Here is a 57671-nt window from a genome sequence, read left to right on the forward strand (position 1 = left end):
CCGCCGCGGAGCCATCCGCCGAACTTATCGCCGCCGCCAAGGCCGAGGGTCAGTTGACGACCATCGCGCTGCCCCACGACTGGTGCGGATATGGCGCCCTGATCACCGGCTTCAAGGAGAAGTACGGCATCGAAATCAACGAACTCAATCCGGATGCGGGATCGGGCGACGAGATCGAGGCGATCAAGGCCAACAAGGACAATAAGGGCCCGCAGGCCCCTGACGTCATCGACGTCGGCTTCTCCTTCGGCCCCTCCGCCAAGGCCGAAGGCCTGACGCAGCCCTATAAGGTTTCCACCTGGGATTCGATCCCGGACAATGCGAAGGATCCGGAAGGCCACTGGTATGGCGACTATTACGGCGTCCTTGCATTCGAGGTGAATAAGGACATCATCGACAATGTTCCGCAGGACTGGTCGGACCTGCTCAAGGACGATTACAAGAACTCCGTGGCGCTGGCGGGCGATCCGCGAGCCTCCAACCAGGCCATTCTCGGTGTTTACGCCGCTGGCCTCTCCACCGGCGCGGAAGCGGGAGCCAAGGCTGGCGAAGCAGGTCTTGATTTCTTCAAGCAGCTGAACGCCAAGGGCAATTTCGTGCCTGTTATTGGCAAAGCCGCGTCTCTGGCACAGGGCTCCACGCCCATCCTGATCCGCTGGGACTACAACGCCCTTTCTGATCGCGACACCCTGAACGGCAATCCAGAGGTCGAAGTCGTCGTGCCGAAGTCCGGCGTCGTCGCCGGTGTATACGTTCAGGCGATCAGCGCCTATGCGCCGCATCCCAATGCCGCCAAGCTGTGGATGGAACATCTTTATTCCGACGAAGGCCAGCTCGCCTGGCTGAAGGGCTATTGCCATCCGATCCGCTTCAATGATCTCGTCAAGAACGGCAAGGTTCCTCAGGAGCTCCTCGACAAGCTGCCTCCGGCGGAAGCTTACGAGAAGGCCGTCTTCCCGACGCTCGACGATCAGAAGGCCTCGAACGAGGTGATCACCAAGTCCTGGGATAGCGTCGTCGGCGCGAACGTCCAGTAAGAAGCTTTTTCCGGCAGGCGGCATGTTGCACAAGACATGTCGCCTGCCGGAAGGCTATGATCGCCCATGAGCAGCATCCCGGACGCTTCCTCGACCGCCCTCACACCATCGCTTGCGCGGCGCCTGCCGCTCGAATGGCTGGGCGTGGTCCCGTTTTTCCTTTTCGCCATCATGTTCCTGATCTGGCCGACGTTGTTTCTCATCGTCGGCGCTTTCCAGGATCAGGCCGGCAATTTCACGTTCCAGAACATCGCCGATCTTTTCCAGCCCTCCATCATGAGCGCGTACTGGATTTCGATCCGCATCAGCCTCGCCTCGGCGCTCGGCGGCGCACTCATCGGCTTTTTCCTGGCCTGGGCGATCGTGCTCGGCAGGCTCCCGTCATGGCTGCGGCCGACGGTTCTGACGTTTTCGGGCGTGGCATCGAATTTCGCCGGTGTTCCTCTCGCCTTTGCCTTTCTCGCGACCCTCGGCCGCACCGGCCTCGTCACAGTGTTGCTCAAGAATTATCTCGGCTTCAATCTCTACGCGACCGGCTTCAACCTCCTGAGCTTCCTCGGCCTGACGCTCACCTATCTCTTCTTCCAGATACCGCTGATGGTGCTGATCCTCACGCCCGCGCTGGATGGCCTCAAGAAGGAATGGCGTGAAGCCGCTTCCATTCTCGGTGCCACCTCCACGCAATATTGGCGCATGGTGGCCTTTCCCATCCTCTGGCCGAGCCTGCTCGGCACCAGCCTTCTCCTTTTCGCAAACGCCTTCGGTGCCATCGCCACTGCCTATGCGCTGACGGGCTCGTCGCTCAATATCGTGCCTATTTTGCTTTATGCGCAGATCCGCGGTGACGTCCTGCACAATCAGAACCTCGGTTATGCGTTGGCGCTCGGCATGATCGTCATCACTGGCGCCTCCAACGTGCTCTATATCTGGCTGCGGATGCGCGCGGAAAGGTGGCTGAAATGAAAACCCAGCGCATCGGAGCCTGGATCGCATTCGCCATCGGCGCGATCTATTTCCTTGTGCCGCTGATCGGCACGTTTGAATTCTCGCTGCGCATGCGGCGCGGCGAATATTCCTTCGATGCTTATCGTGTTGTCTTTTCCGATCCGAACTTTCAGGCGACTTTCGGCTATTCCACGATCCTCGGTCTGATGACCATCGTCTTCGGCGTCCTGCTCGTGGTGCCGACCGCCTATTGGATCCGGCTGCGCCTGCCGCACCTGCGCCCCATCGTCGAATTCATAACGCTGATGCCGCTGGTGATCCCGGCCATCGTCATCGTCTTCGGCTATTTGAGGATCTATAACTCGTCGTCCATTCTGCCCTTCACCGGATCGCGCCGGATGACGGACCTGCTCCTGATGTTCGGCTATGTGACGTTGTCGCTGCCCTATATGTACCGCGCCGTCGATACAGCCATGCGCGCGATCGACGTTCGAACCCTGACCGAAGCCGCCGAAAGTCTCGGTGCCGGCTGGCCGACAATCCTGTTCAAGGTCATATTTCCAAACGTGCTCTCCGGCGTGTTGAGCGGCGCATTCATCACCTTCGCCATCGTCATCGGCGAATTTACGCTGGCCTCGCTTCTCAACCGCCCGGCCTTCGGCCCCTATCTCCAGCTCGTCGGCGCCAACCGCGCCTATGAGCCTTCCGCCCTCGCGGTCATTTCATTCGCGATCACCTGGTTCAGCATGGCGTTGATCCAGCTCGTATCGCGCCTCAACAAATTCAAAGTACCTAGCGTCTGAGAACGGTTCCCATGGCTTTCCTTGAAATATCCCATCTGCAAAAGAGCTTCGGAACCAATCAGGTCGTCAAGGATTTCAACCTTTCGATCGAGAAGGGCGAGTTCGTTTCCTTCCTCGGCCCCAGCGGTTGCGGCAAGACCACGGTCCTGCGCATGGTGGCGGGTTTCGAAGTTCCGACCTCCGGCACGATCAGTATCGACGGCCAGGACGTCGTCAATCTGAAGCCCAACCAGCGCAATATCGGCATGGTGTTTCAGGCCTATGCGCTGTTTCCCAATATGACCGTGGCGCAGAACGTCGCCTTCGGTCTCCGCGTTTCGAAAAAGTCGAACGCGGAGATCGACGCGACGGTAACGGAGATGCTCGATCTCATCCGGCTTGGCCATCTCAGCGACCGCTATCCCTACCAGCTCTCGGGCGGCCAGCAGCAGCGCGTGGCGCTGGCCCGCGCGCTGGCGACCAAGCCACAGGTGCTGCTCCTTGACGAGCCGCTGTCGGCGCTCGATGCCAAGATCCGTGTTTCTCTGCGAGAAGAGATCCGCGCGATCCAGCAGAAGCTCGGTATCACCACCGTCTTCGTGACGCATGATCAGGAGGAGGCGCTTTCGATCTCCGATCGCATCGTTGTTATGTCGGAGGGACGGGCCGAGCAGATCGGCACCCCCTTCGACATCTATAACCGTCCGGCATCACGCTTCGTCGCCTCCTTCGTCGGCACGCTCAACCTGCTCGAGGGCAAGGTTGACGATGCGAAGAAGGGCGTCATCGATCTCGACGGTAACCGGATAACGCTGGCGCAGCCGCTCTCCGGCCACAAGAAGGGGGAAATGCTGGCGCTGGCGCTGCGCCCGGAGGCCGTAACCATCGACCCGCACAAGGCCCGCGACACGGCGATCGAGGGCACCATCAACGACGTGCATTTCCTCGGCTCTGTCATCCGCACGCGCGTCTCACTTGGCAAAAACAGCGTCTCACTGGATATGTTCAATAATCCGGGCTCCCCGCCGCCGGCACGCGGCGAGAAGGTCAGGATCAGCTTTGCAGCGAAGGATCTGCTGGTTCTCGGAGAATGAAGAAAAGCCGCCCGACAGGGCGGCTTTCATCTCACTTTGCAGTTTATTCCGCCAAGACTAAGCGCCGATATCCGACCATGGTCCGTGGAAATCGCCCTCCCGGTCGAGCCGCTTGAAGCCATGCGCGCCGAAGAAATCGCGCTGCGCCTGGATGAGATTGGCGGTGCCGCGCGCCTGACGATAGCTGTCGAAATAGCTGAGCGCGGCACTGAGCGCCGGCACCGGCAGCCCCGAGAGCGCGGCGGTGGAAACAACCGCCCGCAGCGCCGCCGAGCCCTTGGTCATGCGCTCGATGAATGCAGGCGCGAGCAGCAGATTTTCCGGCGCCCCCTTGTCGAACGCTTCCGCGATGACATCCAGAAACTGCGAGCGGATAATGCAGCCCGCCCGCCAGATGCGGGCGGTAGTGGCAAGCGGCAGATTCCACTGATATTCCTTCGAGGCCGCCGCCATCACCGCGAAGCCTTGCGCATAAGCGGCGATCTTGCCGGCAAGCAGGCCCTGCTCGAGATCGTCGATAAAATGGGCCCGGTCCTGCGGTGAAAGCGCGGCTCCGCCCGAGGGATACGCCTTCTCGGCCACCTGTCGCTCCGCCTTGAGCGCCGAAAGTGACCGCGCGGCGACCGCGGCTTCGATGCCCGTGGCGGGAACCCCAAGCATCTGCGCCTCGATGGCCGACCAGCGGCCCGTGCCCTTCTGTCCGGCTGAATCCAGAATGACGTCCACCGCGGCCTTGCCCGTCTCTGGATCGACGGCGAGCAGCACCTTGGCGGTGATCTCGATCAGGTAGGAATTGAGCGGACCGTCATTCCATTTGGAAAAGACGCTGCCGATGGCTGGCGCCGAAAGGCCAAGCCCATCGCGCAAGATACCATAGATCTCGGCGATCATCTGCATGTCGGCATATTCGATGCCGTTATGGATGGTCTTGACGAAATGTCCCGCGCCATCAGGCCCGAGCAGCGCGCAGCAGGGTTCGCCCTGATATTTGGCGGCAATCGCCGTCAGGACCGGGGAGATGCGATCATAGGCTTCTTTAGTGCCACCCACCATGATCGAAGGCCCATGGCGCGCGCCCTCCTCGCCGCCGGAAACGCCCATGCCGACAAACGTCGGATCGTCCGTGCCAAGACTGTTCAGGCGGCGGACCGTGTCATGGAAATTGGCATTACCGGCATCGATGATGATGTCGTCGCGCATCAGCAGCGGCTTCAACGCCTTGATCTCGTGGTCGACCGGATCGCCGGCCTTGATCATAAGGATGATCGGCCGCGGTGCGCGGATGCTGCCGACGAGCTGCTCCAGCGTATCGCATGGGATGATCCGGTCCTTCAGTTCCCCGGCATTCTCATGGAACTCGTGGGTCTTCTCGGTTGTGCGGTTATAGACGGCGATGCGGTAACCTTTTTCGGCGATGTTGAGCGCGAGATTGGCTCCCATGACACCAAGACCGATCAGTCCGATATCCGCTTTTTCCATGACGCTTCCTTTCGGGGATATAATGGGAGATTGGCAGCACGACCGTGCCGGAATCACGTTTTCGACTATAGTCGCAACTTAGCGATTTTATTGCGGCAGACAAAGATGTCCGCGCCGCGATGGCGACAAATTGAAGAAGCCGCGCTACTCGCCGCGCAGTTCCTCCATTTCCCGGATGCGCTTGCTGGCAGTCTCCTCGGCATGTCGCGTGATCTCTGCGATCAGCACTTCTGCCACGATGAAAAGGGCGGCCGTCGAATCCCATGCAGAGGGAACGCCGGTGCGCCCTGCGATCACATGGCGGGCAAAACGGGCGATCGGGGAAAGCCATTGGTCGGTCGCAAGCACGATCTCGACGCCGCGCGCCTGCGCCTTTTCGGCAAAACGGATCAGACTTTCCTGGTAGCGACGGATATCGAAGATCATCAGCACGTCGCGCTTGCCCATATCGATCAACCGGTCGCGCCAATTGCTCTCCTGCCCCTCGAGATGGAACACGTCGGGGCGGATGATCTGCAGATGCGCCGCCATGTAGCGGGCGATGGGGTCTGTAAACCGTCCACCGACGAGATGAATGCGGCTGCGCGGTCGGCTGAGTAAGGCGACGATTTCGGCGGTCTGCGCCTCGGGCAGATGGCTGAAGGTCTCGCGGATATTGTCGAGCGTGGCGTCCACCTGCGCAAAGGCACTCTGCGGACGGGCAGATTGGGGCGCCAGATTGCGCGTCAGCGGCGACTGTATCTGCGCCGCCAATTCCTCCTGCAGTGCTGCCTGGAATTCGGGATAGCTGGAGAAGCCGAGCCTTGCCACGAAACGCAGTATGGTCGGAGAGCTCACCCCCGCCTGCGCCGAAAAATCCGCGACCGTCTTGAGGCCGATCAGAGGATAATGGGCGATCAGCGTCTGCGCCGCCCTTCGCTCGCTCGCCGACATGGAGACGATCTTCTCGCTGATCAGCTCGGATATGCTTGTTTTCATTTCTCCCGCCTGCCCCTCCCCTGATGTTTCTTCTCTGCACGGAAGGCAAAGATTCATTTTGACAAATCCGGCCGATATGTATCAAATCATACGATACGGGAAATTTAAATAGAGACTGTAACAAACAGTACAATTCTCGGGGAACATCGAATGGCTGATGCGATCGCGGTTGCGGACGTTGAAATTCCGGTCAGGATCACCAATGGGCACGGCAAGAGCCCAGTGCTGCTGCTCTGCGATCATGCATCAAACCATATTCCCTCGGGCTTCGACACCCTGGGGCTGACAAAGAAAGATCTGCAGCGTCATATCGCCTGGGATCCCGGCGCCCTGGGCGTGGCACGAGAAATGAGCCGCCTTCTAGACGCTCCCTTGGTCGAATCCTGCATCTCACGCCTCATAGTCGACTGCAATCGGCCTCTTGATGCGCCCGATCTTGTCCCGAGCTTGAGCGAATTGACGAATATTCCCGGCAACATGCATTTGAGCGAAAGCGAGATCGCCGAACGGGTGGTGTTGGCCCATGCGCCCTACCACGCGGCAATCGAAGCGCTTGTCGCATCGCGCATCGCCGCCGGCATTCCGCCCGTTCTCGTCGCCATCCACACGTTCACGCCCGTCTATCGCGGCGAGGAACGCCCTTGGCATGTCGGTATCATCCATGACGATGATACCAGGCTCGCCGCACCAATCATTGCCGGATTGCAGGCGATGGCGGGCCTTTGCGTCGGGATAAACCAGCCCTATTCGCCAGCCGACCGGGTCTATTATACGCTTGAGCGACACGCGCAGGCCAAACAGTTGAAGGCGGTCATGATCGAAATCCGCAACGATCTCGTGACCACTGAGCAACAGGAAAAACAATGGGGCGAGAGGCTCGCCCGCATTCTGGGAGAGGTCGAAGGAGAAGTTTTATAACCGCCGGTCCGGCGGACATGAATGCACTGACGTCAACCAACCAATTGACAGGGGAATGAAAATGGCAAGTGCAGACAAGAAAGTGGTCGGCAGCGTTGCTTATCAGACGCGCGACAAGAGCTATTTCGAAAGCCGGCAGCTCGTGCGCCATGCCAATGCGTGGCATCTCTGGGCGCTCGGCGTCGGCGCGGTGATATCAGGCCATTTCTCCGGCTGGAACGGCGGCCTCACCCAGGGTGGCTGGGGCGGCATGTTCATCGCCACCATCATCATCGCCATCATGTATCTGGGGCTGACCTTTGCGATTGCCGAAATGTCGCCCGCCCTGCCCCACACAGGTGCGGCCTATTCCTTCGCCCGCACATCGATGGGGCCATGGGGTGGCTTCCTCACGGGGCTGGCGGAAAATGTCGAATATGTGCTGACGCCCGCCGTCATCGTCTTCTTCATCGGTTCTTATCTCACCGGTATTTTCGGCACCACGCCGGAATTCCAGCCGGTCTGGTGGATCGCGGCTTATATCGTCTTTCTCGGGCTCAACATCTGGGGCGTGGCGCTTTCCTTCCGGGTGACGCTTGTTGTCACCATCCTCGCCCTGCTCTGCCTCGTCGTGTTCTGGATTTCGGCCCTCGGCCATATCGACTTTTCACGCTGGGCGTTGAACATCGGGCCCGGCGGCGTCGAACTGCCTGACGGCAACGGACCTTTCCTGCCGAACGGTATTGGCGGCGCGCTCGCGGCCCTGCCCTTCGCCGTCTGGCTGTTCCTTGCCATCGAGCAATTGCCGCTTGCCGCTGAAGAATCGATCGACCCGAAGCGCGATATGCCGAGGGGAATCATCCTTGGCATGCTGACGCTGATCGTCTCCGCCTTCGCCATCCTCACCCTCAACCCGTCGGTATCGGGCATCGGCTCCTTCGCACTCGGCTCTTCAGGCGAGCCCTTGCTCGATGGCTTCAAGGCGATCTATGGCGAAGGCATTGCCAAGGGACTGGCGCTTGTCGCGGTTCTGGGCCTCATCGCCTCGTTCCACACCATCATCTTCGCGCAAGGGCGGCAGATCTATTCGCTGAGCCGCGCCGGCTATTTCCCGACCTTCCTGTCGGTGACGCATGGCACCCGCAAGACCCCGCATGTCGCCATGATCGGCGGTGCACTCCTCGGTCTGGCCGTGATCCTCACCCTCTGGTTCCTGCTTGGTGAGGAAAGAGGCGGCGCGGCCATCGGCTTCACGCTGCTCAACATGGCCGTTTTCGGCGCGATGCTGAGCTACATCATGCAGGCCCTGTCCTTCATTCTCCTGCGCAAGAACCAGCCGAACATCGAGCGGCCCTTCCGCAATCCGTTCGGCATACCGAGCGCCGTGCTCACCATCCTCATCGCGATCGTCACGCTCTATTTCCAGCTGAACGATCCCATCTACCGGCAGGGCATTCTCGGTGTCGCCATCTGGTTCGCGGTGTTCGTCGCTTACTTTGCCCTCGTCGGCCGTCACAAGCTGATCCTGTCGCCGGAAGAGGAGTTCGCGCTGGAACATGCCGAAGCCGCCAAGGCCGCGTCAGGCGCAGCGGAGCTGGCTGGCAAGGTTGCGCCGTAACCGGCTGAACCTGATCGACATTGCACCCGGCCGTCATGGAGGCCGGGTGCATCCCTCACGACCCCATCCGATCCGGCGGAGACATTGATGCCTGGAAATCTCACCTTCAATGAACTGAAAAAGGAAGTGGCGGATGGCGTCATCGACACCGTTCTCGCCTGCTTCGTCGATATGCAGGGCCGGTTGATCGGCAAGCGTTTCCACGGCAGCTATTTCGTCGAAGCCGCCCACGACGAAACCCATGGCTGCGATTATCTGCTGGCCAATGACATCGATATGGAACCGGTGCCTGGTTACAAAGCGGCAAGCTGGAAGAACGGCTATGGCGATTTCGTCATCAAGCCGGATCTTTCCACCATCCGCCGTATTCCCTGGCTCGAAAAGACCGCACTCGTCCTTTCCGACATTCTCGACCATCACCATCATGAGGACCTGGCCCATTCGCCGCGCGGCATCCTCAAGCGTCAGCTGGCGCGGCTTGAGGAGCGCGGATACCTCGCCTATTTCGCCTCCGAGCTCGAATTCTACCTCTTCGACGAGACCTATGAGAGCGCCCGCGCAAAGCACTGGAAGGCAATGACAACCGCCTCGCCCTATATCCAGGATTACGTGATCCAGATGACCAGCAAGGAAGACACGGTGATGCGCGCCATCCGCAACGGCCTTTTCGATGCGGGCATCCCCGTCGAAAACTCCAAGGGCGAATGGGGCCCTGGACAAGAGGAGATCAACGTCCGCTATGCCGAGGCGCTGGAGATGGCCGACCGTCACGTCGTCTTGAAGAACGGCTGCAAGGAGATCGCCACCCAGATGGGCAAGGCAATCACCTTCATGGCGAAATATGACTATGCGCTGGCCGGAAGCTCCAGCCACATCCACAATTCGCTGTGGAGCGCCGATGGAAAGACATCTCTTTTCCACGATCCCAAGGCGGAATACGGCATGTCGGCGCTCATGCGGTCCTGGGTGGCGGGACAATTGAAATATGCCCGCGACATCACCCTGCTTCTGGCGCCCTATATCAACTCCTACAAGCGCTTCCAGGCCGGCACCTTCGCGCCAACCAAGATCGTCTGGAGCCGCGACAACCGCACGGCAGGCTTCCGCCTCTGCGGCGAAAACTCGAAGGCGATCCGCATCGAATGCCGCATCGGCGGCGCCGATCTGAACCCCTATCTCGCCTTCGCCGGTCTCATCGCCGCTGGCCTTGCCGGCATCGATGAAAAGCTCGAATTGGCAAAGCCCTTCGAGGGCGATGCCTATGGCGGCGCGCGGCTCACCGAAATTCCCAAGACGCTGCGCGATGCAACCGACATGTTCGCAAAGTCGAAAATGCTGAAATCGGCATTGGGCGAAGAGGTGATCGAGCATTATGTTCATACTGCCCGCTGGGAGCAGTTTGAATATGACCGCCGTGTCACCGACTGGGAGCTGCATCGCGGATTTGAGCGGTACTAAGCAAGTCCAGGAAAAGTGCGAAGCGGTTTTCCCGGGAAAAACGGGAACCGTTTTCCCGGCGGACTTGCGTATGTGAAGAAGCAAAGGAAATAAAGAATGACCGAAACGGTGAAGATCGTCTCACCCGTCGATGGTTCGATTTATGCGGAACGCCCAGTGGCCAGCGACAAGGCGCTCGACGCGGCGGTCGAGGCGGCACGGCACGCGCAGGCGGAATGGGCCGAGACGCCGGTTGCCGAGCGCGGACGCTATTGCCTTGCCGCCCTTGAAGCGCTTCTCGCCATGAACGACGAGATCGTGCCGGAGCTCGCCTGGCAGATGGGCCGCCCGGTGCGCTATGGCGGCGAGAAAGGCGGCGTCGAGGAACGCACGCGCTATATGGTGCAGATTGCCGAGGACGCGCTGAAGCCCGTGATCGCTAACGACAAGCCCGGCTTCCGCCGCTATGTCAAGCATGTGCCGCTCGGGGTGGTCATGGTCATCGCGCCGTGGAACTATCCCTATCTGACAGCCGTCAACACCATCATGCCGGCACTGATCGCCGGGAATACCGTTATCCTGAAACACGCCGCCCAGACACTTTTGGCAGGCGAACGCTTCCAGCAGGCATTCGACAGAGCCGGCCTGCCGAAGGGCGTCTTCCAGAATGTCGTTCTGAACCACACGCAGACGGAAAAGCTGCTCGCCTCCGGCCGCATCGACCATGTCAATTTCACCGGCTCGGTCGGCGGCGGCAAGGCGATCGAGCGGGCGGCGGCGGGCACTTTCATGACGCTCGGCCTCGAACTCGGCGGTAAAGACCCGGCCTATGTGCTACCCGACGCTGATCTCGATCATGCAATCGGAAATCTTGTCGACGGCGCATTCTACAACACTGGCCAGTGCTGCTGCGGCATCGAGCGCATCTATGTGCACGAAAAAGTCTATGACGAATTCGTCGATGGCTTCATCGACCTGACCAAGCGATATGTCGTCGGCAACCCGCTTGACCAAGCGACCACCATGGGGCCTATGGCGCAGGCCCGCTTCGCCGATCTGATCCGCGAGCAGAAGGCGGAAGCGCTGCGCAAGGGCGCGAAGGCGCATATCGGCATGAAGGTTGCGGAGGATAAATCGGGCTCACCCTACCTCGCGCCGGAAGTGCTCACCAATGTCGATCACCAGATGAGCGTGATGCGCGAGGAGAGCTTCGGCCCCGTCGTCGGCATCATGAAGGTGCGTAACGATGAGGAGGCGCTGGCGCTGATGAACGACAGCCCCTATGGCCTCACCGCCTCGCTGTGGACATCCGACACGGACCATGCGGCATCACTCGGCGATAGGATCGAGACCGGCACGGTCTTCATGAACCGCTGCGACTATCTCGACCCCGCGCTGGTGTGGACCGGCGTCAAGGACACCGGCAAGGGCGCAGCACTCTCCGCTATCGGCTACGCCAATCTCACCCGGCCTAAATCCTATCACCTGCGCGAAGCCATCTGAAAGACAGCCCCATGACCGAACCCTTCTCCAAATGGAATTATCCGACAACGGTGCTTTTCGGCGCGGGCCGCATCAAGGAATTGCCCGATATCCTCGCAAGCGCCGGCATCGCCAATCCCCTGTTCGTCACCGATCCAGGCCTGGCGCAACTGCCTGTTGTCGCGAAAACCCTAAAGCTTCTCGATGATGCCGGCGTCTCCTACGGCGTATTTTCTGATGTGAAGCCCAACCCGGTGGAATCCAATCTCAATGCGGGGGTGAAGATCTTCCGCGATGGCGGCCACGACGGCGTGATCGCCTTCGGGGGCGGATCGGCACTGGATCTGGGCAAGCTCGTCGCCTTCATGGCCGGCCAGAACCGCCCGGTCTGGGATTTCGAGGATATCGACGACTGGTGGACCCGGGCGGATGCCAGTGCCATCGCGCCCATCATCGCCGTGCCGACCACGGCGGGCACGGGATCGGAGGTGGGCCGCGCAGGCGTCATCACCAACGAGGCGACGCACACGAAAAAGGTCATCTTCCATCCGAGGATGCTCCCGGTCACGGTAATCGCCGACCCGGAACTCTCCGTCGGCATGCCGCCTTTCATCACCGCCGGCACCGGCATGGATGCGTTCGCCCACTGCCTCGAAGCTTATTGCGCACCCGGCTACCACCCCATGGCGGATGGTATTGCTGTGGAAGGCATGCGCCTCGTCTTCGAGAACCTGCCCAAAGCCTACGAGAACGGCAAGGACCTGACGGCGCGGGCAAACATGATGAGCGCTGCCGCCATGGGCGCTACCGCCTTCCAGAAAGGGCTCGGCGCAATCCATTCGTTGTCACATCCGATCGGCGCCCTCTACGACACTCATCACGGCATGACCAATGCGGTGTTCATGCCCTATGTGCTGGCCTTCAACCGCGATGCGGTCGAAGAGCGCATCGTCCGCCTGTCGCGCTATCTCGGTATCAAGGGCGGCTTCAACGGCTTTGCCAAGGCCGTTCTGAAATTGCGTAAGCAGTTGAAGGTGCCGCACAAGCTGCCGGGCCTCATCAAAGGCCTGGAAATGGACGACAAGCGCAAGGCATTGATAGCCGACATGGCGGTGGTCGATCCAACTGCTGGCGGCAACCCGGTGAAGCTGACAAAGAAGAATGTGCTGGAACTGCTGGACGCTTCCATCGAAGGGAAGCTCTGAAGAAATAAAAAGGCGGAAGTTGAGACTTCCGCCTTTTACTGATCTGATCAGGCCGTAAGGCGGAGCGCCTGCGGCTCGCTCGCCGCACGACGGCCAGACGGAGAAAGGATACCGTGTGCCCCGTCGAGATGGCTGGGCTTCAGCTCCAGCGCCAGGAAGCGCCGCCGCTCGACCGGCCCCGGCATGGCAAGGCTTGCCACCTTTTCCCCGGAAAAGCCGAAGCGCGCGTAATATTCCGGGTCGCCGACCAGCAGGATCGCGCCGTGACCGAGCCGTGCGGCTTCAGCGATGGCATGGCGCATCAGCGCCGAGCCGATCCCCAGCCCTTCAGCGGAGGGATTAACGGCCAGCGGCCCGAGCAGCAGCGCCTGCACCGGAGCGCCCGAACGATTACGCCCGGCGCGGATGTCCCACAGGCGCACTGTACCGATGAGCGTGCCCTCTTCGTTGCGTGCGGCAAAGGCCAGCCCCGCCGAGGGAACACGCCCGCGCCGCAGCTTCTCCGACGATTTGCGGCGGCGGCCCTCACCCATGGCGCGATCAAGCAGCGCCTCGCGCGCCGGTGCATCATGCTCGGTCTCGCCTTGGATGACGAAGGTCTGGTTGTGGCTTTCCCGGATTTTGGAAACTGTCGCGTTCATTGTCTTGACCAATCGGATAGAGCAAGCTGGTCACCCGGCATCCCTGCCGGACGAGCTCTGAATGAACCGGTCTAAAAGCCGGCTCAGATGACGTAGGATCGGAGCGGCTCGAAGCCGTTGAACGCGACCGACGCATAGGTGGTGGTGTAGGCGCCCGTTCCCTCGATCAGAAGCTCGTCGCCGATGGTCAGCGAAACGGGCAGCGGATAGGGCGTCTTCTCATACATCACATCGGCGGAATCGCAGGTCGGCCCGGCGAGCACGCAGGGCTCCGTCGCATCCCCGTCGCGTGGCGTGACGATCTGGTAGCGGATCGCCTCGTCCATCGTCTCGGCGAGACCGCCGAATTTGCCGATGTCGAGATAGACCCAGCGGACATTGTCATTGTCCGCCTTCTTCGAAACCAGAACCACTTCCGTCTTGATGACGCCGGCATTGCCTACCATGCCGCGGCCGGGCTCGATGATCGTCTCCGGGATACGGTTGCCGAAATGCTTGCGCAGTGCGTCGAAAATGGCACGGCCATAGGCCTGCGCCGTCGGCACGTCGCGCAGATAGCGCGTCGGAAACCCGCCGCCCATATTGACCATCTTCAGCATGATGCCTTCCTCGGCCAGCGCCGCAAAGACACGCTTGGCATCGCTGAGCGCGCGGTCCCACGCGGAAAGGTCTGTCTGCTGCGAGCCGACATGGAAGGATACGCCATAGGCAACGAGGCCGAGCAACTTTGCTTGACGCAGCACATTGACGGCCATGGAGGGAACGCAGCCGAATTTGCGCGACAGCGGCCATTCGGCGCCCTCGCCATCGGTCAGGACGCGGCAGAAGACGCGGGCGCCAGGCGCGGCACGGGCGATCTTCTCCACTTCCTCGACGCTGTCGACGGCGAAGAGACGGATGCCGAGCTCGAAGGCGCGCGCGATATCGCGTTCCTTCTTGATGGTGTTGCCATAGGAGATGCGCTCAGCGGGCGCGCCGGCATCAAGCGCCATCTCGATCTCGGTGACCGAAGCGGTGTCGAAGGACGAGCCGAGCGACGTCAGAAGCCGCAGGATTTCCGGCGCAGGATTGGCCTTCACCGCATAGAAGATGCGCGAATCCGGCAGCGCCTTTTCGAAGCCAATGTAATTTTCACGCACGACATCAAGGTCGACCACGAGGCAGGGACCGTTCGGACGTCGGGTGTTGAGGAAATCGATAATGCGCTGGGTTGCCATCGTATTCTCCTGTTCGGCGGCCCGGCCGCCTTTGCAAAGGCTGCGGCTTGCCGGCTGCCCGCCGGATCGCTGCCGCAAAGGGACAAAGTGCATGAAGCCGTCCACCGCGCAGCCAGCCTTTGGAGGTGCTGGAAACACGCGAAGGTTCATGCGGCGATGGAACAACGCTAAAGCGTCGCGTTATTCCGCTTTGTCTGCCTTGGCTTGGAATTGGGAGAACCGCATCCGCACTGCCGGCAATGAAGGTGTGCCTCTTCAGTAATTTCGGTATTTGGACGACCGAAAGACACCAGAAAGGCCCGCACCGTCGTTGCTTCAAGATGTCCTCGATTTGGCGGTTGGCCGGCAAACCGACTGGAGGGGTTAGTTCCAGGTACCTTACCGTTTCCCTCACCATTCGAGGGACGGCGGACACCCACAGGCACGTGCGACTTTGGGCAGGCGCGATATAAGGTGAAACGTGTGTCCAATCAATGACAAATCTGCCCTGACGCAAAATTTTTTAGATACTGAACAAAGCGCCCCAAATCATCTACAAGAGTTGAACAATGCCAGCCCTGCCGGCAAGGCGGGACAGACGGAATTCGAACTGGGGAAGAGGACCGCTGATTATGGATACGCTCACCCGTATGCGCGCCTTCATCGATGTCGTCGAGGCCGAAGGTTTTTCGGCGGCGGCGCGCAAGATCGGCCGGTCCAAGGCGCTTCTCTCCAAATATGTGCGCGAATTGGAAGATGATCTCGGCGTCCTGCTGCTCAACCGCACGACACGGCAATTTTCCATGACCGAGGCCGGGCATACCTATTATCAGCGCGCCTCGGAGATCATCCGTGACATCGACTCCTTGCAGGATTCGATCAGCGAGACGAGTGGCGATGCACGGGGCCGCATCAAGCTTTCCGCGCCGCGCACCTTCGCCGATGCGCCGATCGGCCAGTCACTGATCGATTTCTGCGTCGAACATCCGGAGATCATCCTCGATATCCGTCTCGACGATCGCTTTGTCGATTTGGTGGAAGAAGGATTCGATCTGGCGATCCGCATCACCCGGCTGCAGGATTCCTCGCTCATTGCCCGGCGCCTGACCGCATTTCACCTCGCATTATGCGCCTCGCCCGAACTCATCGCCAAAGTCGGAATGCCGGAAAGGCCGGAAGGCCTGCACGACCGGCCCTGCATCGTCGACACCAATGGCCGGTCGCGCAACAATTGGCATTTCCGCAACACCGACGGATCGCTGCTCACCGTTCCCGTCAGCGGCCCGATCGAGGTCAATTCTCCGCTGGCAACCATGGCGGCGGCGGTCAAGGGGCTTGGCTTCTGCATTCTTCCGCGCTTCATCGCCGAGCCCGAGCTTGCAAGCGGCAGGCTGGTCGCGGGCCTGGACGAATTCACCATCAAGGACGGCGGCATCTATGCCGTCTATCCGCATCGCAGATATTTGCCAGCCAAGGTGCGCGTCCTCGTGGACTATCTCGCGAAATGGTTCAAGGAGCGGGACCATGTGTAGCAGCCTCCTCTTTATATGCCGCCTGTCCCACTTTCGCCAAGTTCACCAATTGAATTGCCGGGAATCATAAGGAATCAATCATGCCTCAGAATGAGGATCGCCCGACGAAGCGCCAATCCAGGCGAGCGGTGGCACTGGCGTTTGCAGCCGGGGCGGCGGCGTCATTGCCCTCGGCCGCCGACGCTCACCCGCATGTCTTCGCCGATGCGCGGCTCGAAGTCACCGTCGCGCCGGACGGAACAGTGGAGAAGCTCGCCCATGTCTGGCGCTTCGACGATGTCTTCTCCTCGACCGTGCTGATGGAATTCGACAAGAACGGCGATCTGAAGCTCGACCAGAGCGAACTGGATACGCTGAGCCAGACGATCAACGAATCCATTGCCGAGTACAAATATTTCCAAACCGTCCTTTCCGATGGAAAGGACGTGGCCATGGCGAAGCCGGCGCATCTCATTGCCGATTTTCCCGATAATCAGTTGCTGATCATCTTCGAATCCAAGCCGGAAGAACCCTTGAAGCTCGATCACAAGGTGAGCTTCGGTGTCTATGATCCGACCTTTTATACTGCGATCGACTACGCAAACGACACGGACATGCATATCACCGGTCTGCCGAAGGTCTGCTCGTCCAAGGTCGTGCGTCCCGATCCCGACGAGGCGATCGCCGCCAATCAGGGGACCCTGACCGACGCCTTCTTCAACGACCCGACCGGCAATGACATGTCGAAGATCTTCGCCACCCGTCTCGAAATCATCTGCGGACAAAGCTGAGCGAACCGACATCGTAAGTGGGGGACGACACATGAAAAAGCCGATCTTCCTGGCAAGTCTGATCGCCGGCTTGCTGTTTGCCGGCCAAGCTTGGTCGCAATCCTCGCTCGGTATCGGCGCCAATGAAGTAGGCATGAAGCCGGTCGGCCCGTTTGCCCATGTCATCCAGTGGATCGCGACCGAGCAGCGCAATTTCTATCTGGCCATGACCAATGCGCTGAAGGCCATGCGCGAGGATCCGTGGCAGGCCGCCATTCTGGTCGGGCTGTCCTTCGTCTACGGCATCTTTCACGCCGCAGGACCGGGCCACGGCAAGGCGGTCATTTCCTCCTACATGATCGCCAACGAGACGGCGCTGAAGCGCGGCATTTTTCTCTCCTTCATCTCCTCCGTTCTGCAGGCGGTTTCGGCGATCGTCGTCGTCGGCCTTGCCTGGCTGGTGCTGCGCGGCACCAGCGTCTCGATGAAGGACACTGCGCGCTATATGGAACTGGCGAGCTACGCCCTGGTCATTGTCTTCGGCCTGTGGCTGCTCTGGCGCAAGGTGCCGCTCCTCTTCGGCGTGCGGCGGAAGACAGCCGACACACAGCCGGAACTCGCAACGGCCAACCTTGCTTTCACTGCGGCAAGCCCGGCAGGCGCCGCCTGGGAAGGCTCCGTTTCGCAAACTGCACGCATGCAGATGCAGGGCCGCACCGCCCGCCTCAATTACGATACCACCCGACCGGGGCGCGCCGTGTTTGATCACAGCTTTATCGGCACTGGCGAGGTCTGCGATGCCTGCGGCAACGCCCATATGCCTGATCCCTCCCGGCTTTCCGGTGCGTTCGACTGGAAAATGGCGTGGTCCGCCATCATGGCGGTCGGCCTTCGCCCTTGCTCGGGGGCGCTGATCGTGCTCACCTTCGCGCTGCTGAACGGCCTCATTCTCGGCGGCGTACTTTCCGTATTCGCCATGGCGCTTGGGACTTTCATCACCGTCGCGATACTTGCCACACTTGCGGTGACGGCAAAGAACGTCGCATTGAAATTCACCAACAGCGGCGCCATGTCGCTCCGGCTTCAGGCGGTCATCGAGATCGGAGCAGCCCTCTTCATCGTCCTTGTCGGCCTGCTGCTTTTCACGGCTGCCCTGTCGATCTGACCGGAACGATCGTCAATCCTTGCGCCGCTGCTGGCGCGCGCGCAGCCAGAACACGCCGAAAAAGGCCAGCACGAAAAGAACGGCAAAGACACCCGCCAAGGCTGGCGACTCGGCACCCAGCGCCAGCATTATACGCGGCATCAAAATCCAGAGAATGCCGAAGCCGAGAAGGATGGCCAGAGCGGCAATCACCGCGCTACGCGTTTTTGGATCCTGCAACACCATGCCTCTTTGTGTGTGAATGACTATGTTCGGCGGATTTTGCGGCCGCGCCGCAATCATGATTTCCATGTCCGTCGGCACATGGACCGCATTCGGTTTCGACGGTGACATGGGTGATTCCATGGGCTGAGGCAAGCCTTTGCTTGACCAGCATGGTTACTCTCGACGCATCGCCCTGATCCGCGATGCGCGCATGCAATGTCGCAAGATTGCTTTTTCCGTCGAGCGACCAGACATGCACGTGATGGATATTGTCCACGCCCGGCACTGACTTTTCGAGATCGCGTGCAATATCATCGCGGTCGAGCACATCAGGAGCGCCCTCCAGCAACACCCGCCCCGCATCGCGCGTCAGCCGCCACGCGCTTGCAAACAGCATCACCGCCACCAGCGCCGAGAGGATCGGATCGATCGGATACCAGCCGGTGAGAAGGATGATGAGCGCCGCGGCGATCGCAGCGACGGAACCGAGCAGATCGCCCAGCACATGCAGGATGGCGCCGCGCATGTTGAGGTTTTCCCGGTCGCCGCCATGCAGGACGAAAAAGGCGGCTATATTGACCGCAAGCCCCGCTACACCAACCGCAAGCATCGGCCCGCCGAGCACGGCTGAAGGCTGCTGGAACCGCTCCCACGCCTCATAGACGATCCACGCGCCGACGACGAATATGGCAAGGCCGTTCGTATAGGCGACCAGCGTCTTCACCCGGCCGAAGCCATAAGTGTGCCGGTTCGTCGCGGGGCGCTCCGCCAGATGGAAAGCGTACCAGGCAAGCCCGAGCGATACGGAATCGGTCAGCATATGCCCCGCATCCGCCAGAAGCGCCAGCGAACCGGTCAGCAGCCCGCCCAGCGCTTCCACCACCATGAAACCGGCTGTCAGAACGGCGGCAACGAGCACCCGCCGCTTGTCGAGGCTGCCATAATCATGATCATGATCATGCCCATGCCCATGATGCTCCTGGCCATGGGAGTGATCATCGTGGGAATGCTCGTGTGCCATCGCGACCCTTGCCTCAGTTTGACGGTTCGCCGCGCAGATCTACCAATCTTTTCCTCTGCTTGCCGTCCGCATCGAAATTATCCGGTGCGAGCCATTTTTCATAGGCCTGTCTCAATGCGGGCCATTCACCATCGGTAATGGAGAACCATGCCGTATCGCGATTTTTGCCCTTCACCACCAGATGCTGACGGAAAACACCTTCGAACTGGAAGCCGAAGCGCTGCGCCGCTCTTTTCGACGGCTCGTTCTCATTGTTGCATTTCCACTCGTAACGTCGATAGCCGAGCTCGTCGAAGACCAGGCGGGCAAACAGGAACTGCGCCTCGGTCGCCGCCGGCTTGCGCGCGATGAGCGGCCCCCAATAGATATTGCCGATCTCGATGACGCCATGCGTGGGATCGATGCGCATCAGCGCCTGACGGCCTGCCACCTTGCCGGTCGCTTTGTCGATGACTGCGAAGAACAGGGGATCGGCACTGGCTTCCGCTTTCTCCAGCCATGGCTGAAGCGCTGCACGGTCGGCGGGTGCCTCTTCGAAGAGCCAGGTGAAACGCTCACCCGCACCTTGCACGGACGAGGCTTCGAAGACCCCATCGCCGTGCTTTGCCGCATTGAGCGGCTCAAGGCGGACATAAGCCCCTTCAAGCACCTTGCGCTGGGGAACGGGACGCGCGGTCCAGTGTTTCAGATCCTTCATTCTGTCCTCCGGTCGTTTCGCGCGCCACAGGAGCACAAATCAAGAAAAACCGGAACGGGTGAAAAGACCGGGCGGAAAATAATTTCTCAGTCTTTCCCACGGCGCATCGAACTGCGGTCGACGGAAACCGCCTTGACCAGGGCGAAGACGTTGTCGCCTGGCTTCAACTCGAGATCGGCGACCGATTTCCGCGTCAGCCTGGCCCGCAGCTTCTGTGCTGCGAAGGAGAGTTCCATCTCCGCGAAGGTCCCCTCCCTGCCGTTGATCGTCACGATCTGCACCGGCAGAACGTTGCGGATACTGATCGCCTCCGGCGCCTGGCGGGCAAGCGACACGTCGCGGGCGCGAACGCGCAAGCGCACCTGCATGCCCGGGCGTAACGCCTCGTCGACGATCTGGAAGGTTTCGCCGCCAAGATCGATGAAGGTCACCCCATATTGGGGGTCCCGGCCGATCACATAACCCTCGATAAGCGTGCCGGCGTCCTCGCCGGTGCCGTCCATATTCGCGAAGACCTCCGCCACCGGGCCGCTCGCCGTGACTTCGCCCTTCGACAGCAGGACGAGCGTATCGGCAAGCCGCGCCACCTCGTCGATCTCGTGGCTGACATAGACGATCGGAAGGCCGCTCTCGTCGCGCAGGCGCTCCAGATAAGGGAGTATCTCCTGCCGTCTCGCGTGATCGAGCGACGAAAGCGGCTCGTCGAGCAGCAACAGGGCCGGATTGGAAAGGAGCGCCCGCCCGATGGCGACACGCTGCCGCTCGCCGCCTGAAAGCGTGGCGGGTCGTCGATCGAGAAGCGCGGCAAGCCCGAGAAGATCGGCCACCTCGGCGAAAGGTTTTCCTGCATTCCGCCGCCCCGCCCAGAGCGCATAGGTCAGATTGTGTTTGACGGAGAGATGTGGGAAGAGCCGCGCATCCTGGAAGACATAGCCGATATGCCGCTTCTCCGGCGGCAGGTTGATGCCGGTCTCGCTGTCGAAAAGCACGCGATCGCCGATCGCGATGCGGCCCCGTTCCGGCGAAAGCGTGCCGGCGATCATCTTCAGAAGCGTCGTCTTGCCGGCGCCGGAGTGGCCGAACAGGGCGGTGACGCCTGGCGCCGCAGCAAAATCGGCACTAACGGCAAAGGCCCCGCTCCGGCCAGCGATGGAAACCACGAGCTTGCTCATTCCGGTCGCCTCGCATCGAACCGGCGCTGCAGCCATTCCGAGAAAATGACCGCTGCGATCGAGAGAAAGGCGGAGACGAGGATAAGTTTCAGCGCGGCGCTATCGCCGGCAGGCGTCTGCAGAAGGGAATAAATGGCGAGCGAAAGCGTCTGGGTTTCGCCAGGGATGTTGGAGACGAAGGTGATCGTCGCACCGAACTCGCCGAGTGCCTTAGCAAAGCCCAGCACCGCGCCCGCGATGATGCCGGGAAAAAGCAAGGGCAGCGTCACGGTCAGGAAAGCGACGACACGCCCCGCGCCGAGCGTCCGCGCCGCCTCTTCAAGGCCGCGATCGATATTCTCGATCGAAAGGCGCATCGGCCGCACCAGGAGCGGAAAAGCCATGACGCCTGCGGCAAGCGCCGCGCCGGTCCAGCGAAAGGCGAAGATGACGCCGAACCACTCATTGAGCGGTGCGCCGAGCGCCCCGCGCGTACCGAACCACCGAAGCAGCAGATAACCCGTCACCACCGGCGGCAGGACCAGCGGCATGGTGATAACGGCCTGCAGCAGGCTCTTGCCGGGAAAGGAATGGCGCGCCAGCACCCAGGCCATGGCAAAGGCGAGCGGCAGCGCGAAAAGGATCGCGACGAGCGCAACCCTCAGCGATAACAGAATGATGCCCCAATCGGCTTCCGCCAGGCCGAACATGCCGGTTCCCGTCAACTGCCGGCCTCCGCGGCGGACACGAACCCCTTCGCCCGGACGATCGCCTGCCCGGCATCGCTCGACAGGAAATCGAGGAAAGCCTTCGCCTCCGCCGAGGGCTTGCCCACCAGGGCCGCCGGATAGAGGATCGGCTTATGGCTGGATGCCGGAAAACGGTAGGCTTCCTCGAGACCCTGCGCGGCCGCCAGGTCAGATGCATAGACGATCGCCGCGTTCACCTCACCGCGGCTGACATATTGCAACGCCACCCGGACATTTTCGGCAAAAACTGCATTCTTCTCGACTTCGCTCCAAAAACCGAGCGTTTCCAACGCCGCTTTGCCGTATTTTCCGGCTGGAACATTGGAAGGATCGCCCATAGCGAACCGTTCTGTCGCGAGAATGTCAGGCATTTTGCCCATTTCTCCAGGCTGCGTCCCGACAACGAGCGCATTACCGGCGATGATCCGCCGCGAGGGAACTGAAATCAGCTTGCGCTCCTGAAGATAGTTCATCCAGTCTTCATCGGCTGAAATGAAGATCGAGGCGGGCGCACCGGCCTCGATCTGCTTGGCGAGCACCGACGAAGCGGCAAATGAAGCCGTCACCTCTGCTCCCTGTGCCGCCTTGAACTGCTTTGCTGCCTCTTCGATCACGTCCTTCATGCTGGCGGCGGCGAACACCGTCACCTTGTCGCCGGCATGCGCACCCGCGCTGATCCCGAGACTGAATGCTAGCAAAAGAAAAAGAAAGAGCTTTTTCATCATTCCATCCTGTCCAACCGAACATACAAAACCCAGCCGAGAAATTCTCCCGGCGGCTTCGTTGATCTGATGGTGGGAATGATGATGACAAACGCGACCCGGTTGCCGTCAGACCCTTGACGCAAAGGCGGCCATCCACAAGCCGCCCTTCTTCGAAGTCAATCTAGCGGGATGTTCCGCCTTTGGCCAGAGCCAAGGCGTCGCGGGGCGTGATCGAACTCACACTTTCGCGTTCGAGACCGTCGCCTCGATATGGTCCACCAACGCGTCCGGCAGCCTCAAGCGCCCCGCCAAGAGGTCGAGATAGCCGCGCTCGGCGCGTGTCTCCGGCTCGATTGCAAGGCGTGAGGCCGTATAGAGCTCGATTTTCTGCGCCTCGGTTTTCGCCTCATTGACCAGGGCATCGATATCGACAGGGGTGGCAAGCTCCTTCTGGATGAAATCCTGCGCCTCGGCGCTCATGCCGGCCTGCCCCATCCGCTCGGTGATCTTCGCCTTCTCGGTCTCATCGATATGACCGTCCGCTCGAGCTGCCGCGATCATCGCGCGTACCAGCACCAGCGCGAAATTCTCCTCGCCCTGCGGCGCAGTGGTGGGATTGAACGCGTCGCCTGCCGGCGGCGGCAGAAGCTCCGGCTCCGCCTTTGCGGCCGGCTGCTCCGGCGCCTTGCCGCTCTGATAATTCTGGTACGCCTTGTAGGCGAGCCCGGCAATGGCCGCGAGACCGCCCACCTTAACCGCCGATTTCGTGATCGAGCGCCCGGCCCCCGTGCCGAGCAGAACCGCGGCGATCGCGCCCGTTGCCAGCGGATTGTCCCTGGCGAGTTGCGTCACCTTGCCCACTCCGTCGCTGACGGTGGATTGCGAACCGGGCGCTTTGGAGCCCAGGAGATCATCGAGCAGTTTCTTCGGATCGAGCATTCGTGTTCCTCTTCTCAACCATTGGCCGACCATGGGGAGTTAGGAACGCAATTGCGCCGATACAATGAGGGCTGAAAAGAATTGGCTATTGCCCGATATGCCGCTTCTGCCCGCGTTGTTCCGCAAGCATCACCTGACGATGACGCTCCGCATAGCGGGCCCGATCCTCGTCGGTCCTCTCGTGATAGCAATGCGAGCAGGAGACGCCTTCCCGATAGTATTGCGAAAGGCGCTCTTCCGGCGTGATCGGATGGCGGCAGGCGCGGCAAAGCTCCGTCACGCCCTCCTGCAGGCCGTGACCGACTGAAACGCGCTCGTCGAAGACGAAGCATTCGCCGTCCCAGCGGCTTTCCTCCGGCGAGACCTCTTCAAGATATTTGAGAATGCCGCCTTTCAGGTGATAAACCTCATCGAAGCCGAGCCCTTTGACAAAGGCGGTCGCCTTTTCGCAACGGATGCCCCCGGTGCAGAACATGGCGATCTTCTTGCCTTCGAGCTGCTCGCGGTTCTGCTCCACCCAGACAGGGAACTCCCTGAACGTCTTCGTCTGCGGGTCGATCGCATCCCGGAACGTGCCGATCGCCACCTCGTAGTCGTTACGCGTATCGATCACCACCGTATCGGAACTGGAGATGAGGCCGTTCCAGTCCTTCGGCGCGACATAGGTCCCGACGCTTTTCAGGGGATCGATCTCCAGAACGCCCATCGTGACGATCTCTTTCTTGAGCTTCACCTTCATGCGGTGAAATGGCATCTCGCCCGCGTGGGAATATTTAAGTTCCAGGCCTTTCAGCTCCGGCTCGGCCTCGATCCGCGCGATCAGTTTTTCGATCGCCTCGGCGCTGCCCGCCACCGTTCCGTTGATGCCTTCGGCCGCAAGCAAGAGCGTCCCCTTGATGCCGAGGCTGCAGCAAAGCTCAGCCAGTGGCTCGCGCAGCGCCTCGTAATGCGGAAGACGCGCGAAACGGTAAAGGGCGGCGACGGTGAAAGATGTGTTGGTCATGACGGATCGACCTAATCCCGGCGCGCAGCGATTTCAAGGCATTCCCTCACGGTTTGTCCAACAGACGCAGAGCCGGGCGACAATCGTGGCAGGAGTCCAGATGAAAGGAAACTTGCATGTTCGAGAAAGAAACCATCAGGGAGATCGTCGCCGCCGCGGAAAAGACCGGCGTAGAGCCCGCCGCCCTTCTCGCAGTGGCGGAAGTGGAATGCGGCGGGCGCACCACGGCGAGGGTCAATGGCCGCGACGAGCCGCTGATCCGTTTCGAAGGACATTATTTCGATCGGCGGCTTGCCGGAACGAAGCAGGCCGACGCGCGACGACAGGGATTGGCGTCGCCGAAAGCCGGCGGCGTCAAGAACCCGGTTGCTCAGACCGGGCGCTGGCAGTTGCTCGCCCGTGCTATGCGGATCGACCGCAATGCGGCGCTCGAATCCGTCTCATGGGGGCTGGGGCAGGTGATGGGCGCGCATTGGCAATGGCTGGGCTATGCTGATGTCGAGGCGCTGGTGGCCGAGGCGCGCGGTTCGGTTGCCGGGCAGATCCGTCTGATGCTGCGCTTCATCGAGAAATCCAGCCTGGTGGAGGTGCTGAACAGGCACGACTGGGCAGGCTTCGCCCGCCGCTACAACGGCCCGCTTTACAGCAAATACGCTTATGACCGGAAGATGGCCGCAGCCTGGAAGACCTATTGCGATCGCCTGCTCCGTGATGGCGGAATTGCCGGCGGCGCGGTGGACAAAACAACAGCACAGGGCTAAATCGACTGCGACGTTCGAACCCCTAACCGGAGACATGCCCATGGCCCAGAGAACCGACCTTCTGCTTCCGATCCTCAAGGGCCAGCCGGTCATCCCCGTCCTGCTGGTGGACCGGGTGGCCGATGCGGCTCCGCTGGCCCGGGCGCTGGCGGCGGGCGGCCTTCCCGCGATCGAGATCACGCTGCGGACCTCCGCCGCGCTCGATGCCATCCGGGCGGTTGCGGAAGAGGTTCCCGAAGCCATCGTTGGCGCCGGCACCATCCTCAATGCGCGCCAGTATGAAGAGGCCGCGAAGGCCGGCTCGCGTTTCATCGTCAGCCCCGGTACAACCAAGGCGATCCGCGATGCGGCAAATGACAGTGACGTACCGCTGCTGCCCGCCGCCATCACACCGAGCGAGATCATGGCGATGCGCGAGGAAGGCTACACCTATCTCAAGTTCTTCCCGGCCGAGCAGGCAGGCGGCGCGGCTTTCCTCAAGGCGCTTTCCTCACCCCTCGCCGGGACATTCTTCTGCCCGACGGGCGGCGTCAGTCTCGCCAATGCAAAAACCTATCTCTCCCTGCCCAATGTCGTCTGCGTCGGCGGATCATGGGTTGCCCCGAAAGAGCTGGTTGAGGCTGGTGAATGGGAAAAGATCACCACGCTGGCGGCAGAGGCATCCAAGCTGTCGGCCTGAGTGGATGGCGGACGTTTGTCTTGCTGAGGTGGGAAAGGGGCCTGCGCGGTCCCTTTTGCTTTTCATATTCGGACGGAACCGGCCTAATTCGTCTCCGAGAACTTGGCGATGGACAGGAATGTAACGGCGTTGCCCGAGAATTTGTTGGCATTGTCCGAAGGCAGTTCGCGCTGGAAGCCGGCGGTGTAGACCGTTGTCGGCGCCGCACGCAGAGCATCGTTACGCAGGACCGGGCTCGTAACCGGCATGGCGCGGGCAACAGAGGTGCCGGAGATCGCCATCTGCGGCAGCGGCACGCTCCTCGCCGGCTGAACGATCGCCTCCGGCTCCCTGGTTTCGCCGGGATGCGGTTTGGCACCTTTAGCCGTGGTCCGCACGCCCGTGTCGATGGCGTGGACAGGCTGGCCCTTGGCGGCTGCATCCAGCAGGACCTTGCGCGGTGAAGACAGGCTGGCCGGCGATACCGATGCGACCACGTCGGGCGAAGTCCCCGGCTCTTTCGGATCGGCAAGCGCGACCTGCTGGCTTCTTGGCGGTGCGTTCTGCGGCAGCGGGAACGCCGGCGTATCCATATTGGCTTCCATTACGGCCGCGATCTCGTCGTGCTTCGGCTCCGCCGTAGCGGTAGGCGCTTCTTCCACAGCGGCAACGGCAACACCTGTTTCAGGCCGCTGTTCCGGGACGACGGCGGACGCCAGCAACAGGGCCGGATCGGCATGTTTGGGCTTGTTCAGCGGCACCGGCACGAAACCGTTCATCAAAGGACTTGGCACACTTGCGTCGGCAATTCTCGCGGAATTGGCATCAACGGCCGCATTGATGGCGTCCGTACCGTCGGCCGGAACATTCGCCGGCGGCGTGGGCACATCGACGGGAGGCGCTACCATGGCAAGCATGGTCTGAGGCCTGCGCTCCGGCACGGGCACGGCAAAGGCAAGCGCCGCCTGTGTTTCGGGTGATCCCTCCGCCAGCGTCGCCGCCGGACGCGGTGCATCGAGCGGTCGTGGCACCTCACGCGGTGGCAGAGCGGCAACGATCGCTGCCGGCTGAGGCTGGGGTTCAGGCTGCGGCTGCCGTTGCGGCTGTGGTGCGCGAGCCGGTGCCTCCACGGCGACAGGCGCCCGGGGAACGGCGCGCGAAGGCTTTGCGGCGGACGCCACCGCGACTGTTCCGCCGGCTTCGCTCGTATCCTCTTCCTCGTCCGCGCCACCACCGAAGAGCGCGGCGAACAGGGTCTTGCTCTTCTTGCGCGGTGCGCTCGCAACCGCAATCGAGCCGCCCCTGGCTTGGCGGGCTTCATAGGCGGCAAGCGCCTGCTCATACCCGGGCAATGGCTTGCCATCCGTCGGAACGTGCAGGGTCTTGCCGTCGGGGAAGAGGGCCAGCAGTTCCCGGCGGCTCATGCGCGGCCAATGGCGAACACTGCCGACATCCATATGCACGAAGGGAGAGCCAGAGGTCGGATAATAGCCGACACCGCCGGCCTGATAGCGCATGCCGATGGCGCGCAGCTTCTTCAGGGGCACATCGGGGATATAGAAATCCATTGCCTTGCCAAGCATGTGCTGGCTTTTTTTGGCGACCCCACGCGACCGCGAGCGCAGCATGGAATTGGTAGCCGGTGAGCGGTAGGCGGAAACGACGTGGATATAGTCGCGTGAGCCGCTGGCCTGATAGGCCTGCCAGACGAGGTCGAACAACCTCGGGTCCATCTTGGTCGGCTCGTTGCGTCGCCAGTCGCGCAGAAAATTATTAAGCTGCGTAAGCCCGCTCGATATATAACGTCCATCCTTCTTGAACGTGATCTCCGCCCTCTCCTTGGTGTGGACGAAGTAGAGTTTCAGCGTCCGTGTTTCGGCCGATGCATGCGAGGGAGCGAGGATGAAGGGAGCTGCAACGGTAAGAATGGCGGTCCACAAAATGCGGCGCGCCAACGCCGCTGCGAAAATCGCTCTAAATGCCGAAATACCGTTCATCAATTTCGTATAGCCTTGCCGTTTAAGCAGTCCCCGAAGGCTCTGACTATCGGATTTAATGGTTAATGGACGTTTAGTGAAGAACAAATACGTTTATAGAATGGCAAAAAAGGCACACCGAATCACTTGGCTAGCGCCATGGTAAACAGCTTATTAACAGGCTTTATCAGGAGCTAATGAGCTGATTTTCGGATTCCACGGGAGATATCAGAAAACCCGGTGCGCTTATCGCCATCCGCTTTGTCTGTCGCCACTCCTCCTACGGCGTCGATACCATAATCCTTGAGCTTACGATAAAGCGTCGAACGGCCGATGCCAAGACGCCGCGCCACCTCGCTCATCTGCCCGCCATAATGGGAAATGGCAAGGCGGATCATCGCTTCCTCGATTAACGCAAGCGAGCGAACCTGCCCCTCCCCGTCAATGCCTTGCAACTGACCGAAACGGTCAGACATCATCTGACTGTCAGGCACGGCTATATCCGGCTGCGGAGCAACCCCGTTCGCCCTTCCTGCCACCAGACGCGGCACGCTCGTATCGTCTATCGGGCCACTGGGCATGATTTCCCTCGCCTGGGCCTGAATTTGCGGGAAATCGTCCACTGTCAGCTCCGTGCCCTCACACAAGACGACGGCGCGAAAAACCGCGTTCTCCAATTGCCTGATATTGCCAGGCCAATCGTAAGCGCCAAGGAGTGCAAGCGCTGAAGGCGTGATGCCCTTGATCCGCGACCGGCCTTCCTCGGCGGCAAAACGCGCGAGGAAATGGCGCACCAGCACCGGGATATCCTCTCGCCTTTTCCGCAAGGGCGGCAGGGAAATCGGAAAGACATGCAGGCGGTAGAACAGATCTTCGCGAAACTGCCCGCTCTTCACCAGATCAAGGAGATTGCGGTTGGTCGCCGATATCAGCCTGATATCAACATTGATCGGCTTTTTGCCACCAACGGGATCGACCTCGCCCTCCTGCACGGCGCGCAGAAGCTTGACCTGGATATCGGGAGACAGATCGCCGACTTCGTCCAGGAACAGCGTGCCGCCGTCGGCTTCCACGAATTTGCCGACATGCCTCTCCGTTGCGCCGGTAAATGATCCCTTTTCGTGGCCGAAAAGGATACTTTCCGCCAGATTATCGGGAATCGCGCCGCAATTGACGGTGATGAAAGGTTTTCCGCGCCGCTCGCCGGAGCCCTGAATCGCCCGCGCCAGCATCTCCTTGCCGACACCGGATTCGCCCTCGATGAGAATGGGGATATTGGAGGCAGCCGCCTTCCAGCCGAGCTTGATCACCCGCTCCATCGGCTCGCTGCGCGTCACCAGATCGCGAAATGTGAGCGTGCCTTCAGCCGAGTGCCGGATGCGCTTGATCTCGCCTTCCAACGCACCCAGCTTCAGCGCGTTGGCGACCGATACCTGCAGGCGCTCCGGCGAAATCGGCTTGACCACGAAATCGAAAGCGCCGAGCCGCATGGCCGTGATGACCGTATCGAGACCACCTTGCGCAGTCTGTACGATGACGGGAACCGACGTGCCCGTTTCGCGCATCCGCTTCAGAACGGTGAAACCGTCCATATCGGGCATGACGAGATCGAGAATGACGAGCGAAATTTCTTTGCGGTTGCGCAAAAGGTTCAGCGCCGCATTTCCACCGTCGGCAAGAATAGTCCGGTTTCCCATCCGAAGCACGGCAGCTTCCAGCAGTCGGCGCTGGACCGGATCGTCGTCAACGATAAGAATGGGACCGGTCATCGAATATGTTTTCATCTGATGTAAATCTGAACTGGATCAGGATGACGTAGGATTCTAAATAAAGACCGCTACTTACGGTCGGCATTTGATTAAAATACGATCGGTTTCCGGCAGATCGTGCGAAAGTGGAGCATAATATGGAATATGAATTTAAGGAACCTCTTATAAATAGAGTCCCAGACTCCGCCCGCCATTCTGCACTGGCCGACGAGGTTGGCACCGTCGAACAGCAGACCGCAAAACTGGGTGATTTGCCGAAATGGAATCTGGATGATCTCTACCTGTCCATGGATGCCCCGGAACTTGCCGCCGACATGAAAAAGGCGTCACACGACGCAATCGCCTTTGAGGAACGCTGGAAAGGCAAGCTCGCGGAAGAAGCGGCCAAACCGAATGGCGGCGATCTGGCCCAGGCCATTACCGCCTATGAAGCCCTGGAAGAGCTGATGGGCCGCATTTTCTCCTATGCCGGCCTTCTTTATTCCGGCGACACGTCGGATCCCAAGCGTGCCAAATTTTATGGCGACGTACAGGAGAAGATGACGGACGCCAGCGCGCATCTGATCTTCTTCGCCCTCGAACTCAACCATATCGATGACGATGTGCTGGAGAATGCGATGAAGGCCGATCCGGCGATCGGTCACTATCGCCCCTGGCTCGTTGATCTGCGCATGGACAAGCCCTATCAGCTTGAGGACCGCATCGAGCAACTTTTCCATGAAAAGTCGGTGACAGGGCGCGGTGCCTGGAACCGGTTGTTCGATGAGACGATGACGGCGCTGCGCTTCAACGTCGATGGCGAGCAACTGCCGATCGAACCCACGCTCAATCTTCTGCAGGATGCCGACGGCGCTGTCCGCAAGAAGGCTTCAGATGCACTGGCCGAAACCTTCAAAGCCAATCTGAGGACCTTCACGCTCATCACCAACACGCTCGCCAAGGACAAGGAGATTTCCGACCGCTGGCGCGGTTTCAAGGATATTGCGGATTCACGTCATCTGGCCAACCGGGTCGAGCGCGAGGTGGTCGACGCGCTGGCGAAAGCCGTGCAGGATGCCTATCCCAGACTGTCGCACCGCTATTACGCGATGAAGGCCAAATGGCTGGGGCTCGATGTCCTCGAAAACTGGGATCGCAATGCGCCCCTTCCCGAGACGCCGCAGACCGTCATTCCGTGGAACGAGGCAAAGGACACTGTGCTGTCGGCTTATGCCGGATTTGCCCCCGAGATGGCGGATATCGCGCGCAATTTCTTCGATCGCAGCTGGATCGACGCACCGACCCGGCCTGGCAAGGCGCCGGGTGCTTTCGCCCATCCGACCGTCCCCTCCGTCCACCCTTACGTTCTCCTCAACTATATGGGTAAGCCGCGCGACGTGATGACGCTTGCGCACGAACTGGGCCACGGCGTCCACCAGGTGTTGGCGGCGCGACAGGGCACGCTCATGGCCTCGACGCCGCTGACGCTCGCCGAAACCGCCTCGGTCTTCGGCGAGATGCTGACATTCCGCTCCCTCCTCGGCCGCACCATAGACAAGCGCGAGCGCAAGGCGATGCTGGCGCAGAAAGCCGAGGACATGATCAATACGGTCGTGCGCCAGATCGCGTTCTATGAGTTCGAGCGGCGCATCCACACCGAACGGCGCAATGGCGAGCTCACCGCCGAGCGCATCGGCGAAATCTGGCTTGAGGTGCAGAGGGAAAGCCTCGGACCGGCCGTCCGCCTCAACCTCGGTTACGAGGCGTTCTGGACCTATATTCCCCACTTCATTCACTCGCCTTTCTATGTCTACGCCTATGCGTTCGGCGATTGTCTGGTGAATTCGCTCTATGCCGTCTATCAGAACGCCGAGAAGGGCTTTCAGGAGAAATATTTCGATCTTCTCAAAGCCGGCGGCACCAAGCATCACAAGGAGCTTCTGGCGCCTTTCGGTCTCGACGCCTCGGATCCCGGTTTCTGGCAGAAAGGGCTTTCGGTGATTGAAGGCATCATAGATGAGCTGGAAGCCATGGAAGACTGACTTTGCTCCGGCATATGGCGTCACATATCCTGTATAATGCAGCAAAAGCGGTCGGATCCATCCGCTTTTGCCGTTTCGACAGGATATGCAGATTGTGACCCCACTCGGCCCGTCCGACCCATTCATCCTGTTCCGGGATGACAAGGCGCAACGCGAGGTCCTGTTCGCCGAACCCTCCGAGATCATTCTTGCGGAGAATGCTGCGGATTTCGACAACGCCTTTGCCGCGGCACAGCGTGCCCATGATGCAGGAAAATGGCTTGCCGGCTATCTCTCCTATGAGGCCGGCTACCTTCTGGAGCCCAAGCTGGCGCCGATCCTGCCCGAGGGACGCCGCGCGCCGCTCATCTGCCTGGGGGTTTTTGACGGCCCGTCCGACCAATCGCTCCCTGAGCGTGAAGCGATGCCGGAGAATAACGCATTTCTCACCCGTCCGCGTGCCGCCTGGAATTTCGAGGAATATGAAAAGCGGTTTGCGCGACTGCACCGCCACTTGCGCGAGGGCGATTGCTATCAAGGCAATCTGACCTTCCCCGTCCACGCTCGCTGGTCGGGCGACCCGCTCGCCGCCTTCGATGCGCTCACCGCGCGCCAACCCGTGCGCTACGGCGCGTTTGCGAAGCTCGGCGGCCCGATCATCCTGTCGCGATCGCCTGAACTCTTCTTCGACGTCGATGCCGATGGCTGGATCGAAACCCATCCTATGAAGGGCACCACGCCACGCGGCAAAACGCCTGAGGAGGACGACCAGCTGCGCGATTTCCTGATCAACGATCCCAAGAGCCAGGCGGAAAACCGCATGATCGTCGATCTTCTGCGCAATGACATATCGCTGATCAGCGAACCCTCAACCCTTGAGGTGCCGGAACTCTTCAAGGTCGAACGCTATCCCACCGTGCATCAGATGATCAGCCGCGTTCGCGCCCGCCTCAACCCCGACCTCGAGCTCAGGGACATCTTCGCGGCGCTTTTTCCCTGCGGCTCCGTAACGGGCGCGCCAAAGATCCGCGCCATGGAGATCCTGCGCGAACTCGAAGGGGTGCCACGTGACGTCTATTGCGGATCCATCGGCTGGATAGGCCCGCAAGGCCGCATGCGCTTCAATGTCGCCATCCGGACCATCTCGCTTTATCCGGGCGGCCATGCCACTTTCAACATCGGCGGCGGCATCGTTTTCGATTCCACCGCGGAGGCGGAGTATGAGGAATGTCTTCTGAAGGCCCGGTTCGCGACGGGGATGGTCCCGACTACGAATTGATCGAAACGCTGCGCTGGGAGCCGCTTTCCGGCTTTTTGCGGCTGAAGCGCCATCTGGCACGGCTCGAACGCTCCGCTCTCGTGCTCGGCTTCCCGCTGGATGAGGCGCTGGTCCGCAACAAGCTGGACGAGATCGCCAAGGGCGACCAGGCCTTGCGCGTTCGCCTCACCCTCGATCCCGACGGCGTTGTCGACGTGACGACCAGGGCCTTCACGCTGCTTGCGCAAGATACGATCTGGCGCATCGCCATCGCCCGGACACGCCTCGACCGCAACGACCCGCTCATTCACCACAAGACCACGCGGCGGCAGGTCTATGATACCGCGCGGGCGGAATTTTCTCCGGCCGAGGTCGACGAAGTGGTCCTGCTCAATGACGAGGGAAAGGTTTGCGAGGGGACGATCACTTCAATCTTCGTTGACCGGGGCGGAGCATCCTGTGTCACGCCGGCGCTGCGCTGCGGTCTTCTGCCGGGCGTCTTGCGCGAGGAACTGATCGATAACGGCGTCACCTCGGAAGCGGAGCTGACGGTCGACGATCTGCGACAGGCAAAGAACATTCTGGTCGGCAATTCGCTGCGTGGGCTGATCCGGGCACAGCTGCTCTGATTTACAAGGCGCAACGGTAACGCTTTATTGTGACAGTAATCTATGGTTTAGCCGGAACGGGTAATCAATCGAACCCACAAGGAACGTACTGCACCGAAACATCAAACCCTGATTGGAGAGACGGGAAAATGGCGAAAGCGAAATGGCCGATCTACGGCGAAATCACCGGCCCCATAGTTATGATCGGCTTCGGGTCGATCGGGCGCGGTACCCTGCCGCTGATCGAACGCCATTTCAAATTCGACAAGTCGCGTCTGGTCATCATCGACCCGAGCGACGAGAACAAGAAGATCGCCGATAAGGAAGGCATCCGCTTCATCCAGGAAGCGATCACCAAGGACAATTACAAATCCGTCCTCGTCCCGCTGCTTACCGAGGGGGGCGGTCAGGCCTTCTGCGTCAACCTCTCGGTCGACACCTCATCCCTCGATCTCATGAAGCTCTGCCGCCAGCAGGGCGTGCTCTATATCGACACCGTTGTTGAGCCCTGGCTCGGCTTCTATTTCGACGAGAAGGCCGACAACGCCTCGCGCACCAACTATGCGTTGCGCGAGACGGTGCGCGCCGAAAAGAAGAAGAACCCCGGCGGCCCGACCGCCGTTTCCTGCTGTGGGGCCAATCCCGGCATGGTGTCATGGTTCGTCAAGAAGGCGCTCGTCGACCTCGCCACGGAATTGAAGCTCGATTTCACCGAGCCCTCGGCCGATGATCGCGAGGGCTGGGCGAAGCTCATGAAGAAAGTCGGCGTCAAGGGCATCCACATCGCCGAGCGCGATACCCAGCGCACCAAGCATCCCAAGCCGCTCAATGTCTTCTGGAACACCTGGTCGGTCGAGGGCTTCATTTCGGAAGGTCTGCAGCCGGCCGAGCTCGGCTGGGGCACGCATGAGAAATGGATGCCGAAGAACGCTCGCAAGCAGAAGAAGGGCTCGAAGGCGGCAATTTTCCTGGAGCAGCCGGGCGCCAATACCCGCGTGCGCACCTGGTGCCCCACGCCGGGGCCGCAATATGGCTTCCTCGTCACCCACAATGAGTCCGTCTCGATAGCGGATTTCTTCACCGTCAGGGACAAGAAGGACAAGGTGAGCTACCGTCCGACCTGCCATTACGCCTATCACCCGGCGAACGATGCCATTCTATCCCTCGATGAGATGTTCGGTGCGGCAGGCAAGCCTCAACCTGTCCAGCACGTGCTCGATGAAAATGAGCTGGTCGACGGTGTCGACGAATTGGGCGTGCTCCTCTACGGCCACGATCGCAACGCCTACTGGTATGGTTCCCAGCTTTCGCTGGAGGAGACCCGCAAGCTCGCACCCTACCAGAACGCGACCGGCCTGCAGGTGACCTCCGCCGTGCTTGCCGGTATGGTCTGGGCGCTGGAAAACCCCAATGCCGGCATCGTCGAAACCGACGAGATGGACTATCGCCGGTGCCTCGAAGTCCAGCTTCCCTATCTCGGTCCCGTGAAAGGCTATTATACGGATTGGACCCCGCTTGCCGGACGCCCAGGCCTCTTCAAGGAAGACATCGACACCAGGGATCCCTGGCAGTTTCGCAACATCCTAGTGCGCTGACAACAGGCCTGACAGCAGCATCGGCCCTCTTCCACGGCGCCTTCAGGCGCCGTTTGCATGTGCGGCATAAACGCAACACCTGCCGCCTTCTGCCTCGAAGTGGGGCTTGTTTTCGCTAAAATTTGGTTACATCACAAAGGAAATCCAAATTGAACGGGAGACCAAAAACATGAAACGCTTCGGATCAGCGGCAACGCTTGCAGTGGTTTCCATAGCGCTTGCCGCCTGCCAATCCGCGGGACCTCTCGGCGGCAATGTCCCGGTTGTTGCCCGGGGCGGCGGCATCGAAGGCAATTGGGTCGATGCGAACGGCATCACCTCCAGCTTCAATTCCGGTGTGTTCGTGACCCGGACGACCGACACCAACGAGAAGCTGGCGGAAGGCAACTACCGTTATGAAAACCCGCAGCTCGTCGCCATCGACATGCGCTCGCTGGTCCGCGGCACCACGTCGCGCGTCAACTGCGCCGTGGTTTCGCCTTCCCAGCTTAACTGCACTTCCTCCGCCGGATCGCAGTTCACGCTTACGCGCAGGGCTGCCGGATAATTCCGGCGGCCTGACCGGTTGTCAAACGATTTTCTTGCATCTTATGGTTGTGAAAGGCCGCTCGCCCGTATGATTGATCCTCGGGCGAGCTTGTCATCTTGCATCTCCCCGAGCATGGTATGACCGCTCATACTTCGAGTGGGCCGGCCGCAGGGAGCAAAGCCATGATGTCCAGATCCTTCACCCGTGCATTTCTCTGTTCTTCCATCCTTGCATTTTCGGCGGGAACGGCCTCCGCCGATTACGCGCTGAACATCCTGCACAACAACGATTGGCACAGCCGGATTGAATCGATCAACAAATACGATTCCACCTGCTCCGCCGAGGAGGAGGCCAAGAATAAATGCTTCGGCGGCGCGGCCCGGCTGAAAGCGGCGATCGATGCCCGCAAGAAAGCGCTAGAAGGTCAGAACGTCCTGCTCCTGAACGCGGGCGACAATTTCCAGGGCTCGCTGTTTTACAATACCTATAAGGGCGCTGCCGAAGCCGAATTCATGAACCTCATGGGCTTCGACGCCATGACCATAGGCAATCATGAATTCGATGATGGCGAGGACGGGCTCGACGCCTTCATCGGCAAGGTCGATTTCCCGATCGTCAGCGCCAATGTGCATCCCGACGTGAGCTCCAAGCTCAAGGACAAGTTCAAGCCCTATATTATCAAGGAAGTCGGCGGCCAGAAGATTGCGATCGTCGGCGCCGTGGCCAACGATACGGATACGCTCTCATCACCCGGTCCCCACGTCATGATCGAGGAGGATGTGGCGACGATCACCGCCGCCGTCGACGAGGTGACCAAGCAGGGCGTCGACAAGGTGATCGCGCTGACCCATGTCGGCTATCCACGCGATCTGGCCGCGATCGCCAAGATCCCCAATGTCGATGTCGTGGTCGGCGGTCATTCGCATACCCTTTTGTCGAACACCGATCCGGAGGCCGAAGGCCCCTACCCGACCTTTGTGGACAATCCCGGCGGCTATAAGGTGCCGGTCGTCCAAGCCCGGTCCTACAGCAAATATCTCGGTGAATTCACCGTCACCTTCGACGACCAGGGCAAGCCGGTTTCGGCCAAAGGCGACCCGATCCTGCTCGATTCCTCTTTCAAGCCGGATGAAGCAGTGGCGGCCCGCGTCGAGGAATTGGCCAAGCCGATTGAGGAGTTAAAGACCAAGGTCATCGCAAGCTCCACCGGCCCGATCGAAGGATCGCGCGAAATCTGCCGGGTTGCCGAATGCTCGATGGGCAATTTGGTTGCCGATGCCATACTGGATCGGGTCAAGGATCAAGGCATGTCGATCGCCATCATGAATGGCGGGGGCCTGCGCGCCTCGATCGATGCGGGTGATGTCACGATGGGCGAGGTGCTGACCGTGCTGCCCTTCCAGAACACGCTTTCCACCTTCCAGTTGAAGGGCGCGGACGTGACGGCAGCGCTTGAGCATGGCGTCGGTCAGGTCGAGGAAGGCGGAGGTCGCTTCCCGCAGGTCGCCGGACTGAAATATGCCTTTGATGTTTCGAAGCCGGCAGGTGAAAGGATTACCCGCGTCGAAATCCGTGACGGCGACGCTTGGAAGCCGATCGATCCGGAAGCGACCTATGGCGTCGTCTCCAATAATTTCATGCGCGGCGGCGGTGACGGCTACAAGATCTTCGCAACCAATGCGATGAACGCCTATGATTACGGGCCGAGCCTCGATCAGGTCGTCGCCGACTATCTCGCCAATCACCAGCCTTACAAGCCCTATACGGACGGGCGCATCCAGGCCGCCGAGATGATGACCGGCGGAACGGAGGCTCCGGCCGGCCAGGCCCCGGCTGCGCCGGAATCCGCCAAGCCTGCCGCGCCAGCTGAAACGACCGAACCGGCACAACTCGCACCGGCGGCAGGGCAAGCGACTGTGCCGCAGAAACCTGCTGCGGGAGAGCCTTATCTCATCAAGGCGGGCGACACCTTTTGGGATCTGGCGGCGAGCTTCTATGGTGATCCGGCCAAATGGCGCAAGCTGCGCGATGCCAATAGGAAATATCATCCCCGCCGCCTGCCGGTCGGTGGAAAGCTGACCGTTCCGGCCTGATAAAAACCTATAGGCGCCCAGGCCTTCGATTCACCGTGCCTGCGCGCTTTCGCATCATTGAAATCTTACCCGGAAACTCTACTTTTCGGACGTTTCAACCACGCGCCATCCGCCGCCTAGGAGAAAAAGATCGAAAATGAGTGCAACGGGCCGAACCAGGACAAAAAAGGCAGCCGCTACCGGATCGCTGTCAGCGGACAGGCCACCCGTTGCAAAGCCCAAGGTCGGTGTGCTCCTTGTCAATCTCGGCACCCCTGACGGCACCGATTTCGCGAACATGCGCCGCTATCTCGGGGAATTTCTTTCCGACAGGCGCGTCATCGAATGGCCCCGCGCCATCTGGTATCCGATCCTCTACGGCATTGTCCTCAACACGCGGCCGAAGAAATCGGGCCGCAATTACGAGCGCATCTGGAACAAGGAAAAAAACGAATCGCCGCTACGCACCTTCACCCGCTCGCAGGCAGAAAAGCTGTCAGAGACGCTGAAGGACCACCCGAATGTCGTCGTCGACTGGGCCATGCGTTACGGGCAGCCTTCGATCGAGGATGTGCTGACACGCCTGCGCAAGCGCGGGTGTCAGCGCATCGTCATGTTCCCACTCTATCCGCAATATTCCGCGACGACCACGGCTACGGTGAACGACAAATTCTTCGAGGCGCTGACGAAGACGCGCTTCATGCCCGCCGTACGAACCGTCCCTTCCTATGAATATGAGCCGGTCTATATCGAAGCGCTCGCCCGCTCGATCGAAAAGCATCTGGCGACGCTTCCTTTTGAGCCGGAGGTGGTGATCGCCTCCTATCACGGCATTCCGCAGAGCTATGCGAAGCGCGGCGATCCCTATCCCTCTCATTGCATGGCGACGTCGCGCCTCCTGCGCGAACGGCTCGGCTGGGACGAAAAGAAGCTCCTCACATGCTTCCAGTCGCGTTTCGGCCCCGAAGAATGGCTCCAGCCCTATACCGACGAAACGGTTGAAAGGCTGGCCAGGGAAGGCGTCAAATCCATCGCCGTCTTCAATCCCGGCTTCGTCTCAGACTGCCTGGAGACGCTCGATGAAATAGGCAACGAGGCGGCGGAGAGCTTCCACGAGCATGGCGGCATCAATTTCAGCCACATCCCCTGCCTGAATGATTCCGAGGAAGGTATGAGCGTCATCGAAACGCTGGTGCGCCGCGAGCTTCAGGGCTGGGTTTAAAGTCGATACGCACGCGGAGGCATTGATACACTTTTTCCGCGAAATCATGCTAAGGAAACAGCGGAAGTCGTGCCCCCAGGCGATTCGCGGATCAAGGGGCAACTATCAGGGAGTTCCTTATGTTCGGCGGTTTTGACCTCACTCTTCTGGTCCTCGCGATCCTCGTCCTTGCCACGCTTTTCGCGGGCGTCAAGACGGTTCCCCAAGGCTATAACTACACGGTGGAGCGCTTCGGCCGCTACACGCGCACGCTTTCCCCCGGGCTCAACATCATCGTTCCCTTCTTCGACCGTATCGGCGCCAAGCTGAACATGATGGAACAGGTCCTCGACGTGCCGACGCAGGAGGTCATCACCCGCGACAACGCCACCGTCGCCGTCGATGGCGTCGCCTTCTACCAGATACTCAATGCCGCCCAGGCCGCCTATCAGGTTTCGGGGCTCCAGAATGCCATTCTCAACCTTACCATGACCAATATCCGCACCGTCATGGGCTCGATGGACCTTGATGAGCTCCTCTCCAACCGCGACACCATCAATGAGCGCCTTCTGCGCGTTGTTGACGAGGCGGCGCATCCCTGGGGCATCAAGATGACCCGCGTCGAGATCAAGGACATCAACCCGCCCAAGGATCTGGTCGATTCGATGGCCCGCCAGATGAAGGCCGAGCGCGACAAGCGCGCCCAGGTGCTGGAGGCCGAAGGCGACCGCAACGCGCAGATTCTCCGCGCCGAAGGCTTGAAGCAGGCGCAGATCCTTGAGGCGGAAGGCAAGCGCGAGGCCGCCTACCGCGAGGCGGAGGCCCGCGAGCGCCTGGCGGAAGCCGAAGCGAAGGCGACAACGGTCGTCTCGGAGGCGATCGCCCAGGGCAATGTCCAGGCCATCAACTATTTCGTCGCGCAGAAATACACCGAAGCGCTTGCGAAAATCGGCACAGCCAACAACCAGAAGATCGTGCTGATGCCGATGGAAGCCTCATCGCTGATCGGCTCGCTCGGCGGCATCGGAGCTATTGCCAAGGAAGTCTTCGGCGACGCTGCGGCGCCCGCCGCCCCTTCCCGCACCCGCAGCGTGCCGGGCACGGGCCAGAAATCGTAAGTGGCGTGGTATAATCGGCCATGATCGCGGATATCGTTTCCCAACTCGGCGCCTGGAACTGGATCGTTCTCGGCATCGTCTTGCTTCTCCTGGAATTGCTGACGCCTGGAATCTTCTTCGTCTGGCTCGGTATCGCCGCACTGATCGTCGGCGCGCTGGCGCTCTTTCCCGGCACCGTGCTTGGCTTTGGCTGGCAGGCGCAGATCATCCTTTTCCTGGTGCTTTCCGTGGTTTCCGTGCTGATCGGGCGGCGCTATTTCAGTTCGGAATCGGAGGAAAGCGACCAACCGCTCTTGAACCGCCGCGGCGAACAGCTGATCGGACAGACGGCGACGCTGAAGGAACCGATCGTTGACGGCCATGGCCGCATCCGCCTCGGCGATACGCTATGGCGCGTCAAGGGACCGGACATGAAGACCGGAACGCGCGTGCGTGTCACGGGTTTCGAGGAAGGCACGCTCGTCGTCGAGGCTGAGTGAGAAAAACGCTTGCCGTTCAGGCCACCCCGATCCGCAACAGATCGTGGAAGTGAATAAGCCCCACCGGGCGGCTTTCCTCGGTGACGATCAGGGCGCTGATATTATGCTCGTTGAGAAGACCCATCGCCGCGCCGACCAGCAGATGCGGCGCGACCGTCTTCGGCCCGCGTGTCATGATGTCATCAACCGTCAGTTCGCCGAGATTGCGGTGAAGGTTGCGCGCGAGATCGCCGTCGGTGACGATCCCGACAAGCAGCCCATCTCCATCGATGACGCCGACACAGCCGAAGCGCTTGTGTGAAAGGACCTGCATCGCCTCCGGCATGGATGTGCCGAGCGGGACCAGCGGCAGTTCATTGCCGCGATGCATGATATCGCGCACATGGGTCAGGCTCGCGCCCAGCGAGCCGCCGGGATGAAACGTCCTGAAATCACTGGCGGTGAAGCCGCGCGCCTCGAGCAACGCCACGGCGAGCGCATCGCCCATGGCGAGCTGCATCAATGTCGACGTGGTGGGCGCAAGGCCGTGCGGACAGGCTTCGTCCGTTCTCGGCAAGAGCAGCACGATATCGGCTTCGCGCCCGAGCGTTGAATGCTCGCGCGAGGTCAGCGCAATCAGCGGGATGCGGAAACGCCTGGAATAGCTGACGATGCCCTTCAGTTCCGCGGTTTCTCCCGACCAAGAGAGAGCAAGAATGATGTCGTTGCTGCTCACCATGCCGAGATCGCCGTGATTGGCTTCGGCCGAGTGGACGAAGTGGGCTGGCGTTCCCGTCGAGGCGAGCGAGGCGGCGAGCTTCGAGCCGATATGCCCGCTTTTGCCAATGCCTGTGACGATGACGCGGCCAGCGCTGCTGGCGATGCGTTCCACCGCCTCGGCGAAAGGTTTGGCAAGGCCGTTCTGAAGCGCTTCCTCGAGCGCGGTCAAGCCGGCTTTTTCCGTTACGATGGTGCGCAAGGCCGAATCAAGCGCCGCCTGCGCATCCGCTTTTCTGTCTTTGACATCCTGCATGGGCGAAAGCGTTAGCGCTTTGCGGCACATCTGTCCAATCTTTGTTGTTCTGCGAGCGCGATAGCAGGGCTTCGCAAGGTCCAAAGAAACCAAGCATTAACCATGTCGATTTACGTTCAGTGAACCACGTTGCAACCGGTTCCATTCCTGATCATGCATCCAGCCGTCCCGCCTCCCGGCATTAAGCCGCGTATCGCCAGCAGGCGTCGCCTTGCCGGGCTGTTCCTGGCGAGCGTTGCCGTTGGTACGGTCAACTTTCCGGCCCGGGCGCAGGACGTCGGCTTGCGCGGTTCGGTATTGGAGGATGTCCTCGGCACATCGACATTATCACAGCAGCAGAGCCGTCCTTCCCCCGTGACAGCGGCCAGTACAATCGCGTCCACCTATGATCCGGCGAGTCCCGGAGCACTTTCCGATGAAAGCGATGGTGCTGATGTCGAAGGCGGAGATGCGCTGGCCGACGGAGGAGAGGATGCGACCGATCTGGACGATGCCACGCTGCTGGGTCAGCCGATTGCGCCGGAGGGGTTGCAGTCGCCGCCGATTCCCGGCGAGAACCCGGCCAGGCGTACTGCCAGCACCGCCACCGACGATGAAAGCACCAACCAGCCGGCTCCCGTCGATTATCTGCGCACCGGCACGGTCGATAGCGAAGAACAGAACGACACGGGCCGGGTCATGCCGGAAAACGAGAGGCACTCGCCGATCGAGAACCGCTCTCGCCCGCAGGCCGAGCAGGATCCGTTCGCCCCGGTCGGCCTGCGCGCCGGTTCATTCCTTCTGCGCCCGACATTGGAACAGGGCATCCGCGGCACCAGCAATGCCGACAACAGCTCCACCGGCTCCGACGCCATCCTGTCCGAAACCACGCTACGGCTCGGCGCCCAGTCCGACTGGTCGCGCCATCAGGCGACCCTCGACGCCTCCGGCAGCTGGGCCAGGACGATTTCCGGCCAGGATGTTTCCGAACCGCGCCTCGATATAGAAGGCCGCCTGCGGCTCGATCTCGGTGACCAGACGACGGTCAATTCGAGCGCCGGTTATCACCTTCGCCGCGAAAGTGCCAACAATCCCTATGGCGTGCCCGGCGCGCTGAAGCGCCCGATCGTCCAGACGATGAACGGCAGCCTCGGCGTCGAGCGCGAAATCGGGCTCATCTTCGGCGGCGTAACGGGACGTGTCGAACGTTCCGTCTATGGCGACGCGGAACTTTCGACCGGCGGCGAGGTCAGTCAGAAGGACCGCGACAATACCTTCGCCAGCATCACCCTGCGCGGCGGCTATCAGCTTTCAGCCGCGATCAAGCCGTTTGCCGAAATCGAGATCGGCAAACGCGCCTATGACGAGAAGCGGGATAGCAATGGCTTTGAGCGCGGCGCCACGCGACTTGGCGCGCGTGCCGGCGCTATTGTCGACATGGGCGAAAAGCTCAACGGCGAATTCTCGCTCGGCTATCTCCGCGAGAATATCGAGGATGAGCGCCTGGATGACATCAGCGGCCTATCGCTCAACGCGGCGATGAACTGGTCACCCGAGCGCGGCACCGATGTCAGACTGGCCGCACAGACGATCGTCGAGGGCGCGACCGCGCCCGGCGAAAGCGGTTCCATCCTTTATCTCGCCAATATCGACGTCAAGCGCCTGATCCGCGCCAATCTCACCCTGGACACCAGTCTGGATGTCACCGTGCGCGACAATCGCGACGGATCGGGCACCGATTATGGTCTCGGCGCGGAGCTCGGTGCCACCTACTGGTTCAACCGCTTCGTCGGCATCAATGGCAGCTATCGCCACGAATTCATGAAAAGCGATGTCACTTCCCGCGAATACACTTCCAACAGCGTTTATCTCGGCGTGAAGCTGCAGCGGTAAATTGAAATGAAACGTCGACGGGACAGAGGGAGGCGCTGTCCCGCTATAATCTTAATTTTCTTCCGTGCTCAATCCCCCACCTTGATCGTCTGCAGCAATTCCCCGATCGAGTGCTCTACATTCGGACGGATGTCCTTGCGCCACAGCGCGAAGGCCACGTTGGCCTCGATGAAGCCCTCCTTCGAACCGCAATCGAAGGTCCGCCCGGTATAGTGATAACCGTAGAAGGGCTGCTCCTCGGCCAGTTTCAGCATTCCATCGGTCAACTGGATCTCACCACCGGAACCTTTTTCCTGTTTCGCGAGAATCTCGAAGATTTCCGGCTGTAGAATGTAGCGTCCGTTGATATAGAGATTCGACTGCGCGGTGCCCTTAGCTGGTTTCTCCACCATACTGGTGACCGCGAAACCGTTGCCGACCGGCTCGCCACGCCCGACGATCCCGTATTTATGTGCTTCCGCCGGATCGCATTCCTGCACCGCGATGACATTGCCGCCGCTCTGCTCATAGAGCTCCACCATCTCCGCCAGGCAGCCTTTCTTCGACTGCATGACCATATCGGGCAGAAGCAGCGCGAATGGTTCATTGCCTACCAGCTCGCGCGCGCACCAGACGGCATGCCCGAGCCCGAGCGGCACCTGCTGGCGGGTGAAACTTGCCGTTCCCGGCTGCGGCTGGATGCTCTGCATATGGGTGAGCTGCTCGTTCTTGCCGCGTTCGGCAAGCGTCGAATAGAGTTCCACCTGCGCATCGAAATAATCCTCGATCACCGCCTTGCTGCGGCCCGTGACGAAAATCAGATGCTCGATCCCGGCCTCGCGCGCCTCGTCCACGACATATTGGATGACCGGCTTGTCGACGACGGGGAGCATTTCCTTTGGGATGGATTTGGTGGCTGGCAGAAAGCGGGTGCCAAGACCTGCCACGGGGAAGACGGCCTTGCGAATCTTTTTCTTTGAACTCATTCCTCTTTCCAACTCCACAAGAAAATAACAATGGGCCCCAACCTGTAGCCGATCATGGCAATATAGCGATGAACATCGGAAAAAATGCCTAACGCCGTTGGGTAGCCGATCACGTTGCGTATCGCGGCGTAAAACGCCGCTTGAGCCGGCACAGCGACCGCCTCTTGGCGAACTGCAAGTGCATGGTAAACTAAATGCTAACCTCAAACGGGTATTTTCCAGTCTGCAGGAAGGGATTGCAGATTACCAAGGAGAAAAGCATGATTCGGACGCGCCCCGTTTCGATCGGGCGGATCGGAAAAACGCTGGCGAGAATAGCTGCCACCGCAGCGTTGCTTTCCGCGTTGACGACAGCCAGCGCATTTGCCGACGCAAAGTTCCAGCGTTGGATCGCCGATTTCCGTTCGGTAGCCCTCAACAGCGGCATCTCGTCGGCGACCTTTAATAGCGCCTTCGCCGGCATCACCGCGCCCGATCCGGAAGTTCTGCAGAAGGCCCGCTATCAGCCGGAATTCACGGCGCCTGTATGGGATTATATTGACAACCGCGTCAACGAGAATTCGGTCGCAACGGGACAGGCCATGGCCCGCCAATGGAAGGGATGGCTGTCACGCATCGAAAAGCAGTACGGCGTCCAGAGCAGCGTCCTCCTCGCCATCTGGTCGATGGAAACCAATTATGGCGAAATCCTCAAACGCGACGAAGTGATGCGCGATGCGATCCGGTCGCTGGCAACGCTTGCCTATGCCGACAAGGCACGCGCCAAATATGCCCGCACGCAGCTCATCGCCGCCATGAAGATCCTGCAGACCGGCGATATCGACCGTAGCCATCTGACCGGCTCCTGGGCCGGCGCGCTCGGCCATACCCAGTTCATCCCGACGAGCTATCAGGCCTATGCGGTCGACATGGACGGCAATGGCAGGCGCGATATCTGGACCTCCGTGCCGGACGCACTGGCAACGGCGGCCAACCTCCTGAAGCGCAATGGCTGGCAGCCGGGCAAGACCTGGGGCTATGAGGTCGTCCTGCCGGCTGGGCGTAAATTCCTTTCCGGCTCGCTCACCTTGGCCGAATGGCAGAGGCTGGGCGTGGTGCGCGCCAATGGCAAGCCCTTCCCTTATCCTTCGGAAAAAGCGACGCTGAAGGTGCTGGACGGACGTGGCGGCCCAGCCTTCCTGATGACCAAGAACTTCTTCGTCCTGAAGCGCTATAACAATGCCGATAAATATGCGCTTGGCGTAGGGCTTCTGGCCGACCGGATCGCCGGCTATCCAGGTCTCGTGCGGGACTGGAACCGCCCCTTTACGCCAATCACGATGAAGGAGCGTGAGGAGTTGCAGCACCATCTTCAGGTGCTCGGCTATTATGACGGCAATATTGACGGCAAGATCGGCTCCGCCTCGCGCAAGGCGATCGAGGCTTTCCAGAAACGCAATGGTCTTGCCGCGGATGGGCATCCGAGCAAGGAAGTGCTTTCGGTCCTGCGCCGGCGCTAACCAGCAGAATCGGAATCGCGTGACAAAGAAGCCCTTCTGCGCTGAAATGGTGCAGAAGGGCTTTAGACTTGAGGAACGGGTGTGAAGCGGACGACCAATCCGGCTGCAATTTTTTGGAAGCTTCTGGCGCTTCTGCCGGCGGCGGCCATGCTCATTATTGCGGCCATGCCCGATGCTTCCGCGCAAGGACGGCCGAAAACATTGCTCGATCTCTTCTTCGGCAGGCGGGAAGCCCCACCCGACTATTACTACGATCCACCGCCACGTAGGGTCACCCGCCCTTCCAAACCGTCCACCCGGAACCGTTCCACTTCCGGTCGCTCTACACGATCGCGAGCGCCAGCAGTCGCGGATACGCCGTCCAGGCCCCCCGCACCGGCACCTGTGGAGAAAAATCCGGACGCGAAAACCGTGCTGGTGATCGGCGATTTCATCGGCGGAGGTCTTGCCGAAGGCCTGGAGGAAGCGCTGGCGCAGAACCCGGATGTACGCGTCGCAAACAGGGTCAACGGCTCCTCGGGTTTCGTGCGGACCGACCATTACGATTGGCCGGCAAAGATCAAAGGCATTCTTGATGAGGAAAAGCCCGCCGCGATCGTAGTCATGATCGGCGCCAATGATCGCCAGCCGATCACGATAGAGGGCACATCTCAGGATCCGCGGACCCCGACATGGACCGCGGAATATACAAAGCGCGTCGAGGGTTTCGTCGACACGATCAAGAAAGCGGGCTATCCCCTCGTCTGGGTCGGTCAGCCGCCTTTCAAGCCGCGCGGGATGTCGCAGGACATTCTGGCTTTCAACGAGATTTACCGGAACGCCACCGAAAAGGCCGGTGGTAGTTTTGCCGATGTCTGGGACGGTTTTGTCGATGAATCAGGCAATTTTGCGCTGTCTGGCTTTGACATCAACGGCCAGACGGCGCGATTGCGGGCCAATGACGGCATTAACATCACGCAGGCGGGAAAGCGCAAGCTCGCCTTCTATGCCGAGAAGCCGCTGCGACAATTGCTGGGCGACGCTCTGTCGCCGGATGCGGCGCCGAAACCGGGCGATTTGCCACAGCCCCCACCTGAAACGGCCAAGATACCGGCGAAGATCGATCGCATCGCGCCGGTCAGCCTCAAGGACCTCGATCTGGACAGCGGCAACGAATTGCTCGGCGCCCATCTCGGTAAATCCCTCGCGCCGATCAAATCCGCCCGCGACCTTCTCGTGATCGATGGCGTAGCGGCCAAGCCCCAGCCTGGACGCGCCGACGATTTCACCTGGCCGCGCAAGCCGACGCTGACGGCAAAACAGCCGGTGCCGACCGACGACACGACGACCGGCACAACACCTTGATACGTCCGCACCTTCGCACTCACCGCGGCAGGACGGAAGCTCCCATCAGATATTCGTCGACGGAACGCGCCGCCTGTCGGCCTTCGCGGATCGCCCAGACGACCAGCGATTGACCGCGGCGCACGTCACCTGCCGCGAACACCTTATCGACGCTCGTGCGGTAGTCGCGTTCGTTTGCCTCGACTGAGCGGTTCCCGCGCCGATCGCTCGCAATCGTCAGCTTCTCGCCCAATTCCTCGACGACGCCATCCTCCAACGGACCGGAAAAGCCGATGGCGATGAAGGCGAGATCCGCCTTTATGAAGAATTCCGTGCCTTCAATAGGCTTGCGCCGCTCGTCGACCTCGCAGCACTTCACATGGGTGAGCCTGCCCTCCTCGCCAACGAATTCGAGCGTCGCCACCTGAAACTCGCGTTCCGCTCCTTCCGCCTGGGACGAGGAAACACGCATCTTTGTCGCCCAATAGGGCCAGACGGTGAGCTTGTCTTCCTTCTCCGGCGGCTGCGGCCGGATATCGAGCTGCGTGACCTTCACCGCCCCTTGCCGGAAAGCCGTTCCGACACAGTCGGAAGCCGTATCGCCGCCGCCGACCACGACCACATGCTTGCCACCCGCGAGAATGGGGGCAGATGGCCATGCGACCGAATCGATGTTCTCGCGGCCGATGCGGCGGTTCTGCTGGACGAGATAATTCATCGCATTGTGAACGCCGTCGAGTTCCGTCCCGGGAATGCCGGCCGGGCGCGGCGTTTCCGAACCGCCGCAATAAAGAACCGCGTCATAGCCGTCGATGAGCTCCTTCACCGGCTTGTCGACGCCGACATTAACGCCGCAGAAGAAGGTGACGCCCTCACCCTGCATCTGCGCGACGCGCCTGTCGATATAATGCTTCTCCATCTTGAAATCGGGAATGCCGTAGCGCAGCAGCCCACCAGGGCGGCTTTCGCGTTCATAGACATGTACCTCATGCCCCGCGCGTCCAAGCTGCTGCGCCGCAGCCAAGCCAGCCGGGCCTGAGCCGATGACCGCAACCTTCTTCCCCGTCTTCACGGCCGAAGGCTGCGGCACGACATAGCCCATCTCATAGGCCTTATCGGCGATCGCCTGCTCGATCGTCTTGATGGTGACAGGCACGTCTTCCAGGTTCAGCGTGCAGGCTTCCTCACACGGGGCGGGGCAGATGCGACCGGTGAATTCCGGGAAATTGTTGGTCGAGTGGAGGTTGCGGATCGCCTCCTCCCAATTGTCGTTGTAGACGAGGTCGTTCCAGTCCGGGATCTGGTTGTGAACAGGGCATCCCGTGGGCCCGTGGCAATAGGGAATGCCGCAATCCATGCATCGCGCCGCCTGCTTCCTCACCTCGCCATCCGTCATCGGTATGGTGAATTCGCGAAAATGCCGGATGCGGTCGGAGGCCGGCTGATACTTCGCCACCTGCCGATCGATTTCCAGAAAACCTGTAACCTTACCCATGAACCTTTTCTCCCCTCGTTTCGAGGATGTCACCCCTGCCGGGCGGCTTCAAAGCCGGCGACACAAACAGGGCTCGTTGATGATTAGCGCCAACCGTCCCGACCGTCATCCTCGAGCTCGTCCCGAGGATCTACCATAAGAAGCAGGAAAGTGATTACCGTCCTGATTGAACGCTCCCTCGGTAGATTCTCGAGACGAGCCCGAGAATGACGGCTGAAGGGCTCATTCCGCTGCGATGCCGACCCGCATGCGCTCCATTTCCTCGAGCGCGCGTCGGTATTCCACCGGCATCACTTTTACGAATTTCGGGCGATAGGCTTCCCAATTGTCGAGAATATCCTTGGCCCGTGTCGAACCCGTGTAGTGCAGATGGTTCGAGATCAGCTGGACCAGACGCTCCTCGTCGTGACGCGTCATGTTGCCGGATACGTCGACCCGGCCCTTGTGCATCAGATCGCCGCCATGGTGGTGCAGCTTTTCGAGGATGTCGTCCTCTTCCGGCACCGGCTCCAGCTCGACCATCGCCATGTTGCAGCGCTGCGCGAAGTCGCCCGCCTCGTCGAGCACATAGGCGACGCCGCCCGACATGCCGGCCGCGAAGTTGCGGCCCGTCTGCCCGATGACGACCACCACGCCGCCGGTCATATATTCGCAGCCGTGGTCGCCGACGCCCTCGACGACAGCCACCGCGCCCGAATTGCGCACGGCGAACCGCTCGCCGACGACACCGCGGAAATAGCACTCACCCTCGACGGCGCCGTAAAGCACGGTATTGCCGGCGATGATCGATTCCTCGGCGACAATCCTGGCATTCTCGTCCGGACGAATGACGATGCGTCCGCCGCACAGGCCCTTGCCGACATAATCGTTGCCGTCACCGATCAAGTCGATCGAGATGCCACGCGTCAGGAACGCTCCGAAGGACTGGCCCGCGGTGCCGCGAAGCGTGATCGCGATCGTATCCTCGGGCAGGCCCTTGTGGCGGTAGCGCTTGGCCACTTCGCCGGAAAGCATCGCGCCCGCCGAGCGGTCGACATTCTTGATCGGCAGCTCGATCTTGACAGGGGTCTTGTTTTCGAGCGCCGGCAACGCCTGCTCGATCAGCTTGCGGTCGAGCACATCATCGATCGGGTGATGCTGCCTTTCGGTCCAGTAGATCTTCTCCTTCGGCGCTTCCGGCTTATAGAAGATGCGGCTGAAATCGAGGCCCCGAGCCTTCCAATGGTCGATCATCGCCTGCTTCTCGAGAAGATCGGTTTCGCCGATGATCTGTTCCAGCCTAGTGTAGCCCATTTCAGCCAGGAACTGCCGCACTTCCTCCGCCAGATAGAAGAAGAAGTTGATCACATGCTCCGGCGTGCCCTTGAAGCGCTTGCGCAGGACGGGATCCTGCGTGGCGACGCCCACAGGGCAGGTGTTGAGATGGCATTTGCGCATCATGATACAGCCCGCCGCGATCAGCGGCGCGGTGGAGAAGCCGAATTCGTCCGCACCGAGCAGCGCGCCGATGATGACATCGCGGCCTGTACGCAGGCCGCCGTCAACCTGCAGCGCGATGCGCGAACGCAGACCATTCAGCACCAGCGTCTGGTGCGTTTCGGCGAGCCCCATTTCCCACGGGGATCCGGCATGCTTCAGCGACGTGAGCGGTGACGCGCCCGTGCCGCCATCATAACCGGCAATGGTGATGTGATCGGCGCGCGCCTTGGCGACGCCTGCCGCAACCGTGCCAACGCCCACTTCCGACACCAGCTTGACGGAGACGTCCGCCGCCGGATTGACGTTCTTCAGATCGTAGATGAGCTGCGCCAGGTCCTCGATCGAATAGATGTCGTGGTGCGGCGGCGGCGAGATAAGGCCGACGCCCGGCGTCGAGTGCCGCGTCTTGGCGATGGTCGCATCCACCTTGTGGCCGGGCAGTTGGCCACCCTCGCCGGGCTTTGCGCCCTGCGCCACCTTGATCTGCATCATGTCGGAATTGACGAGATATTCCGTCGTCACGCCGAACCGGCCCGATGCCACCTGCTTGATCGCCGAGCGCTCTGGGTTCGGCTTGCCGTTCGGCAGCGGATAAAAGCGATCAGGCTCTTCGCCGCCCTCGCCGGTGTTCGACTTGCCGCCCATGCTGTTCATCGCGATGGCGAGGGTCGTATGCGCTTCCCTGGAGATCGAGCCGAATGACATCGCTCCGGTCGAGAACCGCTTGACGATTTCCTTCGCCGGCTCCACTTCCTCGAGCGGCACAGGCTTCAGCCCGCGTTCCTCGGCCGACTTGATGTGGAACAGGCCGCGGATGGTCTTCGCCGCCGCCGACCGACCATTGATCAGGTCGGAATATTCCTTGAAGGTGGCAGGGTTTTCCGTGCGCACGGCGTGCTGCAGCTTGGCCACCGCGTCGGGCGACCATTGATGCGCCTCGCCGCGGATACGGTAGGCATACTCGCCGCCGACGTCGAGCGTCGTCAAAAGCACCGGATCGTTGCCGAACGCATCCGTATGACGGCACACGGTTTCCTCGGCGATCTCCTCTAGCCCGACGCCCTCGATAGTGGTCGCCGTGCCGAAGAAGAACTTGTCGACGAATTCGGACTTCAACCCGACCGCATCGAAGATCTGCGCGCCGCAATAGGACTGATAGGTCGAGATGCCCATCTTGGACATGACCTTGAGGATGCCCTTGCCGATCGACTTGATGTAGCGATAGACGACCTCATGCGCGTCCACCTCAGGCGGAAACTCCTTGCGCCGGTGCATGTCGAGCAGCGTATCGAAGGCGAGATAGGGATTGATCGCCTCGGCGCCATAGCCCGCCAGACAGCAGAAATGATGCACCTCGCGCGGCTCGCCGGATTCGACCACCAGCCCCACGGACGTTCTCAGACCCTTGCGGATCAGGTGATGATGCACCGCCGCCGTCGCCAGCAGCGCCGGGATCGGGATGCGGTCCGGGCCGACCTGGCGGTCCGACAGGATGATGATGTTGTAGCCGCCGTGAACCGCCGCTTCCGCGCGGTCGCAAAGGCGCTCGATCGCGCCATGCATGCCCGCCGGGCCCTCACCCGTATTATAGGTGATGTCGAGCGTCTTGGTGTCGAACCGGTCCTCGGTATGGCCGATGGAGCGGATCTTTTCGAGATCGCCATTGGTCAGGATCGGCTGGCGCACTTCGAGGCGCTTGCGCCGCGAGGTACCCACCAGATCAAAAATGTTCGGGCGCGGGCCGATGAAGGAGACGAGGCTCATCACCAGCTCCTCGCGGATCGGGTCGATCGGCGGGTTCGTCACCTGCGCGAAATTCTGCTTGAAATAGGTGTAGAGCAGCTTCGACTTGTCCGACATCGCCGAAATCGGCGTGTCGGTGCCCATCGAGCCGATGGCCTCCTGCCCCGTGGTCGCCATCGGCGCCATGAGGATCTTGGTATCCTCCTGCGTGTAGCCGAAGGTCTGCTGCCGGTCGAGCAGGCTCACATCCTTGCGCAGGGCACGCGGCTCCACGGGGCTCAGATCCTCCAGGATGAGCTGCGTGTTCTTCAGCCACTGCTTGTAGGGGTGGCGCTGCGCGATCTCGGACTTGATCTCCTCGTCCGAAACGATGCGCCCCTCTTCCATGTCTATGAGCAGCATGCGACCCGGCTGCAGACGCCACTTCTTGACGATCTTCTTTTCGTCGACCGGCAGGACGCCCGCTTCCGACGCCATGATGACGAAATCGTCGTCGGTGACGATGTAGCGGGCCGGCCGCAGGCCGTTGCGGTCGAGCGTGGCGCCGATCTGCCGGCCATCGGTGAAGGCGACGGCCGCTGGGCCATCCCAAGGCTCCATCAGCGCCGCGTGATATTCGTAGAACGCCTTGCGCTCCTCGCTCATCAGCTTGTTGCCCGACCATGCCTCGGGGATCAGCATCATCATGGCATGCGCCAGCGGATAGCCGCCCTGGAACAGGAATTCCAGCGCGTTGTCGAAGCAGGCCGTATCCGACTGCCCTTCATAGGAGATCGGCCACAGCTTGGAGATGTCGTTGCCGAAAAGCTCGGAATCGACCGAGGCCTGCCGCGCCGCCATCCAGTTCACGTTGCCGCGCAGCGTGTTGATCTCGCCATTGTGCGCGACCATGCGGTAGGGGTGCGCAAGCTTCCAGGATGGGAAGGTGTTGGTCGAAAAGCGCTGGTGCACCAGTGCCACCGCGCTCTCGAAGCGCGGATCCTTCAAATCCTTGTAATAGGCGCCGACCTGATAGGCCAGGAACATGCCCTTGTAGACGATGGTGCGCGACGACATCGACACGATGTAGAAGCCATTGTCGCGGCCGTCCGTCTCCTGGAAGATGCGGTTGGAGATGACTTTGCGCAGCACGAACAGACGGCGCTCGAAATCGTCATCGGTCGCGATGCTCGGATTGCGTCCGATGAAGACCTGCCGGTGATAGGGTTCGGTCGCCACGATGTGCGACGCCTTCGACAGCGACGAATTATCGACGGGAACATCGCGGAAGCCAATGAGCGCTTGCCCCTCGGCAGCGATCACTTCCTCGATCACCGTTTCGATATGCGCCCGCTGCTCCGCATCCTGCGGCATGAAGAAATAGCCCACCGCATACTGCCCGGCGGGCGGCAGCTCGATGCCCTGTACCGCCATCTCCTCGCGGAAGAAGCGGTCCGGGATCTGCACCAGCATACCCGCGCCATCGCCCATCAGCGGGTCGGCGCCCACCGCACCGCGATGGGTGAGGTTTTCCAGCATCAAAAGGCCGTCATTGACCACCTGATGCGACTTCACACCCTTCATATGCGCGATGAAGCCGACGCCGCATGCATCATGCTCGTTGCGCGGATCGTAGAGACCCTGACGCACCGGAAACCCAGCCGGCGTCGTGCGTGTTGGAGTTCGTGACGTTTTCGCGGTTTTGACCGCGCGGTTCTGCACGCCCTGCTGAAGCTCGGTCGTTACAGATGGCGTCAATTCCGTCATCGTCATTTCCTCCTGTCTCAAGCCCCTTCAGGGGCGGTCATTCTTATCAGGGGGGAATATGGTCAATTCCACCCCGCGTCCATGCGGCATATAATTGCAAGAGCCTTTGCGAAGCGGATGAGGTATGGCTTTCATCCGCATTCCCTGCGCTTTTGCGCCAGCAAGACGGCACCGGACCGCTTGTCCGTCCAGCCTGTCCGCCTTGCAGACCTGCCCGCGACAAAACCCGGACAGAGACGACTATACGCCTTTATCCGAGATTAAGTCGGTTAAATAAGACAGCATTGCTGTCCTATATTCTATGACAGAAATTATGCCCCACCACAAGATGGAAAAGCAAAATAAAATCCCCCAACCCGAAATATTGTTGCGCAAGCGCGCATCCAGCGTTCATGAAATTGTCTGTCCAGGGGATTCTGCGGCTTTCTGCGCTACAGCCAGTGAAATTAACTGGCTTATGGGTAACCTCATTTGTCCACCGGTGGGCAATGCGCCAGCCCGATTTCCTATGGACAGCCGGTTCCACCGCGGTGCAAGAAGAGTCCGCCTCGAAGTGCCACCCGGAGAAACCGAATGAATTTCGCATCCGATAATTGGGCGGGTGCCCACCCCAAGATCGCCGAAAGCCTCAGCCGCCATGCCGGCGGTTTTGCCGCTTCCTATGGTGCAAGCGAGCTCGATCGCGCCGTGGAAAAGCGCTTCAACGAGATATTCGAGCGCGAGGTTGCGGTTTTTTTCGTTGGGACGGGCACTGCGGCCAATTCGCTGGCGCTGGCAAGCGTCAACCGGCCCGGCGGCGTCTCCTTCTGCCACCGCGAGGCTCACGCCATCGAGGACGAATGCGGCGCTCCGGAGTATTTCACCGGCGGCGCCCGCCTGCATCCTGTGGATGGCGAGCTCGGACGGATCGATCCCGCCAATCTGAAGCGGGAATTGAAGCGATTCAACCCGGCCTTCATCCATGCCGGCCAGCCGATGGCCGTCTCTATCACCCAGGCCACCGAAGTCGGCACGCTCTACAGCCTCCGCGATATCGCGGGCATCTCCGCTATCTGCCACGAGCATGGCCTGCCGCTGCATATGGATGGCGCACGCTTTGCCAATGCGCTCGTCTCGCTCGGCGCCTCGCCGGCGGATATGACGTGGCGGCAGGGCGTCGACATCGTTTCATTCGGCGGCACGAAGAACGGCTGCTGGTGTGCCGAGGCGCTGGTGTTCATGGATCCGGCGCAGGCGAAGGATCTGCCGTTCATCCGCAAGCGCGCCGCCCAGCTCTTCTCCAAGACGCGCTTCATCGCCGCCCAGTTCGATGCCTATTTCGATGGGGGCCTGTGGCTGGAACTTGCAACCCATGCCAATGCAATGGCGGCGCGGCTTGCCGACCATATCCGCGCATCCGAACGCATCCGCCTGGCTTGGCCGACGCAGGCCAACGAGGTCTTCGCCATCATGAAGAAGAGTGTCAGCGAAAAGCTGCACCTTGAGGGTGCCATCTTCTATGACTGGAACCCGCCGCACTCGGAGATGGGCCGCGTCGAGGACGGGGAGATTTTCGCCCGCTTCGTGACGAGTTTCACCACCTCGGAGGACGAGGTGGACCGGTTCGGCGAGTTGATTGCCTGAACAATAGAAAATAAAAAAGCGGCGCCCGAAGGCGCCGCTCTCATTTCCGGCCGGGAATGATTATTCCGCGGCCTTGGTCTCGATCTGCTTGGCTTTCTCGGAAGAAACAGCCGTTACAGCGATCTTGCGCGGCTTCAGATTCTCAGGAATTTCGCGCTTCAGATCGATGTGCAGCAGGCCGTTCTTCAGGCTTGCGCCGCTGACTTCAACGAAATCGGCGAGCTGGAAGCGGCGCTCGAAAGCGCGCGCGGCGATACCGCGATAAAGCACTTCGGCGCTCTTTTCGGCATTTTCTTCCGCCTTCTGGCCTTTGACGGTCAGCTGGTTGCGGTGAGCCTCGATCTCGATTTCGTCTTCCGAGAAACCGGCAACGGCCATCGTGATGCGATAAGCATTTTCGCCCGTCCGCTCGATATTATAGGGCGGATAGGTCTGCGCGCCTTCAGGCTGCGCGAGCGAATCAAGCATGGTGAAAAGCCGGTCGAAGCCGACGGTGGAACGATAGAGCGGTGAAAAATCAACGTGACGCATGGGTAAGCCCTCCTTCAGAGCGACAATTTGCGTTTTGGTCCCAGCATCGGCCCGAAAATCGGTTTCGATTTTTGGAAAGCCCGATGCGCATTCAAAATTTGAAAATTCCCGGTCATCGGCGAATTTTCTTGGACCAGCAGCCCCATATGGCGGCTGCAATCATGATTTGGGGGCGTCATTTCATGATTTCAAGGGATGGATCGCGCCCCGTAAAACAATGCAAATTTTGCTGTGGGCATCGCTGAACGCCAGATGAATGCCGCCTTCGGCCATTATTCAGCTTGCGGGGCTTAAGTTCACACCATGTCCGGAGGGTTCCGGCACTTAAAAGGAATAGGTCAATGAAAAAGGCTATCCTGGCCATCGCCGCCGCCGCAACGCTTGCAATCGGCATTTCCGCCCCCGCCTTCGCCGCCGGGCAGTCGAATATCATTCTGGCCCAGGGCTGGGATGATGATTATTATCGCGATGCCCCTCCGCCGCCGCGCCATTATGGCGGTTATGAACGCCGCGACCGCGACTGGCGGGATCGCGACCGCTACCGCGATGAGATCATGAGCCCCCGCCGCGTGGCCAGAATGCTGGAACGCCGCGGCTATGCGGTCGGCGATATCGATCTGCGCCGGGGCCGTTATTTCGTCCGTGCCACGCGGCCGGGCGGACGTCGCGTGCTGCTCATCGTCGATGCCCGCAACGGCCGCATCCTGGACGAACAGCGTGCCGGTGGCCCGCGCCGCTCGGGCTTCAGCATCGAAATCAACCCGTAACAAAGCCGTAAGCAAGGCACACCGAACGGCCTGCCCGATGTAACGTCCCTTCCAGACGGCAGGTCAAGCCGGAGGTTCCGTCGTGGAGCTTCCGGCTCACGGCTTTTGCAGCCATTCAGCCCACTTTTCATGGCCTCTTGTTATTTGACCTTTCCCACGGGGCAGCCTATCGATGGGTGATCGTGTCAATCTTGGACGTCGTTGCCGCCGCGCATGGCTGATCTTCTCTTCGAAACCGACACCAACCAGATCCCCGCCGCAACCCGCTCCGGCATGCTGGAGATGCGGGACGGCCGGAAATTGCGCTATGCCGTCACGCAAGCCGCCGGCCGGCCGTTGCATGGCACCGTTCTCCTGCTGCACGGCCGCAATGAATGCATCGAGAAATATTTCGAGACCATCGCCGACCTGGCCGGGCGCGGCTTGACGGTGGTGTGTTTCGACTGGCGCGGCCAAGGCGGCTCCAGCCGCATGATCCGCGATGCGATGCGCGGCCATGTCGACCGTTTCGACGATTATGCCTCGGATCTCGATCAGGTCTTCCGGGATCTCGTTCTGCCGGACTGCCCGCCGCCATTCTATATCCTCGCCCATTCCGCCGGCGCGCTCGTCTCTCTGCTCGCCGCCCCGGTGCTCGCCAATCGTGTCCGCCGCATGGTGCTGGTCGCCCCGCTGCTCGGCCTTCCCGGCTCCCCGTTCGGCATCAAATGCATCCGTATTGCCACACGCTCTCTCAGCCTGATCGGAATGGGCAGGCGTTATGCGGCAAACAGCCGATATCAGGTCGGCGGCAGGCCTTTTGCAGGCAATCCGCTCACCAGTGATCCCGCCCGCTATATGCGCAATATCGATATCGTGCGCCACCAGCCGCAGCTCGGGCTGGGCGG

The 57671-nt window shown here is 60.8% G+C and carries 47 protein-coding genes and 1 pseudogene (2 of these 48 only partly in view); 29 read left to right on the top strand and 19 right to left on the bottom strand.

The genetic code is table 11. The features are described from left to right. From ATN84_RS16545 to ATN84_RS16560, 4 genes are all read left to right on the top strand, one after another. Positions 1 to 1037 carry the 3' portion of an ABC transporter substrate-binding protein gene (locus tag ATN84_RS16545; protein WP_068882785.1) on the top strand. It extends 67 nt beyond the left edge of the window, so 1037 of the gene's 1104 nt are visible here — the last part of the coding sequence; its start codon lies off the left edge, out of view; it ends in the stop codon at positions 1035 to 1037. A gap of 66 nt (positions 1038 to 1103) precedes the next feature. Next, positions 1104 to 2000: an ABC transporter permease gene (locus tag ATN84_RS16550; protein WP_068882786.1), complete on the top strand. Its 897-nt coding sequence runs from the start codon at positions 1104 to 1106 to the stop codon at positions 1998 to 2000. Further along, the gene (locus tag ATN84_RS16555) at positions 1997 to 2785 is read left to right on the top strand and encodes an ABC transporter permease (protein ID WP_068882787.1); all 789 of its coding nucleotides are present in this window, start codon (positions 1997 to 1999) and stop codon (positions 2783 to 2785) included. Before ATN84_RS16550 ends, ATN84_RS16555 begins: the two co-directional genes overlap by 4 nt. 11 nt (positions 2786 to 2796) lie before the next feature. Then, a complete protein-coding gene (locus ATN84_RS16560; protein ID WP_068882788.1) occupies positions 2797 to 3858 on the top strand; it encodes an ABC transporter ATP-binding protein in 1062 nt (353 codons plus the stop codon). 57 nt (positions 3859 to 3915) lie between these two features. On the opposite strand, the gene gndA is transcribed toward ATN84_RS16560, so the two are convergent. Both gndA and ATN84_RS16570 read right to left on the bottom strand, forming a co-directional pair. Beyond that, the gene (gene gndA, locus ATN84_RS16565; protein WP_068882789.1) at positions 3916 to 5337 is read right to left on the bottom strand and encodes an NADP-dependent phosphogluconate dehydrogenase; all 1422 of its coding nucleotides are present in this window, start codon (positions 5335 to 5337) and stop codon (positions 3916 to 3918) included. A 144-nt stretch (positions 5338 to 5481) separates the two neighbouring features. Then, positions 5482 to 6315, bottom strand: coding sequence for a MurR/RpiR family transcriptional regulator (locus tag ATN84_RS16570; RefSeq protein WP_068882790.1), 834 nt, complete (start codon positions 6313 to 6315; stop codon positions 5482 to 5484). A 150-nt stretch (positions 6316 to 6465) separates the two neighbouring features. Between ATN84_RS16570 and ATN84_RS16575 the strand changes: the two genes are divergently transcribed. The 5 genes from ATN84_RS16575 to ATN84_RS16595 all read left to right on the top strand — a co-directional run bounded on the left by ATN84_RS16575 (position 6466) and on the right by ATN84_RS16595 (position 12954). Then, positions 6466 to 7233: an N-formylglutamate amidohydrolase gene (locus ATN84_RS16575; protein WP_068882791.1), complete on the top strand. Its 768-nt coding sequence runs from the start codon at positions 6466 to 6468 to the stop codon at positions 7231 to 7233. A 61-nt stretch (positions 7234 to 7294) separates the two neighbouring features. After that, positions 7295 to 8830, top strand: coding sequence for an amino acid permease (locus ATN84_RS16580; protein ID WP_068882792.1), 1536 nt, complete (start codon positions 7295 to 7297; stop codon positions 8828 to 8830). 87 nt (positions 8831 to 8917) lie between these two features. After that, complete coding sequence (locus tag ATN84_RS16585; RefSeq protein ID WP_068882793.1) at positions 8918 to 10288, top strand: glutamine synthetase family protein; 1371 nt, start codon at positions 8918 to 8920, stop codon at positions 10286 to 10288. Positions 10289 to 10384: 96 nt separating this feature from the next. Further along, positions 10385 to 11770: an aldehyde dehydrogenase family protein gene (locus tag ATN84_RS16590; protein ID WP_068882794.1), complete on the top strand. Its 1386-nt coding sequence runs from the start codon at positions 10385 to 10387 to the stop codon at positions 11768 to 11770. 11 nt (positions 11771 to 11781) lie between these two features. Then, complete coding sequence (locus ATN84_RS16595) at positions 11782 to 12954, top strand: iron-containing alcohol dehydrogenase (protein WP_068882795.1); 1173 nt, start codon at positions 11782 to 11784, stop codon at positions 12952 to 12954. A 47-nt stretch (positions 12955 to 13001) separates the two neighbouring features. On the opposite strand, the gene ATN84_RS16600 is transcribed toward ATN84_RS16595, so the two are convergent. After that, positions 13002 to 13595, bottom strand: a complete 594-nt coding sequence (locus tag ATN84_RS16600) for a GNAT family N-acetyltransferase (protein WP_068882796.1) — start codon at positions 13593 to 13595, stop codon at positions 13002 to 13004. A gap of 83 nt (positions 13596 to 13678) precedes the next feature. Next, the gene (odc2, locus tag ATN84_RS16605; protein WP_068882797.1) at positions 13679 to 14812 is read right to left on the bottom strand and encodes an ornithine/lysine decarboxylase; all 1134 of its coding nucleotides are present in this window, start codon (positions 14810 to 14812) and stop codon (positions 13679 to 13681) included. Positions 14813 to 15423: 611 nt separating this feature from the next. On the opposite strand from odc2, the gene ATN84_RS16610 reads away from it, so the two are divergent. The 3 genes from ATN84_RS16610 (at position 15424) to ATN84_RS16620 (ending at position 18237) form a co-directional block, all read left to right on the top strand. Then, positions 15424 to 16323: a LysR family transcriptional regulator gene (locus ATN84_RS16610; RefSeq protein ID WP_068882798.1), complete on the top strand. Its 900-nt coding sequence runs from the start codon at positions 15424 to 15426 to the stop codon at positions 16321 to 16323. Positions 16324 to 16403: 80 nt separating this feature from the next. Beyond that, on the top strand, positions 16404 to 17093 hold the full coding sequence (locus ATN84_RS16615) for a DUF1007 family protein (RefSeq protein ID WP_068882799.1): 690 nt from the start codon (positions 16404 to 16406) through the stop codon (positions 17091 to 17093). Positions 17094 to 17124: 31 nt separating this feature from the next. Continuing rightward, positions 17125 to 18237, top strand: a complete 1113-nt coding sequence (locus ATN84_RS16620) for a nickel/cobalt transporter (RefSeq protein ID WP_068882800.1) — start codon at positions 17125 to 17127, stop codon at positions 18235 to 18237. 12 nt (positions 18238 to 18249) lie between these two features. Here the strand turns inward: ATN84_RS16620 and ATN84_RS16625 are convergent, their stop codons facing one another. The 8 genes from ATN84_RS16625 to trhO form a co-directional block, all read right to left on the bottom strand. Then, positions 18250 to 18456: a hypothetical protein gene (locus ATN84_RS16625; protein ID WP_068883496.1), complete on the bottom strand. Its 207-nt coding sequence runs from the start codon at positions 18454 to 18456 to the stop codon at positions 18250 to 18252. After that, complete coding sequence (locus tag ATN84_RS16630; protein ID WP_068882801.1) at positions 18434 to 19462, bottom strand: cation diffusion facilitator family transporter; 1029 nt, start codon at positions 19460 to 19462, stop codon at positions 18434 to 18436. Before ATN84_RS16630 ends, ATN84_RS16625 begins: the two co-directional genes overlap by 23 nt. 13 nt (positions 19463 to 19475) lie before the next feature. Beyond that, the gene (locus ATN84_RS16635) at positions 19476 to 20159 is read right to left on the bottom strand and encodes a GNAT family N-acetyltransferase (protein WP_068882802.1); all 684 of its coding nucleotides are present in this window, start codon (positions 20157 to 20159) and stop codon (positions 19476 to 19478) included. Between the two features lie 86 nt (positions 20160 to 20245). Beyond that, entirely contained in the window at positions 20246 to 21331 is a 1086-nt protein-coding gene (gene modC / locus ATN84_RS16640; protein WP_068882803.1) for a molybdenum ABC transporter ATP-binding protein, read from the bottom strand. Further along, positions 21328 to 22020, bottom strand: a complete 693-nt coding sequence (gene modB, locus ATN84_RS16645) for a molybdate ABC transporter permease subunit (protein WP_068883498.1) — start codon at positions 22018 to 22020, stop codon at positions 21328 to 21330. Before modB ends, modC begins: the two co-directional genes overlap by 4 nt. Before the next feature lie 11 nt (positions 22021 to 22031). Continuing rightward, positions 22032 to 22781: a molybdate ABC transporter substrate-binding protein gene (gene modA, locus ATN84_RS16650; protein WP_068882804.1), complete on the bottom strand. Its 750-nt coding sequence runs from the start codon at positions 22779 to 22781 to the stop codon at positions 22032 to 22034. Positions 22782 to 23000: 219 nt separating this feature from the next. Then, positions 23001 to 23702: a tellurite resistance TerB family protein gene (locus tag ATN84_RS16655; RefSeq protein ID WP_068882805.1), complete on the bottom strand. Its 702-nt coding sequence runs from the start codon at positions 23700 to 23702 to the stop codon at positions 23001 to 23003. 85 nt (positions 23703 to 23787) lie between these two features. Next, positions 23788 to 24705, bottom strand: a complete 918-nt coding sequence (gene trhO / locus ATN84_RS16660; RefSeq protein WP_068882806.1) for an oxygen-dependent tRNA uridine(34) hydroxylase TrhO — start codon at positions 24703 to 24705, stop codon at positions 23788 to 23790. A gap of 116 nt (positions 24706 to 24821) precedes the next feature. Here trhO and ATN84_RS16665 point away from each other — a divergent pair, with 116 nt between their 5' ends. Further along, positions 24822 to 25466, top strand: coding sequence for an N-acetylmuramidase family protein (locus ATN84_RS16665; RefSeq protein WP_068882807.1), 645 nt, complete (start codon positions 24822 to 24824; stop codon positions 25464 to 25466). Between the two features lie 40 nt (positions 25467 to 25506). Next, the gene (locus ATN84_RS16670; RefSeq protein WP_068882808.1) at positions 25507 to 26145 is read left to right on the top strand and encodes a 2-dehydro-3-deoxy-phosphogluconate aldolase; all 639 of its coding nucleotides are present in this window, start codon (positions 25507 to 25509) and stop codon (positions 26143 to 26145) included. An 83-nt stretch (positions 26146 to 26228) separates the two neighbouring features. On the opposite strand, the gene ATN84_RS16675 is transcribed toward ATN84_RS16670, so the two are convergent. Then, entirely contained in the window at positions 26229 to 28121 is a 1893-nt protein-coding gene (locus ATN84_RS16675) for a peptidoglycan L,D-endopeptidase MepK (RefSeq protein ID WP_082766339.1), read from the bottom strand. A 173-nt stretch (positions 28122 to 28294) separates the two neighbouring features. Continuing rightward, positions 28295 to 29869 carry a sigma-54-dependent transcriptional regulator gene (locus ATN84_RS16680; RefSeq protein ID WP_068882809.1) on the bottom strand — a complete coding sequence of 525 codons (1575 nt, stop codon included), beginning with the start codon at positions 29867 to 29869 and terminating at the stop codon, positions 28295 to 28297. A gap of 242 nt (positions 29870 to 30111) precedes the next feature. Between ATN84_RS16680 and ATN84_RS16685 the strand changes: the two are divergent. The 9 genes and pseudogenes from ATN84_RS16685 to ATN84_RS16725 all read left to right on the top strand — a co-directional run. Then, a pseudogene (locus ATN84_RS16685) lies at positions 30112 to 31890 on the top strand (M3 family oligoendopeptidase); the annotation flags it as partial. A 94-nt stretch (positions 31891 to 31984) separates the two neighbouring features. After that, entirely contained in the window at positions 31985 to 33148 is a 1164-nt protein-coding gene (locus tag ATN84_RS16690; protein ID WP_068883504.1) for an aminodeoxychorismate synthase component I, read from the top strand. Next, positions 33097 to 33756 (top strand): aminotransferase class IV family protein, encoded by a 660-nt coding sequence (locus tag ATN84_RS16695; protein ID WP_068883506.1) that lies wholly within the window; start codon positions 33097 to 33099, stop codon positions 33754 to 33756. Before ATN84_RS16690 ends, ATN84_RS16695 begins: the two co-directional genes overlap by 52 nt. 128 nt (positions 33757 to 33884) lie before the next feature. Further along, positions 33885 to 35330 carry a homospermidine synthase gene (locus ATN84_RS16700; protein WP_068882810.1) on the top strand — a complete coding sequence of 482 codons (1446 nt, stop codon included), beginning with the start codon at positions 33885 to 33887 and terminating at the stop codon, positions 35328 to 35330. A gap of 169 nt (positions 35331 to 35499) precedes the next feature. Further along, on the top strand, positions 35500 to 35877 hold the full coding sequence (omp10, locus tag ATN84_RS16705) for an outer membrane lipoprotein Omp10 (RefSeq protein ID WP_068882811.1): 378 nt from the start codon (positions 35500 to 35502) through the stop codon (positions 35875 to 35877). A gap of 167 nt (positions 35878 to 36044) precedes the next feature. Beyond that, positions 36045 to 37952, top strand: a complete 1908-nt coding sequence (locus ATN84_RS16710; RefSeq protein ID WP_068883508.1) for a 5'-nucleotidase C-terminal domain-containing protein — start codon at positions 36045 to 36047, stop codon at positions 37950 to 37952. A gap of 187 nt (positions 37953 to 38139) precedes the next feature. Then, the gene (hemH, locus tag ATN84_RS16715) at positions 38140 to 39153 is read left to right on the top strand and encodes a ferrochelatase (RefSeq protein ID WP_068883510.1); all 1014 of its coding nucleotides are present in this window, start codon (positions 38140 to 38142) and stop codon (positions 39151 to 39153) included. Between the two features lie 119 nt (positions 39154 to 39272). Continuing rightward, the gene (locus ATN84_RS16720; RefSeq protein WP_068882812.1) at positions 39273 to 40250 is read left to right on the top strand and encodes an SPFH domain-containing protein; all 978 of its coding nucleotides are present in this window, start codon (positions 39273 to 39275) and stop codon (positions 40248 to 40250) included. A 20-nt stretch (positions 40251 to 40270) separates the two neighbouring features. Continuing rightward, positions 40271 to 40729, top strand: a complete 459-nt coding sequence (locus ATN84_RS16725) for an NfeD family protein (RefSeq protein ID WP_068882813.1) — start codon at positions 40271 to 40273, stop codon at positions 40727 to 40729. A 16-nt stretch (positions 40730 to 40745) separates the two neighbouring features. Here ATN84_RS16725 and ATN84_RS16730 read toward each other — a convergent pair whose 3' ends face one another. Further along, positions 40746 to 41741, bottom strand: a complete 996-nt coding sequence (locus ATN84_RS16730) for a KpsF/GutQ family sugar-phosphate isomerase (protein ID WP_068883512.1) — start codon at positions 41739 to 41741, stop codon at positions 40746 to 40748. A gap of 153 nt (positions 41742 to 41894) precedes the next feature. Here ATN84_RS16730 and ATN84_RS16735 point away from each other — a divergent pair, with 153 nt between their 5' ends. Next, positions 41895 to 43613 carry an outer membrane beta-barrel protein gene (locus ATN84_RS16735; protein ID WP_068883514.1) on the top strand — a complete coding sequence of 573 codons (1719 nt, stop codon included), beginning with the start codon at positions 41895 to 41897 and terminating at the stop codon, positions 43611 to 43613. Positions 43614 to 43681: 68 nt separating this feature from the next. Here the strand turns inward: ATN84_RS16735 and galU are convergent, their stop codons facing one another. After that, entirely contained in the window at positions 43682 to 44578 is an 897-nt protein-coding gene (gene galU / locus ATN84_RS16740; protein ID WP_068882814.1) for a UTP--glucose-1-phosphate uridylyltransferase GalU, read from the bottom strand. Positions 44579 to 44838: 260 nt separating this feature from the next. Here galU and ATN84_RS16745 point away from each other — a divergent pair, with 260 nt between their 5' ends. Both ATN84_RS16745 and ATN84_RS16750 read left to right on the top strand, forming a co-directional pair. Then, positions 44839 to 46077 (top strand): lytic murein transglycosylase, encoded by a 1239-nt coding sequence (locus ATN84_RS16745; RefSeq protein WP_068882815.1) that lies wholly within the window; start codon positions 44839 to 44841, stop codon positions 46075 to 46077. Positions 46078 to 46224: 147 nt separating this feature from the next. Continuing rightward, positions 46225 to 47421, top strand: coding sequence for an SGNH/GDSL hydrolase family protein (locus ATN84_RS16750; RefSeq protein ID WP_068883516.1), 1197 nt, complete (start codon positions 46225 to 46227; stop codon positions 47419 to 47421). A 19-nt stretch (positions 47422 to 47440) separates the two neighbouring features. Here ATN84_RS16750 and ATN84_RS16755 read toward each other — a convergent pair whose 3' ends face one another. Together ATN84_RS16755 and gltB are read right to left on the bottom strand one after the other, a co-directional pair. Beyond that, the gene (locus ATN84_RS16755; protein WP_068882816.1) at positions 47441 to 48895 is read right to left on the bottom strand and encodes a glutamate synthase subunit beta; all 1455 of its coding nucleotides are present in this window, start codon (positions 48893 to 48895) and stop codon (positions 47441 to 47443) included. A gap of 222 nt (positions 48896 to 49117) precedes the next feature. Continuing rightward, positions 49118 to 53863 carry a glutamate synthase large subunit gene (gene gltB / locus ATN84_RS16760; RefSeq protein WP_068883518.1) on the bottom strand — a complete coding sequence of 1582 codons (4746 nt, stop codon included), beginning with the start codon at positions 53861 to 53863 and terminating at the stop codon, positions 49118 to 49120. Between the two features lie 573 nt (positions 53864 to 54436). Here gltB and ATN84_RS16765 point away from each other — a divergent pair. Then, positions 54437 to 55486, top strand: coding sequence for a threonine aldolase family protein (locus ATN84_RS16765; RefSeq protein WP_068882817.1), 1050 nt, complete (start codon positions 54437 to 54439; stop codon positions 55484 to 55486). A gap of 60 nt (positions 55487 to 55546) precedes the next feature. Here the strand turns inward: ATN84_RS16765 and ATN84_RS16770 are convergent, their stop codons facing one another. Continuing rightward, positions 55547 to 56017: an Hsp20 family protein gene (locus ATN84_RS16770; protein WP_068882818.1), complete on the bottom strand. Its 471-nt coding sequence runs from the start codon at positions 56015 to 56017 to the stop codon at positions 55547 to 55549. A 341-nt stretch (positions 56018 to 56358) separates the two neighbouring features. Here ATN84_RS16770 and ATN84_RS16775 point away from each other — a divergent pair, with 341 nt between their 5' ends. Together ATN84_RS16775 and ATN84_RS16780 are read left to right on the top strand one after the other, a co-directional pair. Then, positions 56359 to 56784, top strand: coding sequence for a hypothetical protein (locus ATN84_RS16775; protein WP_068882819.1), 426 nt, complete (start codon positions 56359 to 56361; stop codon positions 56782 to 56784). Between the two features lie 213 nt (positions 56785 to 56997). Further along, positions 56998 to 57671: the 5' portion of an alpha/beta fold hydrolase gene (locus tag ATN84_RS16780; protein ID WP_068882820.1), read on the top strand. 316 nt of this gene lie beyond the right edge of the window; only the first 674 of its 990 coding nucleotides appear in the window; it begins with the start codon at positions 56998 to 57000; the stop codon falls past the right edge of the window.

It is taken from the genome of Paramesorhizobium deserti, assembly GCF_001558695.1.
GTDB lineage: Bacteria > Pseudomonadota > Alphaproteobacteria > Rhizobiales > Rhizobiaceae > Paramesorhizobium > Paramesorhizobium deserti.

Coding starts and splice junctions, on each gene's coding strand:
- ATN84_RS16550 (WP_068882786.1), top strand. CDS start 1,104: ATGAGCAGCATCCCGGACGCTTCCTCGACCGCCCTCACACCATCGCTT.
- ATN84_RS16555 (WP_068882787.1), top strand. CDS start 1,997: ATGAAAACCCAGCGCATCGGAGCCTGGATCGCATTCGCCATCGGCGCG.
- ATN84_RS16560 (WP_068882788.1), top strand. CDS start 2,797: ATGGCTTTCCTTGAAATATCCCATCTGCAAAAGAGCTTCGGAACCAAT.
- gndA (WP_068882789.1), bottom strand. CDS start 5,337: ATGGAAAAAGCGGATATCGGACTGATCGGTCTTGGTGTCATGGGAGCC.
- ATN84_RS16570 (WP_068882790.1), bottom strand. CDS start 6,315: ATGAAAACAAGCATATCCGAGCTGATCAGCGAGAAGATCGTCTCCATG.
- ATN84_RS16575 (WP_068882791.1), top strand. CDS start 6,466: ATGGCTGATGCGATCGCGGTTGCGGACGTTGAAATTCCGGTCAGGATC.
- ATN84_RS16580 (WP_068882792.1), top strand. CDS start 7,295: ATGGCAAGTGCAGACAAGAAAGTGGTCGGCAGCGTTGCTTATCAGACG.
- ATN84_RS16585 (WP_068882793.1), top strand. CDS start 8,918: ATGCCTGGAAATCTCACCTTCAATGAACTGAAAAAGGAAGTGGCGGAT.
- ATN84_RS16590 (WP_068882794.1), top strand. CDS start 10,385: ATGACCGAAACGGTGAAGATCGTCTCACCCGTCGATGGTTCGATTTAT.
- ATN84_RS16595 (WP_068882795.1), top strand. CDS start 11,782: ATGACCGAACCCTTCTCCAAATGGAATTATCCGACAACGGTGCTTTTC.
- ATN84_RS16600 (WP_068882796.1), bottom strand. CDS start 13,595: ATGAACGCGACAGTTTCCAAAATCCGGGAAAGCCACAACCAGACCTTC.
- odc2 (WP_068882797.1), bottom strand. CDS start 14,812: ATGGCAACCCAGCGCATTATCGATTTCCTCAACACCCGACGTCCGAAC.
- ATN84_RS16610 (WP_068882798.1), top strand. CDS start 15,424: ATGGATACGCTCACCCGTATGCGCGCCTTCATCGATGTCGTCGAGGCC.
- ATN84_RS16615 (WP_068882799.1), top strand. CDS start 16,404: ATGCCTCAGAATGAGGATCGCCCGACGAAGCGCCAATCCAGGCGAGCG.
- ATN84_RS16620 (WP_068882800.1), top strand. CDS start 17,125: ATGAAAAAGCCGATCTTCCTGGCAAGTCTGATCGCCGGCTTGCTGTTT.
- ATN84_RS16630 (WP_068882801.1), bottom strand. CDS start 19,462: ATGGCACACGAGCATTCCCACGATGATCACTCCCATGGCCAGGAGCAT.
- ATN84_RS16635 (WP_068882802.1), bottom strand. CDS start 20,159: ATGAAGGATCTGAAACACTGGACCGCGCGTCCCGTTCCCCAGCGCAAG.
- modC (WP_068882803.1), bottom strand. CDS start 21,331: ATGAGCAAGCTCGTGGTTTCCATCGCTGGCCGGAGCGGGGCCTTTGCC.
- modB (WP_068883498.1), bottom strand. CDS start 22,020: ATGTTCGGCCTGGCGGAAGCCGATTGGGGCATCATTCTGTTATCGCTG.
- modA (WP_068882804.1), bottom strand. CDS start 22,781: ATGAAAAAGCTCTTTCTTTTTCTTTTGCTAGCATTCAGTCTCGGGATC.
- ATN84_RS16655 (WP_068882805.1), bottom strand. CDS start 23,702: ATGCTCGATCCGAAGAAACTGCTCGATGATCTCCTGGGCTCCAAAGCG.
- trhO (WP_068882806.1), bottom strand. CDS start 24,705: ATGACCAACACATCTTTCACCGTCGCCGCCCTTTACCGTTTCGCGCGT.
- ATN84_RS16665 (WP_068882807.1), top strand. CDS start 24,822: ATGTTCGAGAAAGAAACCATCAGGGAGATCGTCGCCGCCGCGGAAAAG.
- ATN84_RS16670 (WP_068882808.1), top strand. CDS start 25,507: ATGGCCCAGAGAACCGACCTTCTGCTTCCGATCCTCAAGGGCCAGCCG.
- ATN84_RS16675 (WP_082766339.1), bottom strand. CDS start 28,121: ATGAACGGTATTTCGGCATTTAGAGCGATTTTCGCAGCGGCGTTGGCG.
- ATN84_RS16680 (WP_068882809.1), bottom strand. CDS start 29,869: ATGACCGGTCCCATTCTTATCGTTGACGACGATCCGGTCCAGCGCCGA.
- ATN84_RS16695 (WP_068883506.1), top strand. CDS start 33,097: ATGTCTTCTGAAGGCCCGGTTCGCGACGGGGATGGTCCCGACTACGAA.
- ATN84_RS16700 (WP_068882810.1), top strand. CDS start 33,885: ATGGCGAAAGCGAAATGGCCGATCTACGGCGAAATCACCGGCCCCATA.
- omp10 (WP_068882811.1), top strand. CDS start 35,500: ATGAAACGCTTCGGATCAGCGGCAACGCTTGCAGTGGTTTCCATAGCG.
- ATN84_RS16710 (WP_068883508.1), top strand. CDS start 36,045: ATGTCCAGATCCTTCACCCGTGCATTTCTCTGTTCTTCCATCCTTGCA.
- ATN84_RS16720 (WP_068882812.1), top strand. CDS start 39,273: ATGTTCGGCGGTTTTGACCTCACTCTTCTGGTCCTCGCGATCCTCGTC.
- ATN84_RS16725 (WP_068882813.1), top strand. CDS start 40,271: ATGATCGCGGATATCGTTTCCCAACTCGGCGCCTGGAACTGGATCGTT.
- ATN84_RS16730 (WP_068883512.1), bottom strand. CDS start 41,741: ATGCAGGATGTCAAAGACAGAAAAGCGGATGCGCAGGCGGCGCTTGAT.
- ATN84_RS16735 (WP_068883514.1), top strand. CDS start 41,895: ATGCATCCAGCCGTCCCGCCTCCCGGCATTAAGCCGCGTATCGCCAGC.
- galU (WP_068882814.1), bottom strand. CDS start 44,578: ATGAGTTCAAAGAAAAAGATTCGCAAGGCCGTCTTCCCCGTGGCAGGT.
- ATN84_RS16745 (WP_068882815.1), top strand. CDS start 44,839: ATGATTCGGACGCGCCCCGTTTCGATCGGGCGGATCGGAAAAACGCTG.
- ATN84_RS16750 (WP_068883516.1), top strand. CDS start 46,225: ATGCTCATTATTGCGGCCATGCCCGATGCTTCCGCGCAAGGACGGCCG.
- ATN84_RS16755 (WP_068882816.1), bottom strand. CDS start 48,895: ATGGGTAAGGTTACAGGTTTTCTGGAAATCGATCGGCAGGTGGCGAAG.
- gltB (WP_068883518.1), bottom strand. CDS start 53,863: ATGACGGAATTGACGCCATCTGTAACGACCGAGCTTCAGCAGGGCGTG.
- ATN84_RS16765 (WP_068882817.1), top strand. CDS start 54,437: ATGAATTTCGCATCCGATAATTGGGCGGGTGCCCACCCCAAGATCGCC.
- ATN84_RS16770 (WP_068882818.1), bottom strand. CDS start 56,017: ATGCGTCACGTTGATTTTTCACCGCTCTATCGTTCCACCGTCGGCTTC.
- ATN84_RS16775 (WP_068882819.1), top strand. CDS start 56,359: ATGAAAAAGGCTATCCTGGCCATCGCCGCCGCCGCAACGCTTGCAATC.